The 57,671-nt window shown below is 37.7% G+C and carries 45 protein-coding genes, 1 other RNA gene and 1 pseudogene (1 of these 47 only partly in view); 23 read left to right on the forward strand and 24 right to left on the reverse strand.

All coding sequences use genetic code 11. The annotated features are described in order from the left end of the window. From infB to PVV65_RS02195, 22 genes are all read right to left on the reverse strand, one after another. On the reverse strand, positions 1–1,090 hold the 5' portion of the coding sequence (gene infB, locus PVV65_RS02090) for a translation initiation factor IF-2 (protein WP_273789023.1). The gene continues 1,439 nt to the left of window position 1, outside the view; only the first 1,090 of its 2,529 coding nucleotides appear in the window; its start codon is at positions 1,088–1,090; its stop codon lies beyond the left edge, outside the window. Further along, a complete protein-coding gene (locus PVV65_RS02095; protein ID WP_273789024.1) occupies positions 1,087–1,722 on the reverse strand; it encodes an RNA-binding protein in 636 nt (211 codons plus the stop codon). Before PVV65_RS02095 ends, infB begins: the two co-directional genes overlap by 4 nt. Beyond that, the gene (gene nusA / locus PVV65_RS02100; RefSeq protein ID WP_273789025.1) at positions 1,723–3,354 is read right to left on the reverse strand and encodes a transcription termination factor NusA; all 1,632 of its coding nucleotides are present in this window, start codon (positions 3,352–3,354) and stop codon (positions 1,723–1,725) included. A 47-nt stretch (positions 3,355–3,401) separates the two neighbouring features. Then, positions 3,402–4,028, reverse strand: coding sequence for a ribosome maturation factor RimP (gene rimP, locus PVV65_RS02105; protein ID WP_273754620.1), 627 nt, complete (start codon positions 4,026–4,028; stop codon positions 3,402–3,404). A gap of 151 nt (positions 4,029–4,179) precedes the next feature. Beyond that, positions 4,180–4,881: a tRNA (guanine(46)-N(7))-methyltransferase TrmB gene (locus PVV65_RS02110; protein ID WP_273789026.1), complete on the reverse strand. Its 702-nt coding sequence runs from the start codon at positions 4,879–4,881 to the stop codon at positions 4,180–4,182. Beyond that, positions 4,878–6,146 (reverse strand): methionine adenosyltransferase, encoded by a 1,269-nt coding sequence (metK, locus tag PVV65_RS02115; protein ID WP_273754622.1) that lies wholly within the window; start codon positions 6,144–6,146, stop codon positions 4,878–4,880. The genes PVV65_RS02110 and metK overlap by 4 nt, the downstream gene beginning before the upstream one ends. Before the next feature lie 130 nt (positions 6,147–6,276). Next, positions 6,277–6,690, reverse strand: a complete 414-nt coding sequence (locus PVV65_RS02120) for a helix-turn-helix domain-containing protein (RefSeq protein ID WP_120121714.1) — start codon at positions 6,688–6,690, stop codon at positions 6,277–6,279. A gap of 149 nt (positions 6,691–6,839) precedes the next feature. Next, on the reverse strand, positions 6,840–8,456 hold the full coding sequence (gene lnt, locus PVV65_RS02125; RefSeq protein ID WP_273789027.1) for an apolipoprotein N-acyltransferase: 1,617 nt from the start codon (positions 8,454–8,456) through the stop codon (positions 6,840–6,842). After that, positions 8,437–9,465 (reverse strand): hemolysin family protein, encoded by a 1,029-nt coding sequence (locus PVV65_RS02130; protein WP_273789028.1) that lies wholly within the window; start codon positions 9,463–9,465, stop codon positions 8,437–8,439. The genes lnt and PVV65_RS02130 overlap by 20 nt, the downstream gene beginning before the upstream one ends. An 82-nt stretch (positions 9,466–9,547) precedes the next feature. Continuing rightward, positions 9,548–10,039: an rRNA maturation RNase YbeY gene (gene ybeY, locus PVV65_RS02135; protein ID WP_273789029.1), complete on the reverse strand. Its 492-nt coding sequence runs from the start codon at positions 10,037–10,039 to the stop codon at positions 9,548–9,550. Next, positions 10,036–11,193, reverse strand: coding sequence for a PhoH family protein (locus PVV65_RS02140; RefSeq protein WP_273789030.1), 1,158 nt, complete (start codon positions 11,191–11,193; stop codon positions 10,036–10,038). The genes ybeY and PVV65_RS02140 overlap by 4 nt, the downstream gene beginning before the upstream one ends. 129 nt (positions 11,194–11,322) lie before the next feature. Continuing rightward, positions 11,323–12,699: a tRNA (N6-isopentenyl adenosine(37)-C2)-methylthiotransferase MiaB gene (miaB, locus tag PVV65_RS02145; RefSeq protein ID WP_273789031.1), complete on the reverse strand. Its 1,377-nt coding sequence runs from the start codon at positions 12,697–12,699 to the stop codon at positions 11,323–11,325. A gap of 36 nt (positions 12,700–12,735) precedes the next feature. Continuing rightward, positions 12,736–13,221: a ribosomal protein S18-alanine N-acetyltransferase gene (gene rimI, locus PVV65_RS02150; protein WP_273789032.1), complete on the reverse strand. Its 486-nt coding sequence runs from the start codon at positions 13,219–13,221 to the stop codon at positions 12,736–12,738. Further along, entirely contained in the window at positions 13,214–13,906 is a 693-nt protein-coding gene (gene tsaB, locus PVV65_RS02155) for a tRNA (adenosine(37)-N6)-threonylcarbamoyltransferase complex dimerization subunit type 1 TsaB (protein ID WP_273789033.1), read from the reverse strand. Before tsaB ends, rimI begins: the two co-directional genes overlap by 8 nt. A gap of 510 nt (positions 13,907–14,416) precedes the next feature. Further along, complete coding sequence (locus tag PVV65_RS02160; RefSeq protein ID WP_273789034.1) at positions 14,417–15,445, reverse strand: YeiH family protein; 1,029 nt, start codon at positions 15,443–15,445, stop codon at positions 14,417–14,419. A 48-nt stretch (positions 15,446–15,493) separates the two neighbouring features. Next, positions 15,494–16,099, reverse strand: coding sequence for a recombination mediator RecR (recR, locus tag PVV65_RS02165; protein ID WP_273754635.1), 606 nt, complete (start codon positions 16,097–16,099; stop codon positions 15,494–15,496). Positions 16,100–16,116: 17 nt separating this feature from the next. After that, on the reverse strand, positions 16,117–16,440 hold the full coding sequence (locus tag PVV65_RS02170; protein WP_273754637.1) for a YbaB/EbfC family nucleoid-associated protein: 324 nt from the start codon (positions 16,438–16,440) through the stop codon (positions 16,117–16,119). 14 nt (positions 16,441–16,454) lie between these two features. Beyond that, entirely contained in the window at positions 16,455–18,395 is a 1,941-nt protein-coding gene (locus tag PVV65_RS02175; RefSeq protein ID WP_273789035.1) for a DNA polymerase III subunit gamma/tau, read from the reverse strand. Positions 18,396–18,619: 224 nt separating this feature from the next. Continuing rightward, an RNA gene (gene ffs, locus PVV65_RS02180) (signal recognition particle sRNA small type) lies at positions 18,620–18,717 on the reverse strand. 498 nt (positions 18,718–19,215) lie between these two features. Next, the gene (locus PVV65_RS02185) at positions 19,216–19,620 is read right to left on the reverse strand and encodes a hypothetical protein (protein ID WP_273789036.1); all 405 of its coding nucleotides are present in this window, start codon (positions 19,618–19,620) and stop codon (positions 19,216–19,218) included. Between the two features lie 549 nt (positions 19,621–20,169). Then, the gene (locus PVV65_RS02190; RefSeq protein WP_273789037.1) at positions 20,170–21,033 is read right to left on the reverse strand and encodes a prephenate dehydratase; all 864 of its coding nucleotides are present in this window, start codon (positions 21,031–21,033) and stop codon (positions 20,170–20,172) included. Next, on the reverse strand, positions 21,030–21,761 hold the full coding sequence (locus PVV65_RS02195; RefSeq protein ID WP_273789038.1) for a 3-deoxy-manno-octulosonate cytidylyltransferase: 732 nt from the start codon (positions 21,759–21,761) through the stop codon (positions 21,030–21,032). Before PVV65_RS02195 ends, PVV65_RS02190 begins: the two co-directional genes overlap by 4 nt. Before the next feature lie 104 nt (positions 21,762–21,865). Between PVV65_RS02195 and PVV65_RS02200 the strand changes: the two genes are divergently transcribed. Next, the gene (locus PVV65_RS02200) at positions 21,866–22,429 is read left to right on the forward strand and encodes a cytochrome c family protein (protein WP_273789039.1); all 564 of its coding nucleotides are present in this window, start codon (positions 21,866–21,868) and stop codon (positions 22,427–22,429) included. Between the two features lie 931 nt (positions 22,430–23,360). Here PVV65_RS02200 and PVV65_RS02205 read toward each other — a convergent pair. After that, entirely contained in the window at positions 23,361–24,128 is a 768-nt protein-coding gene (locus tag PVV65_RS02205; RefSeq protein ID WP_273789040.1) for a molybdopterin-synthase adenylyltransferase MoeB, read from the reverse strand. Between the two features lie 87 nt (positions 24,129–24,215). Between PVV65_RS02205 and gshB the strand changes: the two genes are divergently transcribed. The 19 genes and pseudogenes from gshB to PVV65_RS02300 all read left to right on the forward strand — a co-directional run bounded on the left by gshB (position 24,216) and on the right by PVV65_RS02300 (position 52,820). Then, the gene (gene gshB / locus PVV65_RS02210) at positions 24,216–25,154 is read left to right on the forward strand and encodes a glutathione synthase (RefSeq protein WP_273789041.1); all 939 of its coding nucleotides are present in this window, start codon (positions 24,216–24,218) and stop codon (positions 25,152–25,154) included. A gap of 139 nt (positions 25,155–25,293) precedes the next feature. Then, positions 25,294–26,340: a substrate-binding domain-containing protein gene (locus PVV65_RS02215; RefSeq protein WP_273789042.1), complete on the forward strand. Its 1,047-nt coding sequence runs from the start codon at positions 25,294–25,296 to the stop codon at positions 26,338–26,340. Positions 26,341–26,401: 61 nt separating this feature from the next. Beyond that, positions 26,402–27,862 carry a phosphate ABC transporter permease subunit PstC gene (gene pstC, locus PVV65_RS02220; RefSeq protein ID WP_273789043.1) on the forward strand — a complete coding sequence of 487 codons (1,461 nt, stop codon included), beginning with the start codon at positions 26,402–26,404 and terminating at the stop codon, positions 27,860–27,862. After that, the gene (pstA, locus tag PVV65_RS02225; protein WP_273789044.1) at positions 27,859–29,148 is read left to right on the forward strand and encodes a phosphate ABC transporter permease PstA; all 1,290 of its coding nucleotides are present in this window, start codon (positions 27,859–27,861) and stop codon (positions 29,146–29,148) included. The genes pstC and pstA overlap by 4 nt, the downstream gene beginning before the upstream one ends. Positions 29,149–29,199: 51 nt before the next feature. Then, entirely contained in the window at positions 29,200–29,958 is a 759-nt protein-coding gene (pstB, locus tag PVV65_RS02230; RefSeq protein WP_273789045.1) for a phosphate ABC transporter ATP-binding protein PstB, read from the forward strand. 21 nt (positions 29,959–29,979) lie between these two features. Beyond that, the gene (phoU, locus tag PVV65_RS02235; RefSeq protein ID WP_273754654.1) at positions 29,980–30,702 is read left to right on the forward strand and encodes a phosphate signaling complex protein PhoU; all 723 of its coding nucleotides are present in this window, start codon (positions 29,980–29,982) and stop codon (positions 30,700–30,702) included. 593 nt (positions 30,703–31,295) lie between these two features. Next, complete coding sequence (locus PVV65_RS02240) at positions 31,296–32,132, forward strand: cell wall hydrolase (protein WP_273754655.1); 837 nt, start codon at positions 31,296–31,298, stop codon at positions 32,130–32,132. A 176-nt stretch (positions 32,133–32,308) separates the two neighbouring features. Further along, positions 32,309–33,556 carry an aminopeptidase gene (locus tag PVV65_RS02245; protein WP_273789046.1) on the forward strand — a complete coding sequence of 416 codons (1,248 nt, stop codon included), beginning with the start codon at positions 32,309–32,311 and terminating at the stop codon, positions 33,554–33,556. Between the two features lie 284 nt (positions 33,557–33,840). Then, positions 33,841–34,716: a bifunctional DNA-formamidopyrimidine glycosylase/DNA-(apurinic or apyrimidinic site) lyase gene (gene mutM, locus PVV65_RS02250; RefSeq protein WP_273754658.1), complete on the forward strand. Its 876-nt coding sequence runs from the start codon at positions 33,841–33,843 to the stop codon at positions 34,714–34,716. Positions 34,717–34,818: 102 nt separating this feature from the next. Further along, the gene (locus tag PVV65_RS02255; protein ID WP_273754659.1) at positions 34,819–36,213 is read left to right on the forward strand and encodes a M20/M25/M40 family metallo-hydrolase; all 1,395 of its coding nucleotides are present in this window, start codon (positions 34,819–34,821) and stop codon (positions 36,211–36,213) included. Next, complete coding sequence (locus PVV65_RS02260; RefSeq protein WP_273789047.1) at positions 36,206–36,826, forward strand: ribonuclease D; 621 nt, start codon at positions 36,206–36,208, stop codon at positions 36,824–36,826. The genes PVV65_RS02255 and PVV65_RS02260 overlap by 8 nt, the downstream gene beginning before the upstream one ends. A 1,347-nt stretch (positions 36,827–38,173) precedes the next feature. Beyond that, positions 38,174–38,503 (forward strand): hypothetical protein, encoded by a 330-nt coding sequence (locus tag PVV65_RS02265; RefSeq protein ID WP_273789048.1) that lies wholly within the window; start codon positions 38,174–38,176, stop codon positions 38,501–38,503. Between the two features lie 1,559 nt (positions 38,504–40,062). After that, positions 40,063–40,896 (forward strand): outer membrane protein, encoded by an 834-nt coding sequence (locus tag PVV65_RS02270; RefSeq protein WP_273789049.1) that lies wholly within the window; start codon positions 40,063–40,065, stop codon positions 40,894–40,896. Between the two features lie 338 nt (positions 40,897–41,234). Then, positions 41,235–42,077, forward strand: coding sequence for an outer membrane protein (locus PVV65_RS02275; RefSeq protein WP_273789050.1), 843 nt, complete (start codon positions 41,235–41,237; stop codon positions 42,075–42,077). Between the two features lie 629 nt (positions 42,078–42,706). After that, complete coding sequence (locus tag PVV65_RS02280; protein WP_273789051.1) at positions 42,707–43,591, forward strand: outer membrane protein; 885 nt, start codon at positions 42,707–42,709, stop codon at positions 43,589–43,591. Positions 43,592–45,142: 1,551 nt separating this feature from the next. Further along, a pseudogene (locus PVV65_RS02285) lies at positions 45,143–46,576 on the forward strand (ShlB/FhaC/HecB family hemolysin secretion/activation protein); the annotation flags it as partial. 803 nt (positions 46,577–47,379) lie between these two features. Further along, a complete protein-coding gene (locus tag PVV65_RS02290) occupies positions 47,380–48,984 on the forward strand; it encodes an outer membrane protein (RefSeq protein WP_273789052.1) in 1,605 nt (534 codons plus the stop codon). A 250-nt stretch (positions 48,985–49,234) separates the two neighbouring features. Beyond that, entirely contained in the window at positions 49,235–52,150 is a 2,916-nt protein-coding gene (gene ileS, locus PVV65_RS02295) for an isoleucine--tRNA ligase (protein WP_273789053.1), read from the forward strand. 178 nt (positions 52,151–52,328) lie between these two features. Beyond that, on the forward strand, positions 52,329–52,820 hold the full coding sequence (locus tag PVV65_RS02300) for a hypothetical protein (RefSeq protein ID WP_273789054.1): 492 nt from the start codon (positions 52,329–52,331) through the stop codon (positions 52,818–52,820). A gap of 646 nt (positions 52,821–53,466) precedes the next feature. Here PVV65_RS02300 and PVV65_RS02305 read toward each other — a convergent pair. Then, positions 53,467–53,913 carry a nucleoside deaminase gene (locus PVV65_RS02305; protein WP_273789055.1) on the reverse strand — a complete coding sequence of 149 codons (447 nt, stop codon included), beginning with the start codon at positions 53,911–53,913 and terminating at the stop codon, positions 53,467–53,469. 271 nt (positions 53,914–54,184) lie between these two features. On the opposite strand from PVV65_RS02305, the gene PVV65_RS02310 reads away from it, so the two are divergent. From PVV65_RS02310 to PVV65_RS02320, 3 genes are all read left to right on the forward strand, one after another. Further along, positions 54,185–55,579 carry a pseudouridine synthase gene (locus tag PVV65_RS02310; RefSeq protein WP_273789056.1) on the forward strand — a complete coding sequence of 465 codons (1,395 nt, stop codon included), beginning with the start codon at positions 54,185–54,187 and terminating at the stop codon, positions 55,577–55,579. Continuing rightward, on the forward strand, positions 55,560–56,126 hold the full coding sequence (rsmD, locus tag PVV65_RS02315; RefSeq protein ID WP_273789057.1) for a 16S rRNA (guanine(966)-N(2))-methyltransferase RsmD: 567 nt from the start codon (positions 55,560–55,562) through the stop codon (positions 56,124–56,126). Before PVV65_RS02310 ends, rsmD begins: the two co-directional genes overlap by 20 nt. Before the next feature lie 810 nt (positions 56,127–56,936). Further along, positions 56,937–57,383 (forward strand): hypothetical protein, encoded by a 447-nt coding sequence (locus PVV65_RS02320; protein WP_273789058.1) that lies wholly within the window; start codon positions 56,937–56,939, stop codon positions 57,381–57,383. Positions 57,384–57,671: the final 288 nt, after the last annotated feature.

Below are 57,671 nucleotides of genomic sequence, written 5' to 3' on the forward strand. Positions count from 1 at the left end.
TGCGAATAGCATCCAGGAGAGAAGTTTTTCCGTGGTCAACATGGCCCATAATGGTTACAACAGGGGGACGCAGCTGCATATTTTGAGGATTATCTGTTATATTAAAGATACCTTCCTCTACGTCAGATTCTAAAACACGTTTAACAGTATGACCAAATTCAACAGCGATGAGTTCGGCAATGTCTGCATCAATAATATCGCCAGGTTTCATCATTTGTCCTTGTTTCATTAAAAATTTAATGACATCAACAGAACGCTCAGTCATACGTTGTGCGAGCTCTTGAATGGTAATTGTTTCAGGAAGAACAACTTCACGAGAAATTTTTTCTCTTGGTTCTTGGTTTTGTGCACGCTTAAATTTTTCCTGTCTGCGTCGCATTGCAGCCATTGATCGCCCCCGCGCACTTCCTTCATCGTCTAGCGCGCTATTAAGAGTTAGTTTTCCACGGCGTCGCTCATCAGCTCCTTTGATAACTTTTGGTGCACGTATTTCTGATTTAGCAGGATTAGCACGTCGGCTATGCCGTTCTTCCTCTTTACTTTCATCTATTTTGCGCTTTTCAATCACAGTTGTGTTTTTAGGCGTAATAGGAATATCTGTCTTTTCGATGAGGGGAGGCTCAGAAAAAACAGGTGGAGCCTGTATCGGCGTTTTTTCTTCTTCTTGTTTTTGAAGTATTTCTTTTTCTTTAATTTCTTTCTTTAAAATTTCTTCACGCTCTTTAGCGCGTATCGCTTCTTTTTCAGCTTGTTCTCGCGTTATTCTTTCTTGGATGTGTGCTTCTTCTAACGCGCGAAGTCTTGCTTCCATTTCAGCCGATGAAAGATTGCTTTTGGCCACAGATTCTTGAGGTTTTTTTTCCTCAAAACGAGGCTTAGAGCGCTGGGGTGCAACATGTGGTTTTGTAATAGGCTGTTGTACTTCAGCTTTTTCATCAGGTCGCGTAATTTTACGTCGTTTGGTTTCGACAACGACAGCCTTCGTACGGCCATGGCTAAAGTTTTGTTTGACCGTACTCGTTTCCAAGACAGACCGCTTGAGAGTTAGTGTCTTCTTGCTTGTTGTTTTGTCGTTGTTATTTTCACTCATTGTACTTCCTTCACGGTTTGTGCCGTCATCTCACCGTGCTTACTATGCTTGTCATCACGATAGCTGATCAATTTATATGTCGTCTTAAGAAATCCTTCCGCAGCCTTTGTGTCCAATAAGGCGGCATGCATGACAGGATTAGAGCCAAAAGCCACGCGCATTTCATCACTTGTAAATAAAGATATTGTTTTTATCGTCCGATTTGTTTGTTGTTGTATTGTATGGATGGCCTGTGCAATTTTTCGTTTTCCATCTTCTGTTGCTTCTTTAGCATGCAGTACAAAAATAACTTGACCAGAGCGGATAGCAGTATCAACTTTGGTTGCTCCCATGACAACAGCTCCTGCTTTTCTCGCCATAGAAAGGCTTGAAAGAGCAGCTTTGAGTAAAAGCGTATCAACAATATGCACAAGATTTGGTGCAACCTCAACATCTGTTTTAAAATTTTTATGAAAAGCTTTCTGTTTGATCGCTTTATCAATAACAGCATGATGGGCAGAAATCCAAACGCCACGCCCTGGTAAATTCGCTTTAAGATCAGGAACAATTTGATTATTGGGACCAATGACAAAGCGGATCAGCGTTTGTGCTGAAGCATTTTGTCGGGTCACAATGCAAGTTCGTTCATTCATTTAAAGTGTATCCACATTCAAATCATCTGTTTTTTCATTTTCTGTAGAATTTTCATCTTCTACAGGATTTTCTGTAATAAGATCAGCTTGGTCTATCCAGCCTACTTGTACACGTGCAGCTAAAACCATAGCTTCTGCATCCGCGCGTGTAATATCAAAAGGGGTTAAAATACCAGAAAAACTCTTTGTTTGTCCTTCTTTGCGTTCTCTCCAACCAGCTAAATCATCAACCGCATAGCCAGCAAAGTCTTCTATTGTTTTTACACCATCCTCACCCACAGCAACCAACATAGCACTTGTCATTCCAGGAAGTGTTCGCAATTCGTCAGAAACCCCAAGCTTTTTGCGTTTTTCATCAAGTTCTTTTTCCTGATGTTCGAGATATTCGCGGGCTCGACTTTGGATCTCCGCAGCGGTATCATGGTCAAAACCATCAATAGAAGCAATCTCTTCAAGATCAATATAGGCGATTTCTTCAATAGAAGAAAAACCCTCTGAAGCCATAACCTGTCCGATCATTTCGTCAACCTCTAAGGCCTCCATAAACAATTTACTGCGTTCAGTAAATTCTTTTTGACGATTTGCAGATTCTTCCTTTTCCGTTAAAATATCAATATTCCATCCCGTTAGCTGCGAAGCTAAGCGAACATTTTGTCCGCGTCGTCCAATAGCAAGGCTGAGTTGGTCATCTGGAACAATGACTTCAATACGTTCAGCATCTTCATCAAGAATGATTTTAGAAACTTCAGCAGGTTGCAGTGCATTAACAACAAATGTTGCAGCATCAGGCGACCAAGGAATAATATCAATTTTTTCACCTTGTAACTCTGCAACAACAGCTTGTACACGGCTTCCTCGCATTCCCACACAGGCTCCAACAGGATCAATGGAACCATCGCGTGAAACAACGGCGATTTTGGCTCGTGAACCTGGATCACGAGCAACTGATTTGATTTCTATAATACCATCATAAATTTCTGGAACTTCCATCGTAAAAAGTTTTACCATAAATTGAGGATGGGTGCGTGAAAGAAAAATTTGAGGTCCACGCGTTTCACGGTGCACATCATTGACAAAAGCACGAATACGGTCTCCATAGCGGAAGGATTCACGGGGAATTAATTCATCACGACGCACAATAGCTTCACCGCGTCCTAAATCAACGATAACGTTGCCATATTCCACACGCTTGACTGTCCCAGAAATAATTTCACCAACTTTATTTTTGAATTCTTCATATTGCTGATCACGCTCTGCGTCGCGTACTTTTTGTACAATTACCTGTTTAGCAGATTGTGCTGCGATGCGTCCAAAATCCATAGGAGGTAAAAGATCAGCAAAAAAATCGCCAACTTTTGCATCTGCTTGACGTTTGAGTGCATCGGACAAAGTAATTTCCGTTGTATAGTCTTCAACAACATCAACAATTTTAAGCAGGCGTTGTAATTTAATTTCACCTGTTTTGGAATTGATTTCAGCACGAATATTGGTTTCTTGACCATAACGAGAACGTGCTGCTTTCTGAATAGCGTCAGCCATCGCAGAAATAACAATTTCACGGTCGATTGACTTTTCACGTGCAACAGCATCTGCAATTTGCAGAATTTCAAGCCTGTTAGCGCTTGTAGCCATCAAATTTCTCCTTCTTTGTGCCACACGATGGGTATTTCCCAGTGATATTATTTTTTGAAATTGAGCGTCTGTATTGAGTCAATAGGATTATCTTCGGGAATGAATTGTTGACTTAAATCTTTATTCTTTTTCAATGCATCGCGAATAAGCTCATCGGTAAGCACTAAATGCGCGCTTGTGATATCACAAAAAGAAATAGAGGTATACATGGCTTCTCCGTAAGCAGCTTTATCAGTGTTTAAAATAAATCCATCTTGCGTGATATTAGTAAGTGTTCCACGAAATTTTCGGCGTCCATCAATAGTTATTTTGGTTTCAATTTTTGCAAGATGTCCTTGCCAATGAAAAAAATCGGATTTTCTTACCAATGGGCGGTCAATTCCAGGCGATGAGATTTCTAAATGATATTTGCGTTCGATAACATTTTCCACGTCAAGGAGAGGGGAAACAGTCCGACTAACAATTTCACAATCTTCCACGGTTAGAGAGCCATCAGCCCGTTCAACCATAATTTGAAGAGTTAAACCATTTTGTCCAAGAAGCTTCACACGAACCAAACGAAAACCTAAAGGTTTAAGGAGTGGTATGACAAGAGCAGCAACTCGCGCCTCGATACCATCTTCTTCAAAAAGGCGTGGCTCATCAAGATTGCTTATTTTTTCAGCTTCGTTCATACATTTTATCCAAGTTATTTTCACCAATCTTATAATATTAAAAAAGAGCAGGTCCCACGACCCACTCTTCATCATAAGACCAAGAATTTACTTATTGATACTCTTAAAATCAAAATTTTTCAAGATGTTTATGAGAAAAGCGCTTGATCTTTTATTTCTTGATAAAGGTGAGATAGGTAGGTCTTCGTCCTTCACGTAAAGCTTTTGCTTCATAGCGGGTTCCTCTCCATAGTGGATAAGGGGTCTTCCAATCTTGGGGGCTTTCAGCGTTCCACTCAAAGTGATCATGGTGTGTAAAATGATAGATGGTCCAGTTTACATAACTGTCTATATCGCTAGCAAAGCGAAATTTTTTTCCCATTTTAAGAACGCGAGCAAAACGGTTAAGATTTTTTATATTGATGAAACGTCGTTTCCAGTGTTTCTTTTTCGGCCAAGGATCAGGATAGAAAAGATCTATGCCATCAAGTGAGTTATCAGGGAGCCAATCAAGCAGGTGTGTAGCATCATCATTATAAAGACGAAGATGATTTTGAAGGTGTGTATGCTGTTCAAGGGAGGACAATATTTTTGCTATGCCATTGATAAAAGGCTCGATGCCGATAAAACCGGTTTGTGGAAAATGCTCCATTTCATGGAGTAAATGTTCACCACCACCAAAGCCGATTTCAAGTCGAATATCTTTTATTTTGCTTAAAAATAAGGATGTAAGGTTTGAGGGAGGAGGGACATTTAAATCAATATTCAAATTGGGGAGAAGCGTTTTTATACGCACAAGCTGACTGTTTGGTAGCTGCTTTCCTTGTCGGCGTCCAAAAAAGGCTTCACTCTTGCGTGTATTATATTTAATCATGGGATTTTGATCATTGTTTGAAGTGTTTTCACGAGATCCGTTTTTTCCCATGAAAACGAACCATCATGTTTTGGTTTTCTCCCAAAATGACCGTAAGCTGCTGTTTTTGTGTAGATCGGTTTATTAAGGTCAAGATGTTTTCGAATTCCAGTGGGGGAGAGGTCCATTATTTTGCGAATGGCTGCTTCAATAACCTTTTCATCAACTTTCCCTGTTCCATGAAGATTAAGATAAATCGACAAAGGTTGTGCAATTCCAATTGCATAGGAGAGTTGAATCGTGCATCGCTCTGCTAAATGAGCAGCAACAATATTCTTAGCTAGATAGCGTGCCGCATACGCGGCAGAACGATCAACTTTTGTTGTATCTTTTCCTGAAAAAGCACCGCCTCCATGGGGGGCAGCACCTCCATAAGTGTCCACGATAATTTTGCGTCCCGTCAATCCAGCATCGCTTTGAGGGCCACCAATGACAAATTTTCCTGTTGGGTTAATATACCAACTGCATTGAGCTGCAATGGGAATATCATGTAAAGCTTGACGAATATAAGGCTCAACGACTGCACGGACTTTATTGGAATCCCAACTTTCGTCAAGATGCTGTGTTGAAAGAACGATGGATGTTACCTCTATAGGTTTTCCATCTTTATAGCGTATAGTGATTTGGCTTTTAGCGTCTGGTCCTAATTTACTAGTTTCTCCTTCTCCTTTATGGCGGGCTGCGGCAAGAAGTTTGAGAATCTTATGCGCATAATAAATTGGCGCGGGCATAAGGTCAGGTGTTTCACGACAAGCATACCCAAACATGATGCCTTGATCACCTGCTCCTTCTTCACCATGCCGATCCGTTGCATTATCAACACCTCTTGCAATATCAGTGGATTGAGGGCGCAAAAGAACATCAATTTTAACGGTTTTCCAATGGAAACCTGTTTGTTCATAGCCAATGGCGCGAATAGCACGGCGCGCTGCTGTCCGAAATCGCGTAGGATTAATGAGTGGAAAGCCAGTTTCATCATAGATAAATTCTTTATTTTTATCTTTTTTTAAGAGCGTATCGGGAACACGAACTTCACCGGCAATAACAACACGGTTTACACTGACGAGAGTTTCACAAGCAACGCGCACTAACCACGGATCAGTCCCAGTCTTTTGTGCTTCTTTATAGATCATATCAACGATTTCATCGGAAATACGATCACAAATTTTATCAGGATGTCCTTCCGATACCGATTCGCTCGTAAAAAGATAATCTTGATGCGGCATAGGAACTCCTTCAAAAAGAAAACCAACAATTCAATTAATTGCCTACTAAAATCTCTACGGTTTGCCAATTCCATAGCAAATCGTCAATGCAAATTTATATGAATAAGAGAGAAAAAATATAATTTTAATTTTATAGCTTATCTGCCAAATCTTCCTCAGAAAGTGCTTTTGCCAAGTCAATGATTTTGCGACGCACTTTAGCATCAGATATATTCGTAAAAGCCCGCATGAGCTGGATACCTTCGTTGCTAGAACAAAAGTCCATAAAATTGTGATCACTTTCAGCAAAGCCCTCTACCTGTTGGGAGGTAAGACCTTTATCAAAAAAGTAAGAAACAGGAACATCCATAATTTCTGCTATCGCTTGAAGACGACTGGCACCAATGCGGTTTGTCCCTTTTTCATATTTTTGGATTTGCTGAAAAGTAATGCCTAATTTTTCACCTAGTTTTTCTTGAGTAAGTCCTAAAATATTACGACGTAAACGGATACGAGTTCCAACATAGATATCTATAGGGTCAGGTTTTTTTCTAGTTTCGGTCATAATGCAACTCTTTAATTTCCAGCATTTCTCTTTTAAACCAACATCAGATTTATGCGAAGCTGGTTTATCATATAATTAAAATAACATGTAATACTTTTTCCCAATATTACTGGTACACGCAACATAATACCGTGCAAGGAGCACTTGAATCATTTAAGTTGTTTTGTAAAAGCAAAACCAATACGACACAATAGCATAAGGATGAATAAGATAAAAGTAGACAAAGTTCTATATTCATTGCTTCCTATAGGAGTAATGGATGATGGAATTTTTGAATCAATAATGCCCACAGCATTTTGTTGAAGAGCTACAACGATTCGTCCATAAGAATCAATAACAGCTGATATTCCATTATTGGCTGCTCGTATGAGGGGAATTCCCAGTTCAATGGCACGAAGCTGTGCTTGTTGAAGATGTTGATAGGGACCTGGTGTTACACCAAACCATGCATCATTTGTAACATTAATGATTGCTTGAGGCGGGGAACCTTTAAAAGTCATTTCATGAGGAAATATTGCTTCATAACAAATCAACGGTAGATAAGAAAATCCGTTTGGCATTGTGACGGTTTTGCGCACTTGTGCAGCGTTATATCCACCAATATTATCAGCGAGAATACGCAATCCAATCTTTTTTAATAAATTCTGATAGGGAAGATATTCACCAAAAGGGACCAAATGAAGTTTATCAGAAGTGTGTAAAATATTCCCTTGAGCGTTAATGACTGCAATTGTATTAAAATATTGTGTTTGAGAATGAGAAAGATCATCACTGGCGCGTATTGCTCCGATAATAGCCCATTGTTTAGGTTTTAAAAGAGAGGCAATATGCATTGTGACAGATGAGTTATCATAGAGAAGGTAAGGAACGGATGCTTCGGGCCATACGATAAAATCGGGTTCTGGATTTTTACCAGTTATTGGTGTTGCACTCAGATGCATATGCGCTTCCAACATAGCTTCTCGTGTATCATCGCGCAATTTTATATTTTGTTGGATAGAAGGTTGAACAATGCGAACCCAATAATTGTTCTTTTGATCTTTAGTTGTATTCTCTATCGTATGGAGACGATAAAATCCAAAACCACTGTGGATGAATATAAGTGCTAAGCAAAGAAAAAGTGCTACTTTCTTTTTTTCATCCGTGAGTAAAACGGTTGGCAAACTGTAGGTTAAGACGGCAAGAATATTCATTCCATAAAGTCCCACGATTGCATCAGACTGCATGAACATCGGGGTTGGCATGGCTGTATAGCCAAGAGCATTCCATGGAAATCCTGTGAATAAGAACGCACGCAACCACTCGGCTAATCCTAAGGCAAAAGCTAAGACAAAAAAGCGTGCTATTCCTTTTGTCCATAATAAACCGACAATAAAACCAGAAAGAAACCAATAAAGAGAAAGGTAGAGAGGAGGAAATAAAATGGCGAGTGGGACTGCCCACCCAAAAGAATCTGGATCTGTTAACAAAGCATTGCAGAGCCACCAAAGTCCACAAATAAAATAACTAAAACCAAAGGTCCCACAGCTTAAAGCATAGGTAAAAAATCGTTTCTTATTGTTTTTGGTGGTTTGTATTGAATCAAGAAAAACAATAAAAATAGGAAAAGTTAAAAAGCAAAGAGGTGTTAAATAAAAGGGCGGAAGAGCAAAGGAAGTAAGAGCACCACACAGAAATATCCACGCCTGCCGCTTCCAGCCGTTAACAGAGAGCGAAAAAACAATAAAATTGTTTAAAAACGCTCGACTATTCTTTAGAGATGGCATTATTTTCAAGGTTCTCATTTTCTGGAATGCGAAAAATGCGCAATCGCTTAATTCGGCGTTTATCAGCTTCTAAAATACGGAATTTATAGCCAGGAACAGCTTCGACGACTTCACCTTTTGCAGGAATACGATCAAGAATAGAGACAATTAAACCACCAATAGTATCAACCTCATCACCATATTCCCCTACGATAAAATCAGGTCCAAGAGCTTTCTCCACATCTTCTAGTTCGGTTCTTGCATCAACAAGCCATTTATTGTTGTGTTCTCGTACGATAGCATTGTCGACATGATCATGTTCATCTTCGATATCACCAACGACCAATTCAACAATATCCTCCATTGAAACGAGACCATCTGTACCCCCATGTTCATCAATAACTAAAGCCATTTGTGTTCGTGTGGTTTGCATCCGTGTTAATAATTTGCTTGCAAGCATAGAACTGGGAACAAAGAGAACGGTTCGGATCAAACCCAATTCACCGATAGGGGTATGTAAATCTGTATGGTTTAATTGAAGTAAATCAGATTTCTGATCAGTTTTTGTAGGGTTGATAATGAAGCGCGTCATATAATTAAGAATATCGCGGATATGGATCATGCCGCGCGGATCATCTAAAGTTTCAGCATAAACAGGTATGCGAGAATGACCAATTTTTGCAAAACATTTAAGGGCTTCTCCAAGCGAGGTATTTATTTCCAATGCTTCAATTTCAGAGCGCGGTATCATAACATCATCCACGCGTGCTTCACGCAAGCGTAAAATATTATGCAGCATAGTACGTTCTTCAGGTGAGAAGAGGGTAGTATCTTTTTCATTGTTAGTCGCAAGTGCAACGGTAAGATCATCGCGCAGTGATGTAGATGCACAACTACTACGGCCCCGTAAGAATGAAAACAAATAATTCATTAGGGAGTATTTTTCTGTATGATTCATTTGTTGAGAGGGATCTTTTTCATTATTAGAAGATGTTTGACTATTATTTTGTGCATTTATTTTGTTTGCCATGGTTTTAAAATCTTCTAAACTTTCTTTTTATGATAGGTGAATAAGAGGCTAATTGATATGCTCGTCATATTGATGTTAAAAGTTAAATTTTATCATTTATAGATAACTCAGCGTAAGGATCTCTTATGGAAAGCTTTTGAAGAATTTCTCTTTCGAGTATTTCCATTTGATGGGCCTCATCATCAGTTTCATGGTCATAGCCAAGCAGATGCAAAATACCATGAACGATCATATGCGTTAAATGGTCTTGAAAGGTTTTTCCTTGTTTTTCTGCTTCGAGCACAACAGTTTCTCGCGCAATAATAATATCCCCCAGCATGGGACCAGGAGGGTTTCCAGCTTTAATTGGAAACGCCGGAAAGGATAATACATTGGTGGGTTTATTTTTACCCCGCCATTGTGCATTGATTTGTGCCATATGTTCATCATCCGTAAAAAGCAGGCTAATTTCACTTACAACATTTTCCAATGAAACATGATGCATCGTCATCGTTAATGCTTTTTCGGTGATATTATAAAGCATTTTCTCATCATTCCACCCTGCGCTTTTAACCATTATATCAATAATAATCATGATGAATCAAATTCATTTTTTAATGTATCGCATGCGCGTGATTTTTTTTTATTTTGTATTTCAGAATCACAATCATAGGCATGAACGATAGTAGCAACAAGGGGGGGGCGTACAACATCTTTTTCATCAAAACGCACAATGGCAATATTTTCTATATTTGAAAGAATGCGGATTGCTTCAATGAGACCTGATTTTTGCCCTATAGGCAAATCAATTTGGCTTACATCACCGGTAACAATCATACGTGTTCCTTCTCCAAGACGTGTGAGGAACATCTTCATTTGCATAGGTGTCGTATTTTGTGCTTCATCAAGAATAACAGCAGCATGGGAAAGCGTTCGCCCGCGCATAAAGGCAAGAGGAGCAATTTCTATGACACCAGAAGCTAAAATGCGTTCTATTTTTTCAGCGGGCATCATATCATAAAGAGCATCATAAAGTGGTCGTAAATAGGGGTCGACTTTTTCTTTGAGATCACCAGGAAGAAACCCCAGATGTTCTCCAGCTTCAACAGCAGGACGCGAGAGAATAATTCGCTCAATGATACCACGTTCCAGAAGCATTGCAGCATGAGCAACAGCAAGATAGGTTTTTCCTGTTCCTGCTGGTCCTATACCAAACACAAGTTCAGTATGTCCCATAGCGCGTATGTAAGCATCTTGTGTTGGTGTCCTTGCATGAATTATTTTTTTGTGGGTACTCAACCGTGCTGGTATACGTTTCGTTGCAGATTTGTGTGTTATCGTGTCTTCTTTCTGTTTCTGTGGTATAGTTGCCATAGCAATCGCTCCTTTTATATCTGATAAAGTGAGCTCTTGATGTGTTTTTGCACGTTCATAAAGTTGCTGCAATACATATTGCGCATGCTTTATAACAGAAACATTTCCATGGATTAAGATTTCATTACCACGTGGATGAATACTCAGTTTGAGTTTTTTTTCGATATAAGCAAGATTTTCGTCAAATTTACCAAAAACCGCTTTTGCATATTTATTATTTTCGAAAATCAAAACAACTTGACTCGTATCTGAAGCGCTTTCTTGTTCCAAGGGATCAATTTTTTCAACGTCGGCATTTGTTTTTTCTTTAACGCGCTTTATTTTTTCATTTGAAGCTTTCAGCCTATTCTCCATATCTACATAAATATTACGCATTTTTTTGAGTAAACTCTATAAAAGACAAATTTTCTTTCATAAAAATTCATTTTTTAGATGTAATTATTTTATTTGAAAATAAAAGAGTTTTCCAAAATTTTTATTATTAAAAAGATGATAGAGTCCTATTTATCTATTTGTCACTTCACCGACAAAACTATTTGAGCTTGCATTTTTAATATGAATTTCTATCACGCTACCTGTAGAGGATTCTGTATCGACGACAACCGGTAAAAGCCAAGGGGAACGTCCCACCATTTGCCCTGAGTGACGTCCAGTTTTTTCGATAAGAACATCCGTTTTTTGACCGATTTTAGAACGTAAAAATGTATTTTGCTGTTCGAGGAGAAGAACTTGTAAATGTTGAAGTCGAGCATCTTTTACAGATTCATCAACATGATTTTTCATTGTAGCTCCCACTGTTCCAGGACGGGGGGAATATTTAAAAGAATAAGCTGAACTGTATTGTACTTGTTGAATGAGCTTAATGGTTTCTTCAAAGTCTTCATCTGTTTCTCCTGGAAAGCCTACAATAAAATCACCTGAAAAGGCAATATCTGGTCGTGCGTTACGAATTTTTTCTATAAGATGAAGATAATGAGAGCTTTTGTGTTGGCGGTTCATGGCTTTTAAGATGCGATCTGAACCGGATTGAACAGGAAGATGCAGGTAAGGCATTAACATATCAAGATCTCGATGCGCGGCAATAAGACTCTCATCCATATCACGCGGGTGGCTTGTTGTGTAACGCAAACGCTTTAAACCATCGAGTTTTGCAAGATGATAAAGAAGATCACCAAGACGCCAGGTTTTGCCATCCGCACTTTGTCCATGCCAACCATTAACATTTTGTCCAAGCAGCGTAATTTCTTTAACACCCGCTTCAATGAGTTGACGCGCTTCCTCGGTAATTTGCTCGACAGAGCGCGATATTTCAGCACCGCGTGTGTAAGGAACAACACAAAAAGTGCAAAATTTATCGCAACCTTCCTGTACTGTTAAAAATGCGCTAACACCGCGTTTTCTTACTGCACGTTTATTATGAGGAGGCAAATGAGCAAATTTATCTTCAACAGCATAATCTGTTTCGATAATTTTTTTGCCTTGTTTAGCTTTTTCTAACAATTCAGGCAAGCGATGATACATTTGCGGACCGATAACAAGATCCACTGTTGGAGCGCGACGTAAGATTTCACTTCCCTCAGCCTGTGCAACACAACCCGTTACACCAACTGTCAAAGGTTTATCAGGTGTTCGCTCTTGACGCATAACGCGCAAACGACCCAGATCAGAATAAAGTTTTTCTGCTGCTTTTTCACGAATATGACAGGTATTAACAAGAATAAGATCGGCATCATTGGGTGTTTGCGTTGTCACATAGCCTTGCGCACTGAGACTATCAGTCATCCGTTGACTATCATAAACGTTCATTTGACACCCATAGGTTTTGATAAAAACCTTTTTAGGAGCAACAGGAGATGTATTTTTAGGATTTACTTTATTCATAGTGCTTGTCTAAATGTTTTTCACATAAATCTCAATCTATTTGCTTAAAAGTTTTTGCATGATAATTGCATCACCGCGACCATTCTTTGACCGGTAGTAAGCCAGACGTTCAGAAATTTTTTGAAATTCAAAGCGCTGATAAAGGATTAAAGCAGAAAGGTTTGAGGATTCTACTTCCAAGAATAATTTTATAGCGCGCTTATCGTGAAGATGGCGAATTGTATGATCAATAAGTAGGGTACCAATTCCTTGTTGACGATAATGAGGATGGACAGCAATTGTGATGATTTCTGCTTCATCAAGAATCAGACGGCATAGGCAAAAGCCTAAAATTTGATCAGATGGATGAATAAGGAAGACTTTGTATCCGAAGATGGAGTGATCTGTTAAAAAGGTATCAAAAGTTCGTTTTCCCCAAGCTGGGATAAAACAATGTTGATGAATTTGGTGAAGAGTAGCACTATCATTAACGTGTAGTGGCGCAATTCCAAAATGTTTTTTTGTCGATGAAGATTTAAACATTATTTTTTCGTGGTAACGCAAAATTGGTTTGTTGTTTTGCATCAGCGCTTCGTAGATAGAGGGGACGAGGCGAATTTTGTGGTTGTTTGTTTGCAGCAAGGTAAGCATAGTTTACAATATCCGCTGCTTCACAAGGGATTTTTTCTAGGATAATTTTTTCATTTATTTTATGGTTTTTAATATGCTGCATAACGATATCAGCCGCTGGGCCAGTCAGCTGGGTTTTGTTGGGTAAATCTTCGAGGATATTTTCAATTGTTTGTAATTTCGGTGCTCCCAAAGGAGTGAAGTCATTATGAAAATCTTGATGGTAGAACATTTCATTTCCTGCTTCAATGACAACAGTAATTGCTGATGTAGTATTTTTATGAGGTGTGACTTGTACTGCTAACGCTTCAAGTGCACTCACTCCAACGGCTGGTATCTCAAGTGCTAATGCCAAAGCGCGTGCCGTGGCAACACCAACACGGACACCAGTAAACGATCCAGGTCCAACATTGACAGCAATACGCTCAACTTGATCAAGTGTTATATTGGCTTGTGTCATTATTTGTGTAATCTGCCCGATAAGTCTTTCAGCGTGTCCTTTATTCATGCGCTCATCGATACGCGCAATAACGGAATTATGATGAATGAGCGCAACAGCACAATAAATTGAAGCAGTATCGATAGCAAGAATAAGCATAAAAATATTTTAATTGAATAAAACGATAAACAAAAGTCTACGGTATTTTTAATCTTTCTTGTCGTTGTATAGTTCATTTGTATGAAAGTTGCTAGTGCCAATAAGCAACAATATCTTTTTATAGAATAAGACGAAATGTTGACTTGATCTTTATTTTTTCCTTCACAAGCATAAAGATTGGGCTGTACAATAAATTTTATCACGTCATGGGTGATTTTAATTGTATTCTTCATTGAACACTATCGTGAAAAAGAGCATGTGCCTTGAGAGGTGTCTTTTTAACACATATATGAATGTGCAACATACATATATTCTGTTTTGTGCGTTTTGCTTTTCGTGAGAGGCGTAACCTCATTAGAACACATTTCTATCGGTCTTTTATAAAAACTTTCCATTTGATTAAGAGCAGAGATGAAAGAAATGACATTGTTTTATATGAGTTCCATATTTTTATGTTACGCTGTTGCAAATTATTATAGAATGAAAAGCTAATAAAAAAACAAAAATTTTTCAAAATGTTATATTATTTAAATCATTCAATTGTATCATAATAAGGCTACAAATACCGAGAATAATTATAGAGCAGGTTGAAGCTAAAATAACGCGCCATCCTGCTTTTTTAAATGAGCGAATATCAACGCCTAGTCCTAATGCGGCCATTGAAATAACCGTGAACAATTGAGCAATAAATTTGATAGGATTTAAAGCGGTTTCGGGGATAAGATTACTCGAGCGAACCAACATCATTATAATAAAACCAATAATAAACCATGGAACGAGAGCATGCCAACGAAAGTGTATTTGTTCTGATCGACGATAGATGAGTGACAGGGCAAAAATAAGAGGGCCTAACATGAGAACGCGTACCAATTTAACAACGGTTGCAATTTGAACACTGGCAAAAGAAACAGATGCGGTCGCTGCTAAAACTTGTGGTACAGCGTAAACAACCATGCCGGCAAGCACACCATATTGGTTAAAGGATAAATTCAGAAAGGAATGTGCAAAAGGGAGATATAAAATAATAAGGATCCCCAAAAGAGCCGTAAAAGCAATTGATGCAGCAATCTCTTCGTGTTTTGCTTTAATGACAGGGGCAACGGCAACAATGGCTGAGTTCCCACAAATAGCATTTCCGCAAGCAACGAGCATTGCCAAATGTTTAGAAAGCCCGAAAACTCGGCCGATGATAAAGCTGAAAATAATGGTTACAAATATAACGAATACAATGCTTGCAAGTAAACTCCAACCAGCGGAAAGAACGGCATGAATACTAATGCTTGCTCCTAAAAGTACAATAGCAACTTCAAGAAGTGTTTTGGCGCAAAAATTGATGCCTTTTTGAAAATAGGTTGGCATTGTAAAACAACTACGGGTAACAGACCCTAAGAGAATTGCTAAAACAAGACTTTCAAGCCATGCTTGCCCAAAAAGCTGTTTTTCTAAGACTTCTAAACCATACGCTAAAGCTGATATGAGTAAACATACTAAAATACCAGGACCAAAGTTGTTTAAAAGTGAGAGGTTTTTCTTTAGCATTTGAAATACCCCCATTATTAAAGAGCTAAAGGCTAAGATGAAAAAGTTTTAAAGATTTGTTCTTGCTTGTACAGCCGCTGCTAAAGTTCCATCATCAAGATAATCAAGCTCGCCTCCTACAGGAACACCATGGGCAAGTCGCGTAATTCTAACTGAAAAATTAGAAAGCTGATCGGTGATGTAGTGAGCGGTTGTTTGTCCTTCGACAGTCGCATTGACAGCAAGAATAATCTCCGTGATTGGTTTTTGTACAACACGTTGTATTAAGGTGTCAATGTTGAGTTCATCGGGACCTATTCCATCTAAGGGTGAGAGTCGGCCACCCAATACATGATAACGTGCTGCTAAAGTTTTTGCGCGCTCAAGAGCCCACAGATCAGCAATGTCCTCAACAACAATGATCGTTGTATCATCACGTCGCGGATCAGTACAAATTGAACAAGGATCAATGGTATCGACATTGCCACAAACAGAACAAATGCCGACTTTTTCTATCGCTGTTTGTATTGCTGCTCCTAAAGGCTCCAGCAAAGTTTCCTTTTTTTTAATAAGATGAAGCGCAGCACGACGCGCTGAACGCGGACCAAGACCTGGCAACCGTGCTAAAATCTGAATGAGTTTCTCAATTTCAGGGCCGGCAATGTATTTAGACATATATTTTGTTCCATACATTAAAATGGAAGTTTGAAACCTGACGGAAGTGGTAGCCCTGCCGTCATGCTTTTGGTTTTATCTTCTAGTGCGTTATCAATTTTTGTTTTTGCTTCATTATAAGCTGCCATAATGAGATCTTCAAGAATTTCAGCTTCTTCAGGCTTGAGTAATGAAGGATCAATTTGAATTGCTGTTATAATATTTTTGCCATTTAACGTAATATTGACGAGGTCACCCCCTGCAGTGCCGGTAGCTTGCAGGTTAGCCATTTCCTCCTGAATTTTCTGCATTTTCTCTTGCATTTCTTTGGCTTTTTTCATCATGCTCATCATTTCACGCATAGGAATAGGTATCCTTATTCATCATTGTTATCATTTTCATTTTTAAAGAGATCAGTATTTTTAAAGGTATCGGGGAGTAAATCAAGATCATTTTTTTCTCTATTAAGTCGAATATCGACAATTTTTGCTTCTGGAAAATGGTTGAGGATTTTTGCGATATCTGGATCTGTCTCAGCATTGGAAAAAAGAGATTTTTGAATCGCTACACTTTCTTCCTGTAAGGTTGGACCGCCACCTTCATTAACAAAAGTTATCACATAGCGTTTTTCAGTCCATTGAGAGATTTTTTTTTCGATATCATGCGTAAGAAATTGTGGGGTATTTTCAGCAAGTCTTAAAGTAATATGCCCAGTTTCGAAAGAAACAGGATGAACAAATTCTTTAATAAGGAGTTTGAAATGCCCGTCATTATGTTGTTCGGCTAATTTAACAATATCGTGTAAAGAATTAATCACGAGAGTTTTAGGCTCAGTAATCTCTCCTATTGTTTGCGTGACAGACTGCGATAAATTTGCACTCTTTTCAGAAAAGTCAGTAGATTGAAAAGTTTCTAGAGTTTTTGTTACCTCTTGGGAGTTGGTTTTATCAGTCGTTTGATTTTTAAAGAAATTTTCTGGTTTTAAGGAGTGGTCTAATGGGGCTTGCAAGGGTGTTTTTAAATCTGACTGATTGGGTAATGTATTTGAAACGCTCGAGGAAGCATAACCATTAATTGTTGTTTCTTTTGTTATATTATCGACATTTATCGATTCTTTATGAGAAGAGTTTGCAATGAGCGTGAGAGGTGTTTTTTCTTGTGTAAGTTTTTTTAAAGCTTCATCAAGAGTGGGGAGGTCAGCTGTGTGTGCAAGACGAATTAAAAGCATTTCAGTTGCTTGCAGTGGACGTGCAGTTTGATTAACTTCTTGTAAGCCTTTGAGTAACATTTGCCAGTTTCGGGATAAAACAGGAACAGAAAGTTTTTTTGAAAAGTCTAAACTTCTTAAACGTTGTTCTTCCGTTAGTGAGAAATCTTCCACTATTTTTGGTGTGAAACGTAAACGTGTAACCAGATGATTAAAATCGGCTAATTCTGTTAATATCGTAAGAGGATCAGCGCCCGCATCATATTGACTGCGTAATTCATGTAATGCATGGACAACATCACCCTTCATGATAAACTCAAAGAGATCGATAATACGTGACTGATCCGCTAATCCTAACATTGTACGCACTGCGGCAGCGTTAACATTGCCATTGCTATGGGCAATCGCTTGATCAAAAATGGATAATGCATCACGTGCAGAGCCTTCTGCAGCACGGACAATCATAGAGAGTGCTTGATCTTCTACTTCTACTTTTTCATATTTCGCAATTTTGCACAGATGCGCACACAAAGCTTTTGCTTCGATTCGTCGCAAATCAAAACGTTGACAACGCGAAAGAATTGTAATGGGAACTTTGCGAATTTCTGTTGTGGCAAAAATAAATTTTACATGGGATGGTGGTTCTTCAAGCGTCTTCAGCAAACCATTAAAGGCTTGCGTTGAGAGCATATGGACTTCATCGATAATATAAACCTTATAGCGTGCAGAAACAGGACGATAGCGTATTTGTTCAATAATTTCACGAATATCGTCAATGCCGGTATGGGAAGCGGCATCCATTTCTATAACATCAATATGGCGCCCTTCGATAATTTGTGTGCAATGTTCACCAAGAGAGTCTAAGACAGTTGTTGGTTGGTCAATATCTTTTGTTTTATAATTGAGCGCACGTGCCAAAATACGTGCCGTTGTCGTTTTACCTACACCACGAATCCCTGTTAACATCCACGCTTGTGCAATGCGACCTTTTTCAAAGGCATTGGTGAGAGTACGCACCATAGCCTCCTGACCAATGAGGTCAGAAAAGTTCTGAGGTCGATATTTACGAGCAAGAACACGATAGGCTGTTTCTACCGGTGCATTTTCCATGAATGTTTCCAACTTCGAAGTTTTTTATGCGTACATTTTGATCATACACAGAGCATAGGTCAATACTCTACTCTCATATAAAAGGATTTTTTCTCAATCAATGTACTTTTTATGGGATCATTTACTTAAAAATAATCAAATCGCTTTACATGCTGCATAAAAACGCTGCTCTAAAGATTAAATGTTTTGCTAAAATATAGCAAAAAAATAATCGCTTCAGCAAAATAGGAGGCTGGCACGATGACCCGTACCAGAACTCGTTGGGGCTGCTTCTTTCCAGACCTGACCCAGTTGGCGAGTAGTTCGTCCACTACCAACCTCCCAAACTCATATTGTCGATTTGGAATGAAAAATCAAGCTCAGAAACAAAAAATATAACACAAACCCAAAATTTTTTCCTTTGAACTTCATTTTTGTATTTTAGACAACATAAAGTAATGGAGGTTTAAATTTTTAGAAATAACGCCTCCACTGATTTGCTATGAACAAAGCTTTTTTATTTCTCTGTTTATATGCGATATAGCGTGTAGCAATTTTGAGAGGTTTCAATGGTGTAGATAGATACAATAATCTCATACAAACCAGTTATTCTGATTATGATAAAAAATGTCACAATTTATAAAAGTTATTCAATATTCAGTCTTTTTTAAATTTGTTTTTCTTAACGGTTTAACTTTATAATACAGTTTTTATTCCATAAGCACAAAGCTGAATTTTTCAAAAGCCGAGCGTTAATGATTTACAATGCCCGATTTCAAAAAATCTTACTTTAAGCCTTTTTATACATCTACGCAACGCTAATATATTCTTGAAAATATTATTAAAAATCCCCTGCATCACAATCTAGACCAATAACTCTTTCCTTAGTAATATTTTTAAAAGTGTAATATCCTGATGGAGGGAAACCTATATCGAGGGATTTTACATCTTTGAGCATAAAGATCTTATGTTCTTTATCATGTGTTATTTTCTTTTCATCATCTGCAGTAATGTGTAGCTTGTTGACGTCAGAAGGAGATGAGTATGATAAAGTAAAGGATGCTTTTTCGGGTTTAAATGCTTTGCACCCATATTCAGCACCTTGCTGTATTTCATTGTGTATACCAATCGTAACGCTTTCATTTGGCGTAAAATTCCATTTTCTCTCACCAAATCCAGCAAACGCAACACTAGAGTAGGCGAGAATATTTGCAGTTAATAATCCTTGCATGAAGATTTTTTGCATTATTTTTCCTTTTTTAACAAAATGAATCATAAATCAGTGTTTAGAAATAGGAAGGCTCAAATGTAATGTAAAAAATATGGTTAAACGACATCCTATAGTTTTATAAAAATACGTTGAAAATTATCTGAACTGAAGAGACTTGAATGATCTATTATCTTAAGTATATCCTTATGATAAGTTAAATTGTTCTTATGAGCTCATTTAGAATCTCGTTATCTTTATTGGAATACACTGCTATAGAAAATGATATGTTTTCTTAAGAGTCTTTCTTTTATATGAAGGAAAATGGATGGTACAAGTGCTTTCATTTTTGGTTATTGTATTTTTTCACATAGGTCTTTGTATGCGTTGAATTGCTTTTTATCATAATATAATTTGTCAAAAACCATTATCGAAGCAATTTATATATTCCGTTATCGGGTAGTATTACTTTTTCTGCTTTAGCTTCATGATGAAGCACGTTGAGCGTAAAAAATGAGTTTTTCTAAGACACATTCCATTATAGAATTTTTTCGACATTAATGAAAAATGATGATGGTTTTGTTGCTTTTATATATGCGATGCTCGATCGTTTTGTGCTGGATAAGTACCGATAATACGCAATTCAGCAGAAAAGAAAGACAATTCTTCTAAGGCAAGTTTCATCATGGGATCTTCGGGATGTCCTTCAATGTCAACAAAAAATTGTGTTGCATTGAAATTTCCACCAATTTGATAACTTTCTAATTTTGTCATATTAATACCATTTGTTGCAAATCCTCCCATAGCCTTATAGAGAGCAGCAGGAACATTGCGCACTCGAAAAAGAAGACTGGTGATGATTTTTTCACCATTTTTAGGTTTTGGGACATGTCGTTTGGATCGTGAAAGGATGACAAAACGCGTAATATTATGAGGGTTATCTTCAACATCTCTTTCAAGAATATCAAGCCCGTAGAGTTCTGCTGCGATCAGAGGGGCTAAGGCTGCTTGTGAACGTTGAGCACTTTTTTTGATAAATTTCGCAGCTCCAGCGGTATCAGCAAAAACGACAGGTTTCCAACCGTTGTTTCGTATGATTTTTCGGCATTGTGCAAGGGCATGTGTATGACTGTGGACGGTTTTAATTTCGTCATGGGTGACGCCAGGCAAAACCATGAGTTGAAAATGGATAGGCAAAAAATATTCATCAATGATATAAAGTGATGATTGTGGTAAAAGATGGTGAATATCCGCAACCCGTCCAGCAAGAGTATTTTCGATAGGGATCATAGCAAAGTCAGCTTTCCCATTTTCTACCAAATTAAGGGCGTCTTCAAAAGTAGCAGAGGGCAGAGCATTCATATTGGGGAACATATTAGAGCAAGCAATATGGGAATTAGCACCGTATTCTCCTTGGAAAGAGATTTTATTGGTTTTTTTGAGTGTTCTCATGCTAAAATCTCACGTACTCTATCGAGATCAGATTGTGTGTCTACACCTAAGGGAATCGTATCGACTATTTCCACATCGATACGCATATTATGCTCTAATGCACGTAATTGTTCAAGTTTTTCACGCATTTCAAGTGTAGAGGGTTTGAATGATACAAATTTTTCAAGTGCTTTGCGCCGATAAGCGTATATTCCAATATGATGATAAAGAGGACCATCCCCATAAGGAGCAGTGGTGCGCGTAAAATAAAGAGCACGAAGGCGATTTTGAGAAAGTGGTGTTCCAATGATTTTGACAACATTGGGATTTCTTCTTTCATCTTCTTCAATGATTTGAGCCCCCAAGGTTGCGATATCAGTAAAGCTATTTTCTAAAGGGCGTAGTGCACTGATGATTTCATGTGGCATGATCGTTGGGAGGTCCCCTTGTATATTTAAAATAGCATTGTAGCGTTGTTCAGGATCAATATGCATTAAAGCTTCATAAATACGATCAGATCCAGATTTATGATCACTTCGTGTTATGAGATATTCATGCCCATACTCTGCAACAACTTTGGCAATATCATTGTGATCTGTTGCAACGATTGTACGCCCTATTGCTGCTTTTTTGGCTTGTTCTGCGACATGAATAATCATCGGCTTTCCACCGATTTCAGCGAGAGCTTTTTGGGGAAGGCGAGTTGAGCCTATACGGGCAGGAATAAGAATAATTGGTTCAAGAGCCATTGCAAGATTCCAAATGTCGTCTGTAATGCATTTATAATGTTGTGTGTTATAAAGAAAAAGCTTATACTAAAAATGGTAATGAAACCATGAACATTTGAGTTTTTATGAATCGCTCGAAAGTTATCTATTTTATTTGTGCGTGTTTATGCGTTCTGATTATTGTTGTGGGAATTTCCACGCTCAGTGACATAGTTTATAATCATTCTCCATCAGCCCAATATCATCACACAGTTACCAAGAATGATACATTTAAAGAAAAGCAAAAAAAACCCAAGGTTACCATATCACTCAATAGCCGCCTTCAACAAGGAAATTTTGAAAATGGGCGTAAAATTTTTCGTCAATGTGCCATATGCCATACTTCTGGACGCAACCAAGCAGGGCGTGTGGGGCCAGTTCTTTGGGAAATTGTTAATCGTCCTTTGGCCGCAGCGGCAGGTTTTGCATATTCACGGGCATTGCGCGCACATTCTGATCAAAAGTGGGACTTTGTGACGTTAGATCGTTATCTGCATTCTCCACATAAAGCATTCCCTGGGACTATTATGTCTTTTCGTGGAATTAAAAATGACCAAGACCGTGCTGATCTTTTACTTTATTTACGCAGTTTATCCGATCATCCTGTTACCATACCAGTGGATAATAATAAAGCAAATGAGTCAAATTAACTTATATTATAGAGGCTCATTTTAGAAAAAAGGATGGTTAGTTTTTTTGTTTATGATTTTAGCTTCAAGGTTTTATTACAAGAGCTCTTACTTGATGTTTTGATAGGGAAAACGCCTCTCACGTAAAACAGCATATACTTAACGTTGCGTACTTCTCCACTTGTTTTAAAGAGATCTTTTAAGAACGTTCACTCTTTACACTGACCATCTACAGATTGGTTTTCAAGATCCGTTTGCGTCATTTTTTCCACATAGACTTGTCTGTACAATTATCACCGAAGGATTATCCATTCATGAGCGACAGCTTTCTGCTTTTAAATGTAATAATTGTGTGGTTAAAGCTATCTATGAGGTTTAACTTAATTTTTCTATATAGATTAGTCTCCATGTGTTTTTCTTATAGACAGAGACAATTGATTGTTCTTATACGTGCAATAATCCTAAGCGGCATTTTATGATGCTTGATAAATAGACATTTCCCTTGAGGTTAGAGGTGTAGGTACAGATCATTGACTTCGTTATAGTATTGATAACTAAAATATGATTTAGATTATTTATTGATGGATTATGGTTTGAAGAAAGCACTTTCATGTGAAGCAATTTTATTTATGCATGAAGAGCAAACTGGTTGAATAGAGTTAGATTATATTTTTAACTATCTCGAAAATTCTTTACAGAAGAACATTGATGGCAGCGCTCGTTTGCACGAGTATTTAACCCTTTATAAAAGAGGACATGAAATGACGCTGATAATCCATTATAGAGGAGATTCTTTCACAAAAGATCTTTTTTGTGATAAGTTTAATCGTTTCCATTGTTTACAGCGTTTTGATGATTTACGGTAAAACATCAGTATTCCAGTTTCAGTATATATCGCAAGAGTCTTGAAAGCGAGTAGGGATAAAATTATGATTCTCCAAGCTTCTTAATATTATGTATTTTCTCTGAAATTTGTTCGTTTATAGGTAATAATATTAAATTGCGCTAATAATCCATTATAGAGAAGAATCTTTCCTACGAGTGGATCTCCGATGTTTGTAATCATTTTAATCGCTTCCATGGCTTGTAGGGTTCCAATAACGCCGGGTAAAACACCGATGATTCCAGTTTCAGCACATGTTGGGATCGTATCGGGAGCAGGAGGGGTGGGGAATAAATCGCGATAGTGAGGATTATTGTCTTTATACGGCATAAGGACGGTTAATGAACCATTAAAACGTTCTACAGCGCCGCTTATTAAAGGCTTTTTGCATTGGGCTGCGTGATCAGCAAGAAGATAGCGTGTGGTAAAGTTATCACTTCCATCAACAATGATATGGTAGTCATTGAGCAGTTTATCCACATTACTTTTATCTAAGCGTAGGGGGTGTTTTTCAACCATAACATGGGGGTTAATGGCTTTTATAGTGCTTTCAGCACTGTCTGTTTTGCTTTGGTTGATTGCATTTGTCTTATGAATAATTTGGCGTTGTAAATTGGAAAGTGAAACGGTGTCGTTATCGACAACCCCAAGGGTTCCAACACCTGCGGCAGCCAAATAAGTTAAGACAGGTGCTCCAAGTCCACCAGCACCCACAACAAGAACACGCGCTTGTTTGAGCTTTTGTTGTCCCACACCACCAATCTCAGGCAAAATGATGTGACGTGCATAGCGTTCGATTTCTTCGTTATTGAATTTTGTATCTATTTCTTGAGTCATAAATTTTCTCTTGTCATTGTTATTTTATTGTTTACTAAGTTTATGGTGCATAGACTAGTCTGCTTTTAGGATAGGGAGGATTTATTGATGAAAATTGCTATTCAGATGGATCATATTTCAACGGTTCGGATTCAAGGAGATACGACATTTGCTCTCGCTTTAGCAGCGCAAGAACGTGGACACTCTCTCTTCCATTATACTCCAGATCGTTTATCTCTGTATGATGGTTGTGTGATTGCACGCTTAGAGTCATTGACTGTCTATGATGAAGAGGAAAAACACTATCAATTAGGAAAGCCAGTTCGTACCGAATTAAGAGATATGGATGTAGTTCTTTTGCGCCAAGATCCACCTTTTGATCTCAATTATATCACCACAACACATTTATTAGAACGTATTCATCCAAAAACACTTATTGTGAATGATCCAGCATGGGTACGCAACAGTCCGGAAAAAATTTTTGTGACAGAATTTTCTGATTTGATGCCTGAAACGTTAATTACCAAAGATATTGAAGAAATAACTGCTTTTAGAGAAACATTTGGCGACATTATTGTGAAACCCCTTTATGGAAATGGGGGTGCTGGTGTTTTTTATTTAAGACAAGATGATCGCAATTTAGCATCGTTGTTGGAAATGTTTGCAGATATTTATCGTGAACCTTTTATTGTTCAGCGTTATTTAGAGGCAGTACGAAAAGGAGATAAACGGATTATTTTGCTTGATGGTACGCCTGTTGGAGCCATTAATCGAATTCCGACAAAAACAGATGTGCGTTCTAACATGCATGTTGGAGGTCGTGCGGAAAATGTTGCGTTAACAAAACGTGATTATGAAATTTGTGAACGCATTGGTCCAGCCTTAAAGGAACGTGGTCTTCTGTTTGTGGGAATTGATGTGATTGGAGATTATATAACAGAAATCAATGTAACATCTCCTACGGGAATTCGTGAAATTAAACGCTTTTGCGGTACAGATATTGCACATCTGTTTTGGGATATTGTTGAGTTCAAACGTTCAAATTAATTTATAGGGTTTAATCATGGTTTTGTTAAAAAAATGATCCATGTTGTTTTTTTATTTTGTTATGTTGCAAATGTGAACTAGAATGACCGTATGGTATAAATTAAGAGGTTTTAATCCTCAATTTTTAGGGAGTTTATAGATGAGCAGAGTTTTATCAATTGGAGTGGGATTGATTTTTGCGTTACTGCTATCAGTAAATGTAGGCAATGCACGCGATCAAATACAGGTTACTGGCTCATCTACAGTTTTACCTTATCAAAAGATTGTCGCTGAGACATTTGGAGAAATTTATCCCCATTTTAAGGTTCCTGTTATCGAATCGGGTGGAACAGGAGCGGGTATTAAGGAATTTTGCCGTGGTATTGGGGAGAATACCGTTGATATTGTGAATGCTTCACGAGCAATGAAATCGAGTGAATTGCAATCTTGTTTTGAGGCTGGTGTGAAAGATATTGAGGAAATACGCATTGGGTACGATGGCATTGTTTTTGCAACAGATATAAAAGGTCCTGATTGGAAATTACGGCCAGTAGATGTTTATAAAGCCCTTGCAGCTCGCGTTATTAAAGATGGGAAGTTGCAGCCCAATAATGTTTTGAAATGGAGTGCTGTCAATAGTGCGCTTCCTGATTGGACGATAGCAGCCTATATTCCTGGAGAAAAGCATGGAACGCGTGAAGTTTTTGAGGAAAAATTACTTGCTGTGGGCTGTAAAGAGAGTGGAGCAGTTGAGGTGATGAAGTCTTTAGGGATGGATGATAAGAAGATACACGCTGCTTGTATTGCGGTCCGTAAGGATGGAAAAGCGATTGATATCGACGGTGATTATTCTGAAACATTTGCGCGTCTAACTTCGAATAAAACAGGGGTTGGTATTTTTGGTTTGTCTTTTTATCAAAATAATGCTGATAGGTTAAAGGTTGCCGATATTAATGGTTTTGCGCCAAGAGTTGAGACAATTTCTAGTGGACAATATCCAGTTTCTCGTCCACTTTTTTTCTATATTAAGAAAGCACATTTAGATATTGTTCCAGGTTTGCGAGAGTACGTTGATTTTTTCCTTTCTGAACAAATGATTGGTCCGGATAGCCCTTTGGCTGAATATGGTTTGATTGTTGCTCCTGAAAAAGAGCGCCAAGCACAGCGTTCTAATTTTTCTGCTGGTCGAATCATGATGTTGAAATAATTTATTGTTGTTCCAGGTTAAGAGTTTTCAGTGCTATTTTTTATAAAAACTGAAAGATAAAATGCGCATTTCCTTCATTGTTTTTTTGTTATTTCTTTTTGGATTTTGTGGCTTTTGTATTTCTTATATGCGAGCACGTACTCTCGAATACAAACAACATAAAATGCATTCTCGTGCATATTATTATGGCTGGTGGACTTTTTTGATCACTGTTATTCCAGCTTTTATTTTTTTAATTTTGTGGGATGCTGGGAGTATAATTTATTTAGAATATAATGCCTCTCGAGAACTTGGGGTGTATAGTGCGCATATAACAGAACCTGTCAATCATGAGCTACTTTGGGAGATACTTCAAAATCTCGTCAAAATAATCCATTGCTTTGAAGGGGATCTCTCCACCGCTTCCTATAAGGAAGTGCAGGCACAATTACTTGCAAAAGGATTGATGTTGCCTCATGAAGCATCGGACGATGTATTCAAAATAGCGCGGTCATGGATTTTTTCTTCTCAAAAGCTTCAATTTATTGGTCATGGTTTCCTTTTTGCTATTGCCTCCTTTGGTTTTATCTATGGAATAATACAAATTGCACCTCATCAACGTGCACGCAATAAGGTTGAATCTTTAATTATTATTGGATTGGCGTGTGCTTCTATCGTGGCAGTTTTGACGACAATAGCCATTGCACTTTCTCTGCTCTTTCAGACAATAAGCTTTTTTCAGTCTGTATCCTTTTCAAATTTCTTTTTAGGAACGGTTTGGGATCCGCGTTTTTCCGCAAGTGGTTCAAGCGATGAAGGTGGACAATTTGGTTTAATACCGCTCCTTGCTGGTACACTTTATATTGCATTTGTTGCTATGCTCTTTGCTGTACCTATAGGATTATTTTCAGCTCTTTATATGGCAGAATATGCTTCTGCGCGATTGCGAGCAATTGTAAAACCATTATTGGAAGTTCTTGCTGGCATACCAACCATTGTTTATGGCTTTTTTGCTTTGAAGGTTGTCGGACCATTTTTACGTGACCTGTCTGTTTCTCTTTCAGGTGGGGGCGGTTTTATTATGGCTCAAAGTGTTTTGACTGCTGGTGTTGTAATGGGAATTATGTTGATTCCTTTTGTTTCTTCTTTGTCGGATGATGTTATTACGGCTGTTCCACGAATATTACGTGAAGGTTCTTATGGTTTAGGTGCAACGCAATCTGAAACAATTAAAAAAGTCGTTATACCCGCAGCACTTCCAGGGATTATGGGGGCTATTTTGTTGACAGCATCGCGTGCAATTGGGGAAACAATGATTGTGGTTTTGGCGGCAGGTGTTGCAGCAAACTTAACACTCAATCCTTTCGAAGCAATGACCACCATGACGGTTAAAATTGTTAATCAATTGACCGGTGATTTTGAGTTTAACTCTCCACAAACTTTGGTAGCTTTTGCTTTGGGAATGACACTTTTTGTGATGACTCTCTTGATGAATATTCTAGCTCTTTATATCGTGCGTAGATATCGGGAACAATATGAATGAATGAAGATTTTTTTCCTCGTCGTAATATTAGTCTTAAGCGTCGGTATAGGGCTGAACGTCGTTTTCGTGCCTATGGTTTGATTTCTATTTTTATTGGTCTGTTTTTTTTATTTGCACTTTTATGGTCGATTATGAGTCAAGGCTATACAGCTTTTTTTCAAAGTGAAATGACATTATCGATTTATTTGGATGAAAAGATTATTGATCCGAGTAGTCAACGTCAAAAAAAGCCACAAGTTCTCATAACAGCAAATTATCCGCTTCTTGTACGCAATGCTTTAGCAAAAAAACTCGGTGTTAATCAAAATGATCATGCTTCTCTGCGGGACATTAACCGTATGTTTTCAAATGGTGTACGTGTTCAACTGCGTGAAATGGTGACAAAAAATCCAAAACTGATTGGCACAATACAAAAAATCAAAGTTTTGGCAGCTGCGGATATTGATTCTGCTTATAAAGGGCAGATTGATCTGCATGTAGCAGAAAAAAACCGAAAAGTTTCTAATCGACAAGTAGAATGGATAAAGCGCTTAGCGCATGATGGTACGCTTTATAAGACATTTAATATTGTTTTTTTTACATTTGGTGCTTCAAGTCGTCCTGAGACTGCGGGATTAGGTGTTGCTATCATTGGATCTCTTTATATGATAGGCGTTGTTTTATTGGTTTCACTGCCGATAGGCATAGCAACGGCTCTTTATTTAGAAGAATATGCACGCAAAAATAAATTTACAGATTTTATTGAGGTTAATATCAATAATCTTGCTGCTGTTCCTTCGATTGTTTTTGGTCTTTTAGGACTTGCGGTTTTTGTTAATTTTTTAGGATTACCACGTTCAGCTTCTTTTGTTGGTGGTCTTGTTTTAGCGCTCATGACTCTTCCCACGATCATTATTGCAACACGTTCTGCTTTGCGGGCTGTTCCTCTCTCTATTCGTGCGGCAGCTTTAGGGTTAGGGGCATCAAAAACACAAATGATTTTTCATCATGTTGTTCCTTTAGCAGCGCCTGGTATTTTGACTGGTACGATTATTGGAGTCGCTCAGGCTTTGGGTGAAACAGCACCTTTGCTTTTGATTGGAATGGTTGCTTTTGTTGTGAATATTCCTACAACTCCCATGGATCCGGCAACAGCTTTACCTGTTCAAATTTTTATGTGGGCGGGTGAAGCAGAGCGCGCTTTTGTTGAAAAGACATCGGGGGCTATTATTGTCTTAATGATTTTTCTTGCGATCATGAATATTTCTGCGGTTTTTTTACGTCGACGGTTTGAACGCCGCCAGTAATTTAAATAAAATAACAACTTTGATAAGATTTTTGTAAGGTAAGTTTTTGTCATGAAGATTAAAATGCGTGGTCAGGATGTGAAGGTTTCTTATGGGGACAAAGAAGCACTTCATGGTATTACCCTTGATATTCCTGAACATCAAGTCACAGCTTTGATTGGTCCCTCAGGATGTGGAAAATCGACTTTTTTGCGTTGTTTTAACCGTATGAATGATACGATTGAAAGGGCTAAAATAACGGGTCTTATCACTTTAGATGGAGAGAATATTTATGACCAGAGAATTGATGTTGTAGAATTACGGGCCCGTGTTGGAATGGTTTTTCAAAAGCCTAGTCCTTTTCCAAAATCTATATTTGAAAATGTTGCCTATGGTCCGCGTATTCATGGTTTGGTAAAAACACGTTCTGAATTGCATGATGTGGTTGAAAAGAGTTTGAGGCAGGCTGGTTTATTTGAAGAAGTAAAAGACCGTCTTCATGATCTTGGAACAAGTTTATCGGGAGGACAACAACAGCGTCTGTGTATTGCGCGTGCCATTGCGGTTAGTCCTGAAGTTATTCTGATGGACGAACCCTGTTCAGCTCTCGACCCCATTGCGACGGCTCGGATTGAAGAGCTTATCGATGCGTTACGGCAAAATTATACAATTGTTATCGTAACACATTCCATGCAACAGGCAGCACGTGTTTCTCAATATACGGCCATGTTTCATTTAGGGCATTTGGTCGAAGTTGGTGCAACTGAAATAATCTTCACTTCACCAAAAGAACAACGGACGCAAGATTATATTACGGGGCGTTTTGGATAGGTGAATTGAGGAGAGTAAGATATGTCTATGAACCATACCGTTCGTTCTTATGATGCAGAGCTAAAATATCTAAAAGCAAGAATTACAGAAATGGGGCACCATGCGGAAAGAATGATTGAACGTTCTGTTGCATCGGTTGTCTGTAGTGATCTTCAACTTGCAACAGCAGTGATTGCTGATGATTTGTTTTTAGATGAAGCAGAACGTGATATTGATGAAAAAGCAGTTGCTATTATTTGCAAGCGTCAACCGATGGCTGTAGATTTGCGTGAAATTATTGGAGCCATTCGTATTTCTTCTGATCTTGAGCGGATTGGGGATATGGCTAAAAACATTGCTAAAAGGACTGTTGCCCTTTCAGAAATACGTCAGTCCACCTCCTTTTATCATGGGCTTGAAACAATTACAGCTTTAGCTCTCAATCAATTAAAAGAAGTCTTAGATGCTTATACGAGTCGTCGATTAGAGCGTGTTGACGCTGTGCGTGAGCGTGATGAGAAGATTGATGCTTTGTATACTTCTCTTTTTCGTGAACTTTTGACATATATGATGGAAGATATGCGCAATATTACGGTTTGTACGCACTTACTGTTTTGTTTAAAGAATATTGAACGAATTGGTGATCATGTTACCAATATTGCTGAAATGTTGCATTATATCATAACGGGTTATCATATGTCTTCTGATCGTCCTCGCGATGACCTTACGTATAAAGTTGGTGTAGGTGAGAAGAAAAGAGATTAAATTTTTCTGAGATTTTTTAAATTCGCTTTTTTAAAATTCGCTTGTAGATACAGTGAGCAATTTTCTTACAATACAGAAGCTTTAGAAAGAACATAAAAGGACATAATAACCATATGATGAAAAAACACATAGAAGTACCAAAGAGTTTTTTAGGCTAACATGGCAAATTGTTAACTCTTAATTTGACATTTTTGTATATTGGATGATACCATCATCTGGATTATGGGGGGGATTTTTTTTGATTGTTTTTTTTAATTTATATTAAAGGGGGTATCTGTATTATTTTTTCAATATTGATGCAAAGAGTTTTGATATCCAAATCTTTTTCGTGTTTAGAATGAGCGGTCATATTATTTTATTGCGATTGAAACATCTGGGTTATATAAGCCTATATTGTGCTGTGAGGAGTGACAATATTGATCTATAAATTAAGAGTATTTTATTTTTTATTTCGCATAGATAGTTTTTGATTACCATTTGTATTAAAATTTTACTGTGTGGTAACAATTAGTTGTATACTTTATTGAGAGATACATTTAAAGCTCATTTCAAAATTTGAATAGCTAAGAGATTATAGGAATGTGTTACCTAAGATGAAAAAAAATCGTTGGAATGTTTTTGTTACCTGTTGCGTAGCACCCTTGGTTGTTGTGGGGTGTGCTACAAGTCATTTAGATGCTGGAAAAGTAAATAGTAAGAAGACAAAAACAGTTACGTATCCATTGACAGAGCGCCAATGCCTTATGCGTGCGATGTATTTTGAATCAAACCGCTCAAGTCGTGAAGGAATGATTGCCGTTGGGACGGTTGTTATGAATCGTGTTAATTCAACCGCTTATCCTAAGACAATTTGTGGTGTTGTTGGCCAATATAAGCAATTTGCCCCTGGTGTTTTAACGCGTCCTATGACGGAGAAAGCATCTGTTGCTCGTGTAAGAGAAGCTGCTGATGCAGTTTTACGCGGTGAACGAGATAAGAAGGTTAAACACGCTAAGTTTTTTCATACCGCTGGTTTGTCTTTTCCTTATAGAAACATGCATTATGTTCATGTTGCAGGGGGGAATGCTTTTTATGAAAAGCGATCCCGCGATGGATCACTTCAAGTTCCTACGGATAACCGTCCTTATGATGTTGCTTATGCCTTTGCTCAGGAACGTTCTGGTTATGCACCAAGCTTTATCGATGAAGGCTTAGAAAGTAAGGGAGTAAAGGCAGAAAAAAGTACATCTCCTTCAACAGCAGTAGCACAGTCTAAGACGGTACAGCCTATGTCTTTTGCTATGATCCAGCTTGATAAAGTTCCCATTCCAGCTTATGCGCCTAGACCTCTAGCGAGGAAAGAGGAAAATAAAACAATTATGACGTTGCCTTCATCAGATCAGTTAAATGCAATTGTTGCAATGTTAGAAAAACGACACAGAAACTGGTAAGTTTTTGCGCAACCGAAGAAGAGTCTTACACCCCATTGCGGTTTATGAATTAAGTAAATTCTTTAGTAAGAGTGATACGCATAAATAGACGTAGAGAAAGAATTGAAAGGATCGAGAAAAATAATTTAAAATATGGTAGCGTAAGAATACATTTTATTTAAAGAAGGGTGTAGGTAATGTATTTTGATATTCATGAGACAATTTCGCCTGAAATGCTTAATCGTCTTGCAGAAGTTACGGTAAAAGTGGGGTTAAATTTACAAGAGGGGCAGGATCTTGTTTTGACTGCTCCAGTTTCAGCATTACCTCTTGTTCGGCGTATTGCATATCATGCTTATAAAGTTGGTGTTGGTGTCATTACACCAATTTTTAGTGATGATGTGTTATCGCTTACACGTTTTGAAAATGCCCATACGGCTAGTTTTGATTGTGCCCCTTCTTGGCTCTATGAGGGAATGGCGAAGGCTTTTGAAAATGGGGCCGCACGTTTAGCGATTGTTGGTGATAATCCGTTACTCCTTTCCAATCAAGATTTTGATAAAGTTGCGCGATTAAATAAAGCCACTTCAGTGGCTTATCAGCCGGCACTCAAGAAAATATCGAATTTTGCTATCAATTGGTCGATTGTCGCTTATCCAACAGCAGGGTGGGCTGAGGCAATGTTTCCTTCTTTACCGCTTAATGAGGCGATTAAAAAATTAGCTGATGCAATTTTTTCTGCTTCACGTGTTACAGGAGAAGATCCGGTGCATGCGTGGACTGTTCATAACGCAAATTTGAAGAAACGGTCATCTTGGCTTAATGAACAGCGTTTTTCTGCTTTGCACTTTACAGGACCAGGGACTGATTTAACAGTTGGTTTGGCAGATGATCATGAATGGCATGGGGGGGCATCCGTTGCAAAAAATGGTGTTGTTTGTAATCCTAATATTCCGACAGAAGAAGTTTTCACGACTCCTCATGCTCATAGGGTTGAAGGGTTTGTTCGCTCAACAAAGCCTCTTTCCTATCAAGGAACACTGATTGATAATATTGAAGTACGTTTTGAAACAGGGCGCATTGTTGAGGCTCACGCATCAACAGGCGAGGCAGTTTTACAACAGGTTTTGCAAAGTGATGAGGGTGCAAGCCGGTTGGGCGAGGTTGCTCTTGTGCCTCATTCTTCACCAATTTCTAAGAGTGAGCTTCTTTTTTATAATACCTTATTTGATGAAAATGCAGCTTGTCACATTGCTTTAGGACAGTGTTATTCCAAATGCTTTTTAGATGGAGCATCATTAACATCAGAAGAGATTGCAGCGCGTGGTGGTAATAAAAGTGTTATTCATATTGACTGGATGATTGGTTCTGGTGAAATTGACATAGATGGTATTACGCAGGATGGTGTAAGAGTTCCTATATTTCGTAAGGGTGAATGGGCTTAATTTTATTATGCTGTAAAAGTAAAACACGTCATTTGAGGTTGATAAGTTTCCTTGACAGGGCAAGTATTTCTAGAGTACGTGAATGAATATTCAAGATAGGGCTTAATCGTGTAAAACCTTTCGTTAAATGAGTTACATGAGTATGAAGCCAAATAAGTTTACTCAACAAGGATCATGGTTATTTACAGAACAGATGAGATTAAAATTTTTATTCTTTGAGGATGTGAGAAAGATCAATTGATCAGTGATACGACTGGAAAGTGCATAATTATTAAAGAGGAGTGATGCCAGAGCTTCCTGAAGTAGAGACGGTTCGTCGTGGACTTAAGTCTGTTGTCACTGATGCAAAGATAGTATCTGTCAAACTTAATCGAAGAGATTTGCGTTTTCCTTTTCCTGAGGCTTTTTCTGAACGGCTTATTGGTAAAAAAATTTTAGAACTTGGTCGGCGTGCGAAATATTTATTATTTCATCTTTCTCAGGATGAAACGATTTTAAGCCATTTAGGAATGTCGGGGTCATGGCGTATAGAGAATGATCTTTTAAGAAAAACTTTTTCAACGACCAATAAATTGGTTAAGCATGATCATTTTATTATGGATATTCAGACAAGGAATGATGAAGTTTACCAACTTATTTATAATGATGTGCGTCGCTTTGGGTTTATGCTTTTAGTTGATACGGACAAGCTTTATAAACATCCGCTTTTGAATAAGCTAGGGCTTGAACCTATGAGCGATGCATTTTCTGGTTGCTACTTACAAAAGGCTTTTGTTAATAAAAAAATGTCTCTCAAGGGTGTTTTACTTGATCAGTCTATCGTTGCGGGGCTTGGAAATATTTATGTTTGCGAGGCACTTTGGCGGAGTCGTTTGTCTCCACAGCGTGGTGCATTTACATTAGCATCAAAAACGGTATATGCACGTGAGCTTGCAGATTCTTTAGCACAAAATATACGAAATGTGATTTCTGAAGCTATTTTATCTGGTGGTTCTTCTTTGCGTGATTATGTGCATATAGATGGTTCCCTTGGTTATTTTCAACATACTTTTTCAGTTTATGGACGAGAAGGTAAGGAATGTTTGGAATGCGGAACGCCTATATTACGTATTTTACAGGCTGGGCGTTCAAGTTTTTACTGCTCACAGTGTCAAAAATGAATAAGATATCTTGCAAAATCCTACAAGAGGCTTAAAGTCAGGTTCTTACAATTATATAAATATATGAGGTATATAAATATATGAGGCTTGAGAGGTTTTTTTATGCTGAATAAAGTACTAACACATCTTGATGGAAATATAGAAAAGAGCCTTGAACGCCTTTTTTCTCTTTTACGTTTTCAATCGATCTCTACAGACTCGGCTTATAAGGATGCATGTCGTCAAGCAGCTGATTGGTTAGTAGAGGATTTAAAAAGCATTGGTTTTGAGGCTTCTCGGCGTGATACACCGGGTCATCCAATGGTTGTTGGGCATCATCCAGGACCTTCAGAGGATTGTTTACATGTATTGTTTTACGGACATTATGATGTTCAACCTGTTGATCCCTTGAGTTTATGGGAGGATGATCCATTTACACCTTCTTTAAAAGAGAGAGATGGAGAGAAAGTTATTTGTGCTCGCGGCGCTTCAGATGACAAAGGTCAGTTGATGACATTTATTGAAGCGTGTCGTGCATATAAGAAAGAAACAGGGCAGCTTCCTGTTAAAGTAACTATTTTATGTGAAGGTGAGGAAGAGTGTGCGTCTCCTTCTCTTGTTCCTTTTTTGAAAGAAAATAAAGAGGAGCTTAAGGCAGATTATGCACTGGTTTGTGATACCTCGATGTGGGATGCGGATACACCATCTATTGCTCTTTCTCTTCGGGGAATTATGGCGGAAGAGATTATTATCACGGCAGCTAATCGTGATTTGCATTCTGGTTATTTTGGGGGTGTAGCAGCCAATCCCATTCGTATTTTAACTAAAGTTTTGGCAGGACTTCACGATGAAAATAATAAGGTGACGCTTCCTGGTTTTTATGATGGTGTAGAAGAAACACCTCCACATATTTTACAATCATGGAATGCACTTAATTGTACTGCTGAAAATTTGCTTGGTCCTATCGGTCTTTCCATTCCAGCAGGTGAAAAAGGACGGAGCATTTTAGAGCTTGTGTGGGCACGTCCTACCATGGAATTTAATGGTATTAGTGGGGGCTATGAAGGGGAAGGGATGAAAACGGTTATTGCCTCTCAAGCGAGTGCAAAAGTATCATGTCGTTTAGTCCATAAGCAAGATCCAGCGAAAATACGCCAAGCGCTGCGTGATTATGTACGGAGCTCAATTCCTGCTGATTGTACGGTTGAATTTAAGAATCATGGTTCTTCTCCAGCACTTCAGTTGTCTGAAGATTCATCTTTTATCAAGGAGGCGAAGGATGCTTTATCACAAGAGTGGGAAGTTCCTGCTGTCTTGACAGCCATGGGGGGGTCGATTCCAATTGTTGCCGATTTTCGGTCAATTCTCGGCATGGAAACTCTTTTGGTTGGTTTTGGATTGGCTGATGACCGTATTCATTCGCCTAATGAAAAGTATAATCTAAAATCGTTCCATAAGGGGCAGAGGTCTTGGGCGCGTATTCTTACCGCTTTAGCAAAGAGGAGGGTGAATGGCTGAGATTCGCGTCCATCAAGGTGATTTGCCAAACCTAGATAATTATAAAACTGATGCCATTGCGATTGATACTGAGACTTTAGGATTACAACCACATCGTGATCGTTTGTGTGTTGTTCAGATTTCTTCTGGAGATGGGACTGCTGATATTGTACAAATTGCTAAAGGACAAAAGAGTGCTCCCAATTTGGTCAAGCTTCTTAAAGATAACGCCGTCACCAAAATATTCCATTTCGGGCGTTTTGATCTTGCTATTTTAGCGCATACATTTGGTGTTATGCCAGAGGCTGTTTTTTGTACAAAGATCGCTTCAAAGCTCACACGTACCTATACGGATCGTCATGGCTTGAAAGAAATTTGTAATGAAATGCTGAATGTGAATATTTCTAAACAGCAACAATCTTCGGATTGGGCGGCAGAAACGTTATCACAGGCACAAATTGAATATGCTGCATCGGATGTGTTATACTTGCATCGTTTAAAGGTTATATTTGAAGAACGTTTAAGACGCGAAGAGCGAGAAAATGTTGCCAAGGCGTGCTTTCAATTTTTGCCTATGAGAGCTAAGCTTGACCTTTTAGGATGGGCGGAAGTTGATATTTTTGCCCATAGCTAACTTTAAAAATTAGCTTTTAATGAAGTAAATTATTGATGCAAGAGGACGAAATGCCGATATTGTCGGCATTTTGTCCTTTTTTTCTCATTTTTTCAGATAACAATTATAACATAAGTTCTCTTTGATTTGAAGTTTAGGCAATAAAAGTAATTTTGAAGAGAGACTAGGAATTATAGTAGGTTAGAGGCTTAAATCTCTGAAACCGCTATACAGCTTAATTGGGGAAGAATATAAAGACATCAGTGTAAAAAACAATCCTCATTCTTATCATCACTAATTCTATTTTACGTCTTTCAAAAGTATTTACAGCAATATCTATTAAGGAATGCAGATTACGCATTGTTTCACACTTTTATTTTTCACATTCTTTAGCGGAGTCACGCCCCTCAAGCAAAATAAAACATCCTAAACGGAATATATTTGGCGTACTCATTCACGTGCTTTTTTAAAGAAAGCTTTCTTAAGACATCCAAGCCCATGACACGGCGGCGTTCATGAATGATATAACGATAAAGCTTCTCATATTATCTAAAATCTATTGAGCATCACCATTTTTACGCTTATGGAGTCAAGAGCCGCTACCATCACATATTTTGCCAACACCCAATTTTGTTACAACCCTTGGTACAATTCATAAGAGGCGTTTTTTATTGTACAGTTTCACTCCATGTAAGCGTGCCCACTTGTAATGTGCAAATAAATGGTTTCGGTTAATTTAACATAAGAGAATTTTATGATATTTGGGGGGCTAATTCAATATAGATAACGACATATTATCATTATAAATCAAAACGTTATAGGCTTAAGATATAAAAATTGACCACGATCATACTGAACAATACAAAGAATGATATCTAGAAATAAGTTAGCAAAAGCATGTTTTTGTTCAAGTCAAAATGTAATCACTTTTGCGTTTAAAGAGATTCATAAGAAAAAGCACCTTTTTCAAGAGTTTTATCCATATATCAACTTCATTTATGATATGGAGGCGGATAATTTAGCTTAATTGTACCATGAACAAGTTTGAAATGAGATAAACCTGTGATACTGAGAGCACTCATTCAATAGCGGGAATGATAAATTATACTTATAAATTAATATGTTGAATAACACTTGTGACCTTTATTGTCTCACAGACGACACTTTGTGCTTTTATTCATTGCCAAACAAGTGTTTTATATGTTGACCACGCAGGGTAGTTTACATTTATTTTAAAATTAAAATGCCCCAACGCTTTGTTTTTTCAGAATTCTTACTTTTTATCTATAAACGTACTATTTTTTCTGGAAATTAGCAATGAAGACACTAGATAAAATCCATTATGGATATTTCTACGAGGTCAAATTTATGAACATAAAATATTTTATTACAACTTTTGCTACTTTTTCTTCAATCTCTTTTGCTCAAGGGGCGGGCCTTTTGCCTTCTCACAAGTTTATAGAGAGCATATCTGCTGTTGTTCTTCCTAAAGATCTTTTTTTTAGAGAACAGTTGAGCAAGATCTTATCTGAAGTTGTTCAAATGGAACTTTCTTGCATAAATAACAGCCAATTCATAACAGCAGAGAAGTTAGTACCTGTGTCACATTCTGGTAAAAAAAAGTTTCAAAAACCTAAAAAAGGATCAGGAAAAGGCAAACGACCAAACTTATTCGCACGAAGTCCAATGAGTTATTAAAAAGTAAGAAAGCAACAGCAGAGAGTCTATGTCTGGGAATTGAATAAAGGAGATATTTTTTATCACTTTAAAACAGGGGGGAGTTATTTATTTGCGAAGGGATCATGATTATCTGCGGGTAATGAATGGTGCTGTTTGGAAAAGATAAGGGTAGGGAGGTTTTGGTGAAAGAATACAGTGGAGAATGGCGCTGGCTCGTTATAAATTTCATTGAATTATATAACGTGGAGATTTTGGATTACTCTATTATGTATGTCGCAAATTCTCTCATTTGAAGTTTGGTTATATAAAGGCATATAAATCTCCTTTATCTAAGTGTTTTTAGGATACGAGGTGGATTAAGAAATAGGATTTGGTCCAGATGTGGTCCATACGCCCTTGAGTTAAGTAAATCACATGAGCGGGAAACCAAGGCAAGCCCGCGTTTGGCAAGAATCTAGGTTGTTGCAGATAGAATCTGAAGAAGATTTTTCCTCAAAATCGAGGAGGAGTCCTGTAGTGAAGTGTAAAAAACTTTATTTTAATGTTAAACTTTTGATTTTTATTGGCAGGTTTCAATTATAGATAAAATATTCTTTATTGATCTCTGATTTAAAATATCAAAGAGCTTTTCTATCAAATTCATGATTTTTAAAGCAAGGTTTTGTTTAAAAACTTTAAGAAAAAATTCTTATTTTTTCAGCTTTAGGGAGAGTTTTTATACAAGTTTCAATATTTATCATACCGGTTGTTTGTTATGAGTCTTTTTTTTCAATTAGTTTATAAAGAGTATGAAATTGAGCGTAGACAAAGAAGGCTGAAGTTTTGAAAAAAGAATTTCTATGGGGTTGAGATAAAAAATGGCCAATCTTTCAAAAACAATAAATGCTTAAAGCAAAAACAAAGAGCGGGTAAATTAAATGTGATCTTATTGCAATCCATGAACTATTCGAAACTTTGTTTATGTGCGTATACATCCTATATAATAAAAAAACTCTCAAAGAGCTATGCGCCTTTTGTCTTGTAAATAATGAACTAAATACATTGTTTCTATAAATTTATCTGTATGAATTTAATGGCTCAGTTGCATTTGGCTTATTCTCAAGATCGTAATAGTTTTTTCGCTGTCCTTGATATTAAGAACTCTCATAAGAAGCCATTTTTAATTTTTCTGAAATAATTTTACACACACATGTGCTCGTTTCTAGTATGGAGGTGGGTAATTTGGGTTACTTTCAATAAAATGATTGAAGATGAGAGCATCTTCAATATTACAGAAGAAAAGATAATTTTTTCATTATAATCAAGAGGCGATCCTTCCATAGACAATAGCACATGCTTTCTACGGTGATGACATAGTTTTTTTGAAAAGTTCATAAAGAAGAAAAAATTTAGCGAGAGGAACGCATTTATGCATGGGCATCGTTTCATTCTCATTGACGACAGATCAAGTAATTAAGAGCACTTTGATTGGATTTTTGTTTTTTTTATGAGTGTATCATTTTTGCTACAGATATCTGAAGTTTGAGCTCTATATGGAATGACGTGTTCAAATAAATATTCAGCTATGGAGAGAAAATATGAATATAAAATGGTTAATAACAGCTTCTGCTTTCGCTTTTGTTTCAGTTTCAGCGGCGCAAGCAGCAGATGTTATTGTTCCCCCAAATCCAACACCGGTTGCTCCCGTTATTGTTGCTCCAACTTTTTCTTGGACAGGTTTTTACATTGGTGGGCAGATTGGTGGTTTTTCGGGTAAAACGAAGATGGATATTCTCGCTAAAGGACAAAAGATTCCAGTAAGTGATGATTATTTGCCTAAACTATCTGGTTTTATGGGTGGTCTTTACGGAGGTTCCAATATTGATCTCGGCAACGGCCTTATTTTAGGTGTCGATACAGATATCATGTGGTCTAATAAAGATGACACAAAGACAGGAAAAACATATGTCATTGTACCAGGTCATATCAACTATATTAACAAGATGTTAAAAGACGCTGCAATTAATATTGGTGAAAATGCACTTAAAGCAGGTGTTAAACGAACACACAGCTTCACTTTTAAAGAAAAGTGGGCTGGTGCAACGCGGGTGCGTATTGGTTTTGCGGCTGACCGTATTATGCCTTATGTTGCTGGTGGTATTGCCTATACACAGCTTCAAGATACTGCATCGATTTCAATAACAGATAAAGATTCAGGTAAAGTTATAGCTTCTGGTACTCTGTCTGATGAGACAAAGACCCTTGTTGGTTACACCCTTGGGGCTGGTGTTGATTTAGCCATGACCAATAATATTATTGTCCGTGCGGAATATCGTTACTCCGATTTTGGTAAAAAGAAATTCTCAAATGATAAATATGAGACTTCTTACAAAACCAATGATTTTCGTGTTGGTGTTGCTTACAAATTCTAACAGATGATCAGTTAAATAACAAAGAGGCTCTGTCAAGGAGAGAGCCTCTATCATTTTAATGTTGCTATATTATCACATATTCCATATTTTATCGTAGATATGAAAAAGGATTATTAGGGTTTTATTTAAAAAAATTTATAAACAAAAAAACAAAAAATATATTTAAAATCAATAAGTTATTTATATTCACAGTTTATAATTTCCCGTACAAAACAAAATTATGAAGTGATTGTATCTTCGGCAAACTCTCCATTTCCTGTGACTGTGTCATTTTTACTACAGCTTTTCTCCGTGTTATCTTGTAGCACTGTGCTCATAATAAATTAGGAGCAAAGTTTATGAATATAAAATCTTTAGTAACAACTTCTGTTATCGCTATAGCTGCAGCTTCTGCAGCACAAGCTGCTGATGTTATCATCCCTCGTGAAACAGCCCCAGCAGTGATTACAGCAGCCCCTGCCTATTCTTGGACAGGCTTTTATCTTGGTGCCCAGATTGGTAGTCGTTCAATGAAAACTGACAAAGGCTCTAGCACTTTAGGTTATCACGATCTTAAGCTTTCCGGTATGCTCGGCGGCCTATACACAGGTTACAATGTTGATCTCGGCAATGGTGTGATCTTCGGCTTGGATACAGATGTCTCTTTTATTGGTAAAAAAGATACAATTAACTCCCTTACAAAGTATATTGGAACTGGACTTAATAAAGATCTTGACACGATTAATCAACTCCTTGATGATGCTAAGATCGAAAGGAAAGATGGTCTAAAAGTTGCAAATGGGGATGAATACGTCGAAAGTATTACTATGAAAGAAAAGTGGTCTGGAGCGACCCGTGTTCGCATTGGTTTTGCTGCTGATCGTATCATGCCTTATATCGCTGGTGGTGTTGCCTATACGCAGATGCAAGGCATCACAGCACTTGAAGTGAAAAAAGATAGATTGTTGCCTGCAGAGAACAATGGTGGTAAGCTTATTGCTTCTGGTAACGTATATGATGAAACAAAGACTCTCGTTGGTTTCACCCTTGGTGCTGGTGTTGACTTCGCAATGACAGACAATGTTCTGTTACGTGCGGAATACCGTTACTCAGACTATGGTAAAAAGAAATACTTTAAAGACACAGCTGAACTTCAATACAAAACCAACGATTTCCGCGTAGGTGTTGCATACAAGTTCTAATTTCGTAAATAACGTAATTAATACAAGAAATATAAAGGTCTCGTTTAACGAGGCCTTTATTTTATTATATTATAAAGTCCTATCATTGAAGGCGATAGGCGCATATAAAACTTCCCACATGAGGTATTTATGTGGAGATGAATATTCTTGAGTAGAGCTTACCTCTAGAGTTACCTCGACTTAGGAGGCATCTTTCCATGAGTCACAGGAATATTTTTAGACAGGATTAGTCTATACTGTCTTTAAAGCAGAATATGAATCACTGAAACGATGACGATAGTTTGTTACAACATTATAGGCGGTGGCATTAACTGCACAATGACAAACAATGTCTCGCTACATATACAAATTGTCACTTAGATTTTGGTAAGAAGCAATTTGTAAAAAATTATCCGAAACTAGGCGACAAAGCCCATGACTTCCGTGTTGGAGTTCTTACAAGTTCTAATTTCGTCAAAAGAGCAATTATGAATACAAAGTATTAATAAAAAATTAAATTTCCAAGAAGTTTTTACCTTTAATAAAACCGCTGTTTTCTGGGCTTTTTATTTATAATTGTGATATTTTTACTACAGCTTTTTGCTCTGTAACTTTGTAAGATCATTTATAGTTAATTTAGGAGCAAAATTATGAATATAAGATTTTTAATGGCAACTTCTGTTGTCACGTTGATTTCAGTTTCTGCAGCAAATGCAGCTGATGTTATGATTCCTTATGAAGTTGCACCAGCAGTGGTTACAGCCCCATCATTCTCTTGGACAGGTTTTTATCTGGGTGGTCAAATTGGCAATTTTTCGAGTAAAACCAAAGTAACTATTCCAGGAGAAGACAAAGAGCTTTTCAAAAAAGATAATACACCAAGTCCTTCTGGTTTCATGGGAGGTATTTATGCAGGATCTAACGTAGACCTTGGAAATGGTCTTATTCTTGGTGTTGAAACCGATGCTGTTTGGGCAGACCGTGGAGAATCAAAAACAGCTCGTGAATCGACTCTTACTGAAAAAGATGCAACATTTTTTAATGATGCCCTTAAAAAAGCTAAGGTTGAACTAACAGGACAGCAAAATTTTATAGAGGATGACCAAGTAACGGAAACGCACAGTTACAAAGAAAAATGGTCTGGGGCTACCCGCGTTCGTATCGGTTTTGCAGCGGTTGACCGCATTATGCCTTATGTTGCTGGAGGTATTGCCTATGCGCAAGTGCAGGGTATTCAATCCGTTGCTGGAAAAGGAGAGAGAGCTAAAGTTGAGCAGAAAGCTGATGGGGGTGAAGAGTTACCAGAAGTAAATAAGCAAACTATAGATTTGACGGGTGGTACTTGGGCTGATGACACGAAGACAATGGTTGGTTTCACTATTGGTGGTGGCGTTGACTTTGCAATGACAGACAATATTCTGTTGCGTGCTGAATACCGTTACTCCGATTTTGGTAAAAAGAAATTCGCAAACGATACACGTGAGTTCAATTACAAAACCAATGATTTCCGTGTTGGTGTTGCATACAAATTCTAATTTCATAAAAATGATATTATAAACATAAAATAAACCTCTCAGAGGTTCTGTCATAGACAGAGCCTCTAGTTTTTCTATTACTATATTATTACACATCCTATATTTTATTTGTAGATGTAAAAAGATATTCTTCAGATTTTCTTAAAAATTTCTCATAAACAAGAGATAATAATTCCGCTGTAAGATCAATATTTTATCTATATTTATAACCTGCAACTTCTTATACGAAATGAAACTATGCAGCGTTTTATTTTGGATCATTCTCCATTTTTTATGGTTATATTATTTTTCCACAACAAGGTTTTTTCGTTTAAACTTATAACACAGTGCTCATAAATAATTGACCAATTAAAAAATCCATTAAGATCTTTCAGAAAGTTTTTAGCTATTGCTGGTGTTTTTTACGACGACCAATACCAACTATAATACATCTCTTATTAATTACTTGGTATGAAATATTGCCTATTGTACATCAGGATGAGTTCTCTCTTTCTTTTGGTCAATTTAGAGAGGCTATGCGATCAAACTCAAGTTTAGATTTAATGTTCTTACCCCATCTGTCGATAGAAAAGAAAGGGATCATGCCACTGCTTTGGGGAGAGAGCTTGTAGATTTTTTTTAGTTAGAGGATTAAAATCATAGGCATTGGCAATAAAAAAAATAGCAAACCTCTTCAAGAGAGATATTTTCGGCACTTTTATTACCAATATAAGTTTTCATCATAGTTTTTTGAAGTTCGTCATAAGAAAAAACATATTTTTTGCTATAGTAGCAATTATAAATTTATCATTATTGTTTTTTATTTCATGTGCAATTTCCCTATGACGTAAATCACATTTTTGTTCTTGAAAAATTATTTTTGTTTTTAGAAAGAGGAGAGATGTCTTCAGGGATTCTCGTATTTTCGCAAATATAGGTTAATCTACAAATCTCGGTATATCTAGAAATCTTAACTTTGCATAGACTTCAGGATTTCCGTAAACTTGACCACAGAATTTAGAATAAAGATGTATTTTTACATTATCATAAACACGAGCATAATCATACTTTCAGTAATTATCATCATAAGATAGTTTTATTCTTTTCAATATAACCACCTAGATTATCAGCCTTGATATAACCAAAATCACTTAAGACACGAAAGTGGTGTAAAGTAATGCCATAAAAAGTAAGGGTTTTATTCGTAAATTCGTATTTTTGCAGACTCTTGTTTATTAACAGGTACAGTTTTATTTACCATGTTATAGGAAGTTGTAGTGTTTTTTTTGATATAGTTTTCATAGCTAAATTCTTGTTGTTATTTAAATTTCCCATTAACACTCTATAAGAGTTGCTGGGTGTTAGAAAACATGACATATAGTCCGTTACTATGCTGGTTTATTGTCAATTAACTTATGCATTTCTTAAATATTTTTTTCAAATCGATAGCTTAAAAATGTCCTCTATTCTTGTCAGTTTTATCTATCAATTTTTATAGCTATAATTTTCTATAAATGGCTTGTGTATTTTTTTTATTTTTGCTTTTTATAAGATTAGAAATATTCTTATTCACGTGCCTTAACGCCTAAAAGCATTACAACGCCTCCTGAAGGAAAGCAGGAAGCACTTTTGGGGAGTGGATACTGCCTTACCATTCATGCTATTGTTGTTGATGGGGTCATGCATATAAAGAAGAGCTCCATAGCAGCGGTAACAGATCCTTATATTGGAAGATTATAGGTCTTGTCGATATTCAGCTCTTGATCAAGAAATTGACCAAGGTTTATTTAGATAAAGGCTATGTCACAGCGCGTTTTTATATTCCTGATCAAGACATCAAAAACAGTAAGACGCTAAAGTTTGTTGTTGTTGAGGGGAAGCTTTCGGATATTTATTACAATGGTTCACCGGCTTCTCCTTACAATTATGTTGTGTGGAGTGCTTTTCCGGGTTTGGAAGGGCATATTCTCAATATGCGTGATATTGAACAGGGGCTTGATCAAATCAACAGGCTGATTTCAGGGCATGCTAAAAGTGAACTCTTACCAGGGCGTGAATAGGGGAGCACCATTGTGAATATTAGCAATCAACCTGGTAAAGCTTTCAAAGTGACTGTTTCCCATGATAATTTAGGACAATCCTCAACGGGTTATGCACGTTATCATGCGGGTTTAAAGCTAGAAAATATTTTAGGGATGAATGATGCGTGGGATTTTGGTTATCAACGGAGTCAAACAGATTATTGGGGTGGAAGCAAGCAAGAGGGCCACAGCAATAACATTTCAGCAAGTGTAAGTATTCCGTACGGTTATTGGACCTTTGGTTTAAATGGCACTGTTTATAATTACCAAAGCATTATCCAAGGCAATTTTACAGATATTGAGACGACAGGGGATTCCAGTGAGTTACACGCCAGTATAAGCAGGGTTCTCCACCGCGATAGTGTTTCCTTGACAACTTTGAATTTAGGGCTTTCCTACAAAAGAACCAACAATTACCTTCTTGGGAATAAGATTGAAGTGGGGAGTCGTCAATATAGTGTTGCCAATTTTGGGATTTCGCATTCGCGCCAGATGTTAGGGGGAACTTGGACTTTTGATGCCAGTTATTTGCAAGGACTTCCCTTTTTTCATTCAGTCAAGAAACATGCGCCAGGAGCGGGGGATGCAGAGCCTCAATTTGCCAAATTTACCGGTACAATCAGTGTCATGACGCCTTTTAAGGTAAGGGGCTTTGACTTCATATTGAGCAATCTTTTGAGTGGTCAATATTCACCGCATAATTTATTAGCGACAGAGCAGATATCTTTGGGGGCTTCCAATGTTCGTGGCACGCGTGAGAGTTTGCTTTTTGGTAATAACGTTTTTTTTAGTCGGAATGATTTGATGCTGCGTACCATTCTGTGGCACAACAACAACGGGGTTCTTAAAAAAGTTTTTGGGAAAACGTCGCCCTTATGTTGGTTTGGACTATGGTCGTGTTTTTGCACAACCTTTGTATGGTTTTATAAGTCGGCACCATCGTTATATTTGCTAGCTCTCAATGTTGCCAGACCTTGCTTAAGACGGTTTATAAGAGTCATTTTTAGCCTTTTCTTATATATTTTTTTCCCACCACTACAGCCTCGCTTTTGACGTGCAAGAAAATAGTTTTTATTGATTTAAGATAAGAAAATCTTACGATATTTGAAATTCTCATTCAACATATAAAACAGTAAATTATCATTATAAATCAATTTATTGTCATGAATGAACAGCTTTCCGATTGGACAGTGAATGTCAAGCTTTCAGGGAGCATGATTTCTCTTGATGCCAGTTATTCCAGTATTTTCTGGAGTGCCGTCAAGCATAAAAAGTCAGACACGTTTTTTGCGTTTTTGTTTTTTGTGATTTCAGATACAAATAAAACATCAAAGATAGACCATGTTAGTAAATAGATGAAATTTTGATGGTCCTTGGGTAAAAAAGCCAATGATTGTTTTTTTACTATTTGCACTGGCATTGATTTCTCAATGATAAGCAATATTCTGTTGTCTGCAGAATACTGTTAGTGAGATTTCGATAAAAGAAAATTATAAAAAATATGATCATTAACAGTTATGCGAAAATTAAATGAAAATGGATCCAACTTTAAGACACATAATTTTAGTATGATTTAGTTGATAAATTTTCATTAAGTGCAAAATTAAATAGTTAAGAAGCCTTATTTTCATAATTTCTTTATTTTTTTGTGAGTGTGTTATTTTTGCTACAGATCTTTCAAAAAAGATGCTCTATATACATTTCATTTTGGATATTTGGAGAGATTTTATGAATACAAAACGTTTAATAACAGCGTCTATTTTTTCTTTAATTTCAGCATCCACAGCGCTAGCTGCTGATGTACTGATTCCTCATCAGACAACACCATCGGCTCCTTCTTCTACTATTGTTGCGCCCACTTTTTCATGGACGGGGTTTTATTTAGGTGTTCAGGCTGGTGGCTTTTCGAGCAAGGCTGATATGGCTCTTGTCGGTCAAGAAAAAAGTTTTCCACTGGATAAAGAATTCTCTCCTAAACTTTCAGGTTTTGCTGGTGGTTTTTATGCGGGGTCTAATATTGATCTCGGTGATAGCTTTATTTTTGGCGTTGATACGGATTTAATGCTGTCTGGAAAAAAACACACAAAGACTATTACTATAGGTGCAGCTGATAACGTTATAGTAAAAAATGCAGCGGGAAGGTCACGCAGATCAGCAGAAGTAGTACAGCCTACATCTACACAATCTGCTGCATCACAGCCCACTCAAGCACAAACTGGACAATCAAATCAATTAGCTACATCTGACAGTTCTAACAATGTTAATTCTACAAAAACAGAAAAAAAAGTGATGGTGGAAGGAGCATCGGGAGTTTCAACACCACCATCAAAAACGCCATCTGCACCTAAATCAACACCTTCTACCACAGAAGTAAGCTCACCAGAGCGGTCAACGCTTTCATCGGCGAGGTCAGACACAGGGAAGCAATCATCAGGACAGTTGTCATTGTCCTCATCGGGAAAGTCAGCTCAAGGACAATCAGCAGCGCTAGCCGTATCAACAGGACAGCGAGCAGCAGCAGCGTCTTCAAAGTCAGTTGCATCACCAGTTACATCTAAACCAATATCTTCCGTTTCATCGGAACAATCTATGGCAACAAAATCTACATCAGGACAATCATCGTTAGCAGCAAGAACAGTGCCGAGCGGAACTCTTGTACTCTCGAGATCAGGATCATCCAATGGGTCAGAGACAAGAGCTTCCAACGGAACAACTGGAACCCAACACGGGGGGCATCATAGTGCCTATGGTAGTGGACATTCTAATCCGCATGGTGCGTCTCACCCAGGTGGGCATGGCTCTAGTGCTAACCCACACGGTTCACATGGTGCTAACCCACATACTTTCCGTCCTCATGGAGTACAAAGTCAACAAGCAGCGGATAAGAGTGATTCCAGCGTATATGGTATAGAGCAAATAAAAAAGATGGCTTCTGAACTTGGTTTTGAACAAGGAGATGAAGTTGAAACTTTAAATCATACTTTCAAGCAGAATTGGGGTGGTGCTACACGGGTACGTATTGGTTTTGCTGCTGATCGCTTTATGCCTTATCTTGCGGGTGGTATTGCTTATGGGCAGTTCCAAGACACTGTATCAGTATCTGTTAAGGGTGAGGATGGAAGCGTTGTTTCTTCTAGAAACTTAACCGATGAAACTAAAACCATGATTGGTTACACTCTTGGTGGTGGCGTTGATTTCTCTGTGTTGGATAATGTGATTGTGCGTGCAGAATACCGTTACTCCGATTTTGGTAAAAAGAAATTTGCAAAGGAAAAATTTGAAATTAACTACAAAACCAATGATTTTCGCGTTGGTGTAGCTTATAAATTCTAATCTATTTTATAAGAGTAAATTTTAAAAGAGGCTCCACTATCGGTGGAGCCTTTATTTTTTTAAGCTTATTTTTTTAGTTTCTTTTTTTGCAAATTTCATGATAAAGCCCATAAAGTGTGATGATATATTTTCTTGATCGCTGTTTAACGAATGATAAGCTCGGCTTTCCCTATAGATAAAAACCAGAGTTGCAGAGTTCAGGGAAGTTATGCAAAAATGAAATCGTAAAAGTGGACAGGAATATTTCACAATGACTGTGAAAAATAAAACAATAGATTATTCAAAAACTCTTTATCTCCCACAGACAAATTTCCCTATGCGTGCAGGGCTTCCGCAAAAAGAGCTTGAGTTAATGGCGCATTGGGAAAATATAGGGCTTTATGCACAATTGCGCCAACAAGCAAAAGATCGTCCATTTTATATTCTTCATGATGGCCCCCCTTATGCAAATGGCCATATTCATATCGGGCATGCTTTAAACAAAGTTCTAAAGGATGTCGTTGTCCGTTCATTTCAAATGCGGGGATTTAATGCAAATTATGTCCCCGGTTGGGATTGCCATGGGCTTCCAATTGAATGGAAAATTGAAGAAAAATATCGCGCACAAGGGAAAAATAAGGACGAGGTTTCTCTTAATGAGTTTCGTCAAGAATGCCGTGAATTTGCACAACATTGGGTAACCATTCAAAGTGAAGAATTTAAACGCCTTGGTGTCGTGGGAGATTTTAAGGCGCCTTATACCACAATGGCTTTTCAAGCAGAAGCACGCATTGCGAGTGAATTGATAAAATTTGCGATGTCAGATCAGATTTATCGTGGTTCTAAGCCGGTGATGTGGTCTGTTGTGGAACGTACAGCTTTGGCAGAGGCAGAGATTGAATATCATGATCATGAATCAGAGATGATTTGGGTTAAGTTTCCGATTTTTGAAGCAAGCTCTGATGATTTATATGGTGCTTATGTCGTTATTTGGACAACAACACCATGGACAATTCCAGGCAATCGCGCCGTGAGTTATTCTTCGCAAATTTCTTATGGTCTTTACGAAGTTGAAAGTGCTGAAAATGATTTTGGTCCTCAAGTGGGAGAAAAGCTTCTCTTTGCAGACGCTCTAGCCATGAGCTGTGCAGAAAAAGCCAAACTTGTTTTAAAACGTTTGCGTGCTATTTCTGCTGACGAATTGAAAGCTCTTGTTCTTTCTCATCCGCTCAAAGGTTTGGCTGGAGCGTATAATTATAAGATTGCGCTGCTTGATGGCGCCCATGTGACAGAGAGTGCGGGGACAGGTTTTGTCCATACAGCACCAAGCCATGGGCGTGAGGACTTTGAAATTTGGAATGATTATAGGCTCTTATTAGAGCAAGCGGGGATTGATACATCAATACCCTTTCCTGTTGATGATGCGGGTTTCTATACGAGAGATGTTCCGGGTTTGGGACCGGATCGTGAAGGGGGGCCTGCACGTGTTATTGATGATCATGGCAAAATGGGTGATGCCAATAAAGAGGTTATTAACGCTCTCATAAAAGCAGATAGGCTGTTTGCACGTGGTCGTTTAAAGCATTCCTATCCTCACAGTTGGCGTTCAAAAAAGCCGGTCATTTTCCGTAATACACCACAATGGTTTATTTCAATGGATAAAGATCTTGGGGATGGTTCAACTTTACGCAGTCGGGCTTTGGAAGCTGTTTCAAAAACGCGTTTTGTTCCGTCTTCTGGACAAAACCGTTTATCTTCTATGATAGCAGATCGTCCTGATTGGGTTCTTTCTCGTCAACGCTCTTGGGGCGTTCCTATTTGTATTTTTGCTAATGAGGATGGTGTTGTTCTCAAAGATCAGCATGTAAATGAACGTATTTTACAGGCTTTTGCAGCAGAAGGGGCAGATGCATGGTTTGCTGAAGGAGCTCGTGAACGTTTTTTAGGGGATCGTGCGCATGAGCCTTGGGTCCAGGTTTATGATATTCTTGATGTTTGGTTCGATTCTGGAGCAAGTCATAGCTTTGTATTGGAAGATCGGGCTGATTTAAAATGGCCTGCAGATGTTTATTTTGAAGGTTCAGATCAACATCGTGGATGGTTCCAATCTTCTCTATTGGAAAGCTGTGGTACGCGTGCTTGTTCTCCCTATAAGACAGTGATCACACATGGTTTTACTTTGGATGAGAATGGTAAGAAAATGTCTAAATCCTTAGGCAATACGGTGGTTCCCCAAGAGATCATTAAAACATCTGGAGCTGATATTTTTCGTCTCTGGGTCATGACAACTGATTATTGGGAAGATCAGCGTTTAGGCAAAAAAATCCTTCAAACCAATGTGGATTCATATCGTAAACTACGCAATGCAATTCGTTGGATGCTTGGAACTTTAGCCTACGATGAAGGAGAAGAAATACCTTATTGTGCACTACCAGATCTTGAAAAATTTATATTACATCGGCTTTTTGAACTTGATCAATTGATTAATCACGCTTACGATGAATTTGATTTTAAAAAAATTATGCGTGCATTATTAGATTTTTCAATCATTGAATTATCGGCATTTTATTTTGATATCCGCAAAGATTCTCTTTATTGCGATGCGCCTTCATCACAAAAACGGAAGGCCTCTTTGCAGGTTGTTCGTGAGATTTTTGAGCGAATGGTGACATGGCTTGCTCCCATGTTGCCTTTTACAATGGAAGAGGCTTGGTTAGAGCGTTATCCAGAAAGCCAATCGGTGCATTTGGAACAATTTCGTTTTGTACCAGAAGAATGGCAAAACGAATCTTTGGCTGAGCGTTGGAAAAAAATTCGGCAGGTCCGTAAAGTTGTGACAGGAGCTTTAGAGCTTGAGCGTGCTGATAAGCGTATTGGATCCTCGTTAGAAGCAGCTCCTATTGTTTTTATTTCCAATCCTGTTCTACGAGAGGCATTAGAAAATGTAGATATGGCAGAAATCTGTATCACCAGTGCTCTCACAATTGTGCAGGATCCAATGCCTTCTGATGCTTTTACTTTGAATGATGTTGAAGGTGTTGGTGTATATCCAGAGAAGGCGTTGGGGAAAAAATGTGCTAGGTCATGGCGTTATACACAGGATGTTGGGAGTGATCCAGCTTATCCGGATGTTTCTGCTCGTGATGCAGCTGCTTTGCGAGAATTAAAAATTCTTGGCAAGATCTAAAGTTTTAGATCAAGGAAAAGAAACGCGAGGAGATTTCCCATATTGATGAATATCGTTTTTTATGGTAGGGAGTAAATTCCGTTGTTTTATCTGCAGGGGGGAAATTTTGTGTATGGACCATTCTCTCATAAATAGCGGGAATATTAATCAGCCATATACTTGGGAAATGGAATAAGCAGTGAGAAAACATGAAGTAAAAATATTTCCAACAGGAATTTTAGGTATATGCTTTGTTTTAGCGGGATGTAATTTATCTGCTCCCACTTATGGGACAAATAAACCCGTTTCGATACAGTTTTTTGAAGATGTTGCTAATATTGCTTCATTAACACCAGTAAATAACAGCAGTAAGATTGTTATAAAACCTCGCCCAGAACTTGTGATACCAAGTCCTAGTGCACGTCAATTTTTGCCGGTGCCACAACAAGATAGATCTGTCAATAAAGGCGCAGCATCAAAACAGCATCAAGAAAGTCCTTCTTTTCCTCACAAAGGATCTTCAGTTAATGGCGTTAGTTCAGAAAATCCTTCACAGTTGAAGGCTAAACAACGGCAAGAATATTTACGTCGTCAAAGAGCACAAGTTGGAAGTCCAAAATACCGTCGCTATCTCACGGAACCGCCTTTAAGTTATCGCCAACCGGCAAAGACTGCTCCTATTACTCGCTAGGGAAAGGGAAAAATATTAAAATATGTGAGATATTCTTCTTATTACTTATAAGACCAAGTCCCTCGTCCACTCAGAGCTTTCCCTTTGCGGTAGAGGAGTATTTGCATGAAATAGCAATATGGCAATAGCTTCAAGAGAGTGGTGCTGTGTTTTCCTCACAAGAAATATCTATCAAGGTTTTCGAACCCATTTCACAGCGTCGCTTGTTTTGAGGATATAACGTAAAATTCATTGTGTACAACCATCTTTATGCTTATGAAGGAGCACTGGGTATCATCATTGTATTTTTTACTAGCCTTTGCATTTGAATATCTTTATAAAGGATATTTTTAGTCTTTTCTAAATTGTTTTTTATTCAGAAGATAATTCACTTTGTGATGTGCAAAAAAGAGATTTTTATTGATTCGCTATAAACAGATTTGAAATGAGCGTATTCTACGATCTTTTGGACTTTATATTTTATAGATAAAATAATGAATTATTTTATAAATGAATGAATCAATCTAATAGAAGTACTATGCAGTGTTAAAAGAGTGTTAGAGGAAAATACTTCAAAAGAGCTTTCGCTATATTAGAAGGATTAATCATCTTTTTTAAGGAATAGAATAGCTTCTAAAGAGTGAAAGCTATGGATAAAGAATTGTTTTTAGCATCGCTTTTGTATAAAAAAATCTTTCAGTAATTGAGCAGCTTCTGTTTCTTTAAAACCAGAATAAATTTCAGGTTTGTGGTGACAGGTTGGTTGCTGATAGAAACGTGGGCCATTTTCTATAGCTCCTCCTTTGGGATCATTTGTTGCATAATACAGACGTCGTATGCGTGCAAATGAAATGGCAGCAGCACACATGGCACAAGGTTCAAGTGTTACGTAAAGATCACAATCAGAAAGCCTTTCATTTTGCAATACTTCGCAAGCCATACGGATTGCACGCATTTCTGCGTGTCCTGTCGGGTCATAGGCAGATTTTATAAAATTACCAGCACGTGCGATGATAGCTTTTCCATGTGTAATGACAGCACCTACGGGAACTTCATCTTTTTTTGCAGCCCACTGCGCTTCCAAAAGGGCTATTTCCATAGGCGTTAAAGTCATAATGTTCTTTCTATTGACGGCATAGAGAATTTAAAGATTTCTCGATAAGGAATGCTATGAAATGGATAATTTATTATGCTTTTATAATAAATGGAAGGAATACCTTTATTTTTTAAATGTTTAAAACAAACCTGCAAGTCAATGGATACGTTATTGTTGTTAAAGGATAGAAAATGATAAATGATTGTGCTACTTCCTCTTTCAGGATAAGCGGTATGGTGCATATGAATAATTTTCTGAACGTACTGGGAAAAATTGGTTTGAAACGCAAATGAATGAAAATAATGAGAGTGAACGGATTGCTAAAAGGTTAGCGCGTGCGGGCGTTGCCTCGCGTCGAGATGCAGAAATGATGATTGTTGCAGGTCGTGTTTCTGTGAATGGTATAGTTGTGACAACGCCTGCTTTTAATGTTAGCCGCTCTGATGTTATTAAAGTTGATGGCAAACCTTTACCTCCTATAGAACGAACGCGTTTATGGCTTTACCATAAACCAGCAGGGCTTGTCACCACGAACCGTGATCCGGAAGGTAGACCTACAGTATTTAGTCATTTACCGAAAGGAATGCCGCGCGTTCTTTCTGTTGGAAGGCTTGATATTAACACAGAAGGGCTTTTGCTCTTAACCAATGATGGTGGCTTAGCGCGCGTATTAGAGCTTCCTGTAACGGGATGGGTACGCAAATATCGTGTTCGTGCTCATGGAAGCGTAAAGCAGAGCGCGCTGGATAACCTTAAAAATGGTATTGCAATTAATGGTATTTTTTATGGTTCGATTGAAGCTTCAATTGAACGGGAACAAGGGTCTAATATATGGCTTTCTGTCGCTTTGCGAGAAGGAAAAAATCGTGAAATAAAGAATGTGTTAGGGGCATTGGGATTATCTGTTAATCGTTTAATCCGTGTCTCTTATGGCCCATTTCATCTCTCTGATTTAGAAGAAGGAGCCGTACAAGAGTTAAAGGGGCGGATGTTACGAGATCAGTTGGGAGAGCGTTTGATTATGCAAGCCAATGCCGATTTTGATGCTCCTATTCTGAAACCTTTTTCAAATTCTGCAGTTGTTGCAGAAAAGCAAAGACACAAGGATGTTTCTGTTGCCAATGATGGTTGGGTTTTCTCAAGTGAAAGAGCGATACGGCGCAGCACGAGAGATCGTTCTGTTAAGCATGGTCGCGCACGGTTAAGGACAAAGCCTTATGAGAATAAAGGAAAAAATGAGGAAGAAAAAGCGGAGCGTTTTCTACCGCGTTCTCGCCGTGCAAATGTTTGGATGGCTCCTGGTGCACGTCCGCAAAGTGCACGGAGGAAGCTGTCCTATAGTGAGGAGAAATCTCATGATCGTAAAAGCGATTTGGCTGGTAGAAAATCATTTCATCGAGGCAAAGAAAAATTAAAAGACAATCACTTGAAGAAAGAGAAGGGGGAGTGTTTTATTCAAAAACGTGGCAAGACATCTTACGATGAGACGCGTGTATTTGGTAAGAAAGATCACTTTTCTAAGGATAAAGAGAAAATGATAAGAGGTGGTCGTGATGAGTGTTCTTTTGAGAGAAAGAAAAAGGTAAAATCGTTTAGTGGTGCTCTGAAAAAATCTAAATCACATCAAGATGGTGCAAAAACTTTGAAGAGATTTGGAGGTCCGCGTGCGGATCATCGGCGGTAAATTTGCTGGGCGTGTTTTGTTTTCGCCTGTTGATCAGTCAATTCGTCCAACGAGTGATCGTACGCGAGAAAGCCTTTTTAATATTCTTTCTAGCCGTGAAGTACAGTTTTGGACAAATAAACGCATCCTTGATCTGTTTGCTGGTACTGGTGCTTTAGGTATTGAAGCCCTTTCACGTGGAGCAAAAGCTGCTGTTTTTGTTGAAAACTCGGTTGAGGGGCGCGGGTTGCTTCAAAAAAATATCGAAGCCTTTGAATTACAGTCGATCGGACGGATTTTGCGTCGTGATGCAACCAAACTTGGTAAGATTGGAACAATGCTTCCATTTGATGTTATCTTTGCTGATCCTCCCTATAGCCGTTGTTTAGGTGAACGGGCTTTTGTAGAAGCTTTGCGAGGGGGATGGGCAAAAGCGGATGCACTCTTTATACTTGAAGAAAAAAAAGATACAATCATTCATTTACCCGACGTTTTTTATCTCGATGATGAACGTTTTTATGGTGAGACAGCAATACGTCTTTATAAATTACGATTGCTTACATCTTGAGGAAGTTCTTTTTTTATCCGGTTGGACGAACAAAAACTGCTTTACAGTTTCCTTCATTTTATATGGTTTCTTTAAAGGTAAAGCAGAAAATCAATAAAAGATTCTAAGGTTAAAGGAATTGATGAATTTTACTTTTATTATGTTTTTGTCTCGATCTCTTATTTTTTGAAGTTTTTTGATAGCTTCAAGAGCGTGCCTTTTACGATATACGCTCTTTGAATATAGAGAGGTCATCTGATCTTCTATTCAGCAAAAAATTGCTTTGAGTTGTAATACTATTACACCTGAATAGAAGTATGTATTGCTGCTCATTTTTGTAAGTTATGGGCTGATTTGTTAATTTCAGCTACATTAAAAGTGTAACACATTGTCAAACTATCGTGTATTATTAGCTTTATTACAGATGAATGTTTTTTTCCAATATAATATATATTTCACGACTATAATTATAATCTTTTTTGTCTAATTTCTTTCAGCTATATCTTAATCATCAACTTCTCATTAGCAGTTGCAAGCTTTAAGCTATGTAGTCTGTTGATATCTTAAATAGTGTGTAAATTCTCTCTTTGTTATTGTATGGACTTAAAAACAGATATTTTTATTTAAGGTAGACAATAATATTAATATTCATTGATACTGAATATTTGTGTGTTTATTTTATTAATATCGCTTATTGATTTAATCATTTCCTATTCCTATTAAGGACAATTAAGAAGATTAAATATCTTATCGTTATGTAGTTTTAAAAGTAATTGATATATTACTCTTTGTCACTAAAGATACCTGATTTTGTAAAAAGGGGAGATTATTATGTTTAAATGGACCTATAGTGAAGAAATTAGTACACAAGCAAGTGCAGAGCAGATTTGGTCTATGTGGCAAGACGTAGCAACATGGCCTTGCTGGGACAGTGAACTTGAGTGGGTAGAGTTTTCTGGTGCTTTTAAAGAAGGCGCTGTAGGACGCATGAAACCTAAAAAAGGACCAATAGTAACTTTTACACTTGATAAAGTCATAAAAAATGTTTGTTTTTCTGATTATGCAAAACTTCCTCTTACACGCATGAGTTTTGATCATGAATATATTTGTTCAAAGAAATCTGGTTCTTCAAATAACAAAATTCGTCATACTGTAACGATGTCTGGTTTACTTTCTCCTTTCTTTGGAATGATTATTGGATCAAAAATTAAGTTACATCTTCGCGAGGCTATGGTTGAAATGAGTAGACGTGCTCTTACTGAAAATAAATCCATTTGATGTGTCTTCATAAAGAAGTTGATCTTTTAAAAAGATGAAAAAATCATGGCCTTGTTAAAATGAAATCAGTTATGAGTATATCACAAACCAATGAGCTTTTTAGTGAGCCATTGCGTGTCAAATCATCTTACGGGATTAATTTTTTCCTAAAGATCTTATGGAATTTTATTTTATATATAAAAGTTGATAAAATGATTTTTTTTATTAAAAAGATGAAAGATTCTCAACGGAATGCACTAAAACTTTAGAAAAAATTCTACAATTGTAATTTTTTTGAGATAAATGTAA

The organism is Bartonella sp. ML70XJBT, assembly GCF_028618425.1.
Taxonomy (GTDB): domain Bacteria; phylum Pseudomonadota; class Alphaproteobacteria; order Rhizobiales; family Rhizobiaceae; genus Bartonella.

Excerpts from the sequence above, each read along its gene's own strand:
- recR (WP_273754635.1), bottom strand. The coding sequence starts at position 16,099 with ATGTCTAAATACATTGCCGGCCCTGAAATTGAGAAACTCATTCAGATT.
- PVV65_RS02240 (WP_273754655.1), top strand. The coding sequence starts at position 31,296 with ATGAAAAAAAATCGTTGGAATGTTTTTGTTACCTGTTGCGTAGCACCC.
- PVV65_RS02320 (WP_273789058.1), top strand. The coding sequence starts at position 56,937 with ATGTTTAAATGGACCTATAGTGAAGAAATTAGTACACAAGCAAGTGCA.
- rimI (WP_273789032.1), bottom strand. The coding sequence starts at position 13,221 with ATGTTTAAATCTTCATCGACAAAAAAACATTTTGGAATTGCGCCACTA.
- PVV65_RS02095 (WP_273789024.1), bottom strand. The coding sequence starts at position 1,722 with ATGAATGAACGAACTTGCATTGTGACCCGACAAAATGCTTCAGCACAA.
- PVV65_RS02245 (WP_273789046.1), top strand. The coding sequence starts at position 32,309 with ATGTATTTTGATATTCATGAGACAATTTCGCCTGAAATGCTTAATCGT.
- pstB (WP_273789045.1), top strand. The coding sequence starts at position 29,200 with ATGAAGATTAAAATGCGTGGTCAGGATGTGAAGGTTTCTTATGGGGAC.
- gshB (WP_273789041.1), top strand. The coding sequence starts at position 24,216 with ATGAAAATTGCTATTCAGATGGATCATATTTCAACGGTTCGGATTCAA.
- miaB (WP_273789031.1), bottom strand. The coding sequence starts at position 12,699 with ATGAATAAAGTAAATCCTAAAAATACATCTCCTGTTGCTCCTAAAAAG.
- PVV65_RS02205 (WP_273789040.1), bottom strand. The coding sequence starts at position 24,128 with ATGACTCAAGAAATAGATACAAAATTCAATAACGAAGAAATCGAACGC.
- pstC (WP_273789043.1), top strand. The coding sequence starts at position 26,402 with ATGCGCATTTCCTTCATTGTTTTTTTGTTATTTCTTTTTGGATTTTGT.
- rimP (WP_273754620.1), bottom strand. The coding sequence starts at position 4,028 with ATGAACGAAGCTGAAAAAATAAGCAATCTTGATGAGCCACGCCTTTTT.
- PVV65_RS02290 (WP_273789052.1), top strand. The coding sequence starts at position 47,380 with ATGAATACAAAACGTTTAATAACAGCGTCTATTTTTTCTTTAATTTCA.
- nusA (WP_273789025.1), bottom strand. The coding sequence starts at position 3,354 with ATGGCTACAAGCGCTAACAGGCTTGAAATTCTGCAAATTGCAGATGCT.
- PVV65_RS02120 (WP_120121714.1), bottom strand. The coding sequence starts at position 6,690 with ATGACCGAAACTAGAAAAAAACCTGACCCTATAGATATCTATGTTGGA.
- PVV65_RS02185 (WP_273789036.1), bottom strand. The coding sequence starts at position 19,620 with ATGCAAAAAATCTTCATGCAAGGATTATTAACTGCAAATATTCTCGCC.
- PVV65_RS02140 (WP_273789030.1), bottom strand. The coding sequence starts at position 11,193 with ATGCGTAATATTTATGTAGATATGGAGAATAGGCTGAAAGCTTCAAAT.
- PVV65_RS02195 (WP_273789038.1), bottom strand. The coding sequence starts at position 21,761 with ATGGCTCTTGAACCAATTATTCTTATTCCTGCCCGTATAGGCTCAACT.
- PVV65_RS02215 (WP_273789042.1), top strand. The coding sequence starts at position 25,294 with ATGAGCAGAGTTTTATCAATTGGAGTGGGATTGATTTTTGCGTTACTG.
- PVV65_RS02200 (WP_273789039.1), top strand. The coding sequence starts at position 21,866 with ATGAATCGCTCGAAAGTTATCTATTTTATTTGTGCGTGTTTATGCGTT.
- PVV65_RS02175 (WP_273789035.1), bottom strand. The coding sequence starts at position 18,395 with ATGGAAAATGCACCGGTAGAAACAGCCTATCGTGTTCTTGCTCGTAAA.
- metK (WP_273754622.1), bottom strand. The coding sequence starts at position 6,146 with ATGCCGCATCAAGATTATCTTTTTACGAGCGAATCGGTATCGGAAGGA.
- PVV65_RS02255 (WP_273754659.1), top strand. The coding sequence starts at position 34,819 with ATGCTGAATAAAGTACTAACACATCTTGATGGAAATATAGAAAAGAGC.
- PVV65_RS02190 (WP_273789037.1), bottom strand. The coding sequence starts at position 21,033 with ATGAGAACACTCAAAAAAACCAATAAAATCTCTTTCCAAGGAGAATAC.
- lnt (WP_273789027.1), bottom strand. The coding sequence starts at position 8,456 with ATGCCATCTCTAAAGAATAGTCGAGCGTTTTTAAACAATTTTATTGTT.
- phoU (WP_273754654.1), top strand. The coding sequence starts at position 29,980 with ATGTCTATGAACCATACCGTTCGTTCTTATGATGCAGAGCTAAAATAT.
- PVV65_RS02160 (WP_273789034.1), bottom strand. The coding sequence starts at position 15,445 with ATGCTAAAGAAAAACCTCTCACTTTTAAACAACTTTGGTCCTGGTATT.
- ybeY (WP_273789029.1), bottom strand. The coding sequence starts at position 10,039 with ATGATTATTATTGATATAATGGTTAAAAGCGCAGGGTGGAATGATGAG.
- PVV65_RS02265 (WP_273789048.1), top strand. The coding sequence starts at position 38,174 with ATGAACATAAAATATTTTATTACAACTTTTGCTACTTTTTCTTCAATC.
- PVV65_RS02310 (WP_273789056.1), top strand. The coding sequence starts at position 54,185 with ATGAATGAAAATAATGAGAGTGAACGGATTGCTAAAAGGTTAGCGCGT.
- pstA (WP_273789044.1), top strand. The coding sequence starts at position 27,859 with ATGAATGAAGATTTTTTTCCTCGTCGTAATATTAGTCTTAAGCGTCGG.
- PVV65_RS02260 (WP_273789047.1), top strand. The coding sequence starts at position 36,206 with ATGGCTGAGATTCGCGTCCATCAAGGTGATTTGCCAAACCTAGATAAT.
- PVV65_RS02110 (WP_273789026.1), bottom strand. The coding sequence starts at position 4,881 with ATGATTAAATATAATACACGCAAGAGTGAAGCCTTTTTTGGACGCCGA.
- PVV65_RS02305 (WP_273789055.1), bottom strand. The coding sequence starts at position 53,913 with ATGACTTTAACGCCTATGGAAATAGCCCTTTTGGAAGCGCAGTGGGCT.
- mutM (WP_273754658.1), top strand. The coding sequence starts at position 33,841 with ATGCCAGAGCTTCCTGAAGTAGAGACGGTTCGTCGTGGACTTAAGTCT.
- ileS (WP_273789053.1), top strand. The coding sequence starts at position 49,235 with ATGACTGTGAAAAATAAAACAATAGATTATTCAAAAACTCTTTATCTC.
- PVV65_RS02170 (WP_273754637.1), bottom strand. The coding sequence starts at position 16,440 with ATGCGTGAAATGATGAGCATGATGAAAAAAGCCAAAGAAATGCAAGAG.
- PVV65_RS02130 (WP_273789028.1), bottom strand. The coding sequence starts at position 9,465 with ATGGCAAACAAAATAAATGCACAAAATAATAGTCAAACATCTTCTAAT.
- PVV65_RS02275 (WP_273789050.1), top strand. The coding sequence starts at position 41,235 with ATGAATATAAAATCTTTAGTAACAACTTCTGTTATCGCTATAGCTGCA.
- PVV65_RS02270 (WP_273789049.1), top strand. The coding sequence starts at position 40,063 with ATGAATATAAAATGGTTAATAACAGCTTCTGCTTTCGCTTTTGTTTCA.
- PVV65_RS02280 (WP_273789051.1), top strand. The coding sequence starts at position 42,707 with ATGAATATAAGATTTTTAATGGCAACTTCTGTTGTCACGTTGATTTCA.
- tsaB (WP_273789033.1), bottom strand. The coding sequence starts at position 13,906 with ATGCTTATTCTTGCTATCGATACTGCTTCAATTTATTGTGCTGTTGCG.